The sequence below is a fragment of the Clostridium malenominatum genome (assembly GCF_039521365.1).
In the GTDB taxonomy this organism is placed as follows: domain Bacteria; phylum Bacillota; class Clostridia; order Clostridiales; family Clostridiaceae; genus Clostridium_AW; species Clostridium_AW malenominatum.
Window position 1 is genome coordinate 115,343 of record NZ_BAAACF010000006.1, and the last position, 56,896, is coordinate 172,238.

Consider the following 56,896-nt stretch of genomic DNA (forward strand, 5'->3'; position numbering starts at 1 on the left):
ATTTCTAACTGCGCTAGGTTTAACACTAACCTTATATAGTCCAGCATTTGCAGGAAACTATACTGTAGTTTCTGGTGACTCTCTATACAAGATAGGAACGGTTTTTAATACCACATCAAGCAATTTAATGGCAAGTAATAATATTGCAGGAAGTAATATTTATCCTGGACAAGTACTAAAAGTTCCTTGTGAAACTTACACTGTAAAAAGTGGTGATAGCTTATATTTAATCGCTAAAAAATATGGTATAAGCTTGTATGATTTGAGAAAAGCAAATAATAAATGGAACGATACACTTTATATTGGACAAGTTCTTAATGTACCTAAGACAAACTCTAATGTAGGTACTTCAGCAGTTAATCCAGTTATAAAATATACTGCTGCTGATTTGGATCTTTTAGCAAGACTTGTAACAGCAGAGGCGCAGGATCAACCTTATAATGCCCAAGTAGCTGTAGCAGCTGTTGTAATAAATAGAGTAAAAAGTTCACAGTTCCCAAATACCATTTCTTCTGTAATTTATGAAAAAAGCAATGGATACTACCAATTTTGCCCTGTTTCAAATGGTTGGATAAACAAACCTGCTACCGAAACTTCTAAAAAAGCTGCTAAAGAGGCTTTATCTGGGGTAGACGCAAGCAAGGGTGCTTTATACTACTTTGACGATAGTGCTACAAATAAATGGATATGGTCTAGACCTATGACAGCTCGAATTGGTAATATGATTTACGTGAAATAAAATTGCAGGGCAATTTTATTTAGTTTTTTAGATAATTAGTTTTATAGTTGTGGTGGAAATCCCCTTGGGGGGATTTCTTTTCTATGAAATTCCTTATAAGGAATTTCCACATTAACTAAAACACTAAAAACTATTTAAAAATTGCTCTGCAATTTTTTATAATTCCACATTTGGATTTTTTCTTTGAATTATTTCTAAATCAGCCATTCTATTTAATATAACTTCAAATAGCTTAAATATACTTTTTAAAGTTTCTATATCCTTTATGACTCCACTACCTGTAAATTCTAATATGGCTACATCTTCTGGATATTTAGGACCGAGAAATCCTCCACTTTCTTTTATCTCTAGATTTATTCTATCTTGTGCTTGTATTAAATTTCTAACTTCTGTGATAGACAATATATTCTTTATAGATTCTTCATTATTTCCTTTTATGACAAAGTTATTGTCAAAGTCTTCAATACCTATCTCTATATCCTGCATCCCTAACATTTTTGCTAAATCACTAAAAATGCCTTCTTTATATATTTTAAAATAAATATCCTGATTTTTTAAAAAAGCGGCTCTAAATCTAGTGTAAGTAGCTGAGGTTTTACCTGTGGATACTGTGTAGGTATCTAAAAGTATAGCCCAGTAGTCCTTATTCACTATAACTTTAGGGACGGAAAATATACCTCCCTCGGTAAAATCCCCATTAATTTCCTCACTTAACTGTGCCCAAACTTCTTTTAAGCTAGGTCCAAAAATACCCATGATTACCCTCCCCCAGATCTTATTTAAAATTTAATCAACTTGATTCCTATTTCTTCATTAAGATACTTACTGGCTTCCCCCTCAATTGCATTTAGTACTATTTCACAAGTAACGCTTATAATAGCTGAATTTAAATGACCACCTCTAACCTTAAAATCTTTATCACTTATGTTTACATGTATGTGAGGTATTATTTCATCACCTGATAAAATAACATTTCCTGTAAGAGATGTTATCTCAAAATCCTCATGAAAACTTTGCTTATTGTAATACTTTTTATCTAATTCATATATACCAATGGTAATATCATTAGTTGCTCCTATTCCTGTTATAGATGCTAGCTTAATTTTTTCTTTCATACATATTTCTTTAATAGATTCTATTATTTCCTCGCCCTTATCTAATCTTATAAGGTATTTATCTCCAAATCTTCTGTAATCCATCTAATTTTCTCCTTTATTTAAAACCTTTTTTGAAAATTCATATAAATCATTAAAAAGAGCTTCTCTTTCAGCTCCACAACAAATTATATGATCTGAGTTTTTATAGTATTTTAGTTTTTTCATCTTAGAAGCTGAATTATCATAAATATATTTACCACTTCTATGGTGCACTGTATCATCAATTAATCCTTGAGCTACAAATATAGGGCAATTAATTTCTTTTATAAGAGGCTTAGTTTTTGCAAGAAGTATTCTAAAATTAACCATGGCTTTCAAAGGTATTCTCACTGTTGCATTAAAATATTTTTGAAGATTTTTATATTGTCTTTTCTTAAAATCCTCTATTATATTTAAAGAAACTCTTTTTATATCCCAATAATATATAGGAGCACATAGCGTAGCAATTCCTTCTACCTTATGCTTTAAGACTAAGTTAACACCTATAAGCCCTCCCATAGAAAAGCCTACTACAAATATCTTATGGCATTGTTTTTTAAGTTCTAATAAGCTTTCTTCTGCAGAAGCTATCCACTCTTCGTAGTTAGTTTTCTTTAAATCTTTTCTCATACCTGTATGCCCATCTAATACCGGACAAGCTGTTAAATATCCCTTATCTTTTAAAAAACAATTTAATGGCTCTATTTCTTGTAGTCCACCTGCAAAACCATGTATTATAACAAAACCAATTTTACCCTCCATTTTTATCTATCTCCTATTCTGCGTATTCTCTCCTTATAAATTCTATCCAATTATTATATATATCATCCTCAGATACGCCGAATATTTTTTCATAGTCTTTAGGGTTTTTAACTAAACTTAACACTTTATCCATGCCATACTCTTCCTCTAAAAAGTGAATATAGGTGTAGGATGCTCCATACATTCCACTATTTCCAAACTTTATGGGATTACTTATTTTAGTATCTTCAATAGTTGGAATAGCATTTATTTTATAATTTGGTTTTGTATTTCCTGACAAATAGCCTGCTAACCCTTCATTTAAGAACTTAGGTGCCTTCTTATTAATTTGATATACTACGGTGTGAACATATTCATGAACAGCAGCTTGTACTATACTTTCATAATTATGTTCAGTTCCTGGGTTTAGTGGTGATACTATAATTATTTTATCTTTAATATTATCTCCAATATACCAATCTGGACCTAACATAGTGCCTAAATATCCATACTTCTTTTTATGAAGGGTTTTTAAATCACCATATATGTAAACCTTAGATTTACTCCTATTTGTAAAATCCATGCTTTCATTTATACTTTTATACATGTTCTCCAAGGCCTTTTCAATATCTTCTATAGCCTTTTTATCTTTTTCTTCATAATAAAAATTAAAATGCTGGCTTTCCTTAGTTTTCATAGCATTGGTCTTTAATTTAAGTGTGGGTAGAATTAAAAGGAATGTAATTATTGCTAGAATAGATATTATTATAGCAATAAGCTTACTTAATTTTTTCATTTTCCCCTCCAAAATATTAATTAAACCACGGAATGATTCATTACTATTACTATATTTTCTTTATTTCCAATAGTTAAATTTACCCTTTTAACTTCTAAATATCCTATATTCCTCCAAAAATTTAACGCCTTACTATTGTCCTCTACTACTCCAATTCTTAATTTAGTCCCTTTGTTATCTTTAACCATATTACTTATTAATCCGTTTATTTTTTCCCCTAATCCTTTTCTTCTTTCCATAGGATGTATAAGTAGTAATCCCAAAATCCATTCACCTTTGTCTGGATAATCACGTACTAAATCCACTATAGCAACTAAATTTTTATCTTTAAATATTCCTAAAACATACTTTTCTTCATAGGTTTTATTTGGAGGTAAATCCTCTAAAATTTCTTTCCAAGTATCTTCTTTAGGTTCTTCTCCTGAAACAATATTATAATAGTCAGTACAATCTTCACATAATTTTTGTATTATATTCTTGTCTTTTATATTTAAGTTTCTTATAATATATTTTTCATTATTAATTTCTATACTATTTTGCTTAAACATATTATCCTTCCTATTTTCTAGTTTTCCCTGTAACCTTTTCTATGACTATTTTTATTACCTTTGTTCTATGAGCAGCTTTTTTTATATACTCAGCACCTGCTTCTAAATATTCTGGAGAATATTTTTCTATTATAGATAATAAAGCCTTCTCCTTTTCTTCTTCTATAACTTCATAAGCCTTACCAAAAACTAAAGAAGATTCGTATTTAGTGCTAAATTTTTCTGGAAGAAGTTGAGTTTTACCCACAACACAAAAGGAAACATTATTGTTTTTTTGTATACTATCTAATTTAAAACCTTCAACTGCGCAATGAAAATAAATTGAGTTATCAACTAATGTGTAGCTCATTGGTACTCCATATCCGTATCCATTTTCTCCAACCATAGATAATACTCCATATTCCCCATTTTTTAATATCTCCATGGCATCTTTTTCTTCTAAAATTCTATCTTGTCTTCTTACTTCTTTAAACATTTTTCCATCCTCCTAATAAAAAATTTCACCTTTTAAAACTATAACTCCTTCACCTATCATTTCCATACGTCCATTTTGAAGAAGCTTTATGACAATTTCTCCTCCTCTTTCTGAGGCTTGATATGCTCTAAATTCTTTTCTCCCTAATTTATCTCCCCAGTATCTCCCAAGTATTGTATGCACAGTTCCTGTTACTGGATCTTCATTTATTCCTGCCCAAGGATTAAAATATCTTGTTACAAAATCATATTTCTCTCCCTCAGTAGTAACCCCTATCCCTTTAATATCAAGAGCAAAACTTAAATTTTTCATGCCTTCAAAGTTTGGCTTTAGATTTATGATTTCCTCTTCCTTTTCTACTTCTATAACTAATTTCTTTGTATTTTTTCCGTAAACTGCTTCTTTATAACTGTTGATTCCCATAGCTTTTAATAATTCCTTAGGCGCTTCTACAGTTTCATATTCATCCATAGGGAAATCTAAAATAATTCCATCTTTATCTTTTTTAGCTACTAAAACTCCGCTTTGGGTACTAAAATGAATTTCTTCTCCTTCAAACCCTAGATCTTCAAATAAAACCTTTGCCGTAGCTAAAGTACCGTGACCACACATGGATACTTCAACCTTTGGCGTAAACCATCTTAGGCTTAATTTATTGTTTTTATTTTTTATATCCTCTTCTGTTACTACTAGAAAAGCCGTTTCAGATAAATTTATTTCCCTAGCTATAAGCGCCATGCTTTCATCATCAATCTTTTCCTTCAGTATACATACTCCTGCTGGATTCCCTCCAAATGAAATATTTGTAAATGAATCTACTATGTACATTGGCAATTTATTTTTTCTCATCCTATTACCCCTCTCTCATTTAAAATACCATCTATAATAATCATTTTACCCTATAACCTTAGGTAATGGTCAATAATTTTTATCAATTTTCTGTAAAATATAATAATTTAAAAATACACTACATATTAAAATAAATGTAGTGCATTTTAATTTAAGCTAAAGCATCAATTTCTTTAGGCGATGTGGCTTCATTGTTTTTTTCTACAATAGAATTTTCTTCATCCTTAACATCTTTTTCAGTAGGTTTGGTAATCTTTTCAGTTATTTCTTTAATTTTTTTATTGATAGCATTAGCCATATTATCAAGTTTATCAGCTTTTTCCTCTTTTGCTTTAGCTATTTCAACTTTACCTCTGCCTTTATCTAGTTCTGCTTCCTTTTTTAATATACGAGATTCTCCTTGAATTTTAGTTTTCACTTTATTAATAGACTTAATTTTTTTATAATTTGTGCCAAATTCAGCGAATTGCTTCATTTCCTTACAACAAGCATCATCTTCCTTAGAACTATTACTTGCCTCTTTATTTTTTTTATCGTTAATCTTTTGAATCTTTTCCATTTGCTTTTGTTGAATAAGCTTATTTATATTTTCTATCTCTTCTTTTAAAGATTTAATTATCTCGTCCTTGGATTTATCATTTCCTTTTTCCTCATTTATCTTTTGTATTTGTTCTTGTATTCTCATTTTCTCCTTTTGTAAAAGCTTAACTTCGTTATTTACAAATTTAGTTTCTCTAGCAAAATCTTTAAAGTTTTTTCCTGCTATTGAAGATATGTTCATACCTAAAATCCTCCATAAATTTACTCTTTATCTTATTCTCGTTAAAAGTATTATTATCTTAACATGAAATTTCCAATGTTAATAATCTTTTACAGATTATCTCTCTCTTATATTACACACAATAAAATAAATGTATTAATGAGGTGATTTAAATTGAAGAAGAAAATATTATTCTTTGCATTTTTATTAATTATTGGATTAAGTAGCATAGTGTATGGTATGAACCTTCCTAAAGTTTTTATAATGGAGAAAGAAATTCCTAATAGTGGTGATTTTTTTGTAAAAGATAATACTGTTTATGTTAATGAAGAAGCTTTAAGGTGGAATTTAGGGATAGATGTGTTTTATGATAAAGATGAAAATAGAATTCGATTGTACCCTACAGATAAGATGCAATTGGAAGCTAGATGTGAAATGTTTGAAGAATTTGCAACACTTTTTACCCCAGCTAGCCCTGATGAAGTGGCTAATCTTTGGGCAGAAGGTGTTAAAACTAGAAATGGAGTATTGCAATATGTGGTATTCAATAAATCATTAAAGGATGAATTTTTTAAATCCGTTGGCCAATCTTGGGTTACCGGTGCTTCAAGCCCTTGGGTTGAAAGTTATAAAATTAATAAAGAAAAAATTGCCCCTAACTTATGGAAGTATACTATAACCTTTACTGCTACAACTTCCGCTAAAGATAAATATATATGGAATGCTGTTCTTACAGTTGGTAAAGAAAATGATAAATGGAGAATAGTTAAGCTAGAAAAGGATTTTTAATTAACTTAACTATTCATCTTTTTTACAAGAAAAGTAAAAAAAGTCTTGGTCTAATATTTCTACGTTTTTAAATTCGTATTCTTTACTTAATTTATTCAAAGTTTCATTATTAGGAATAGGCTCTCTAGTTGTAGAGTAGCCTATTTTTTTATGATGTAGCTTCAATCCTTCTCTAGTCCTTCCGTGAACTATTGAAAATTTTCCTCCCTTATTTAATACACTTTTAGCATTCTCAAATACTACATTCATATTTTCAAAGTGAGGAATACTATTAAAAATAACTACATAATCAAACTTTTTATTTAATATGATTTTTTTATCAAAATCCAAGCACATTGTATTAGCTTCAGGAAAAGCTAATCTTAATTCGCTTAACATATTTTCAGAAATATCTACAGCTACGTATTCACTTAATTTTTTATCTCTTAAAGCATAATACAGGATACCTGTCCCCGCTCCAACGTCAAAAAAGGAATGTCCATCAGAAACCTTTAATAAATTTACAGCCTTTTTTGCCATATTCACCTTTTCATCTGAATTATTTATTTTCCAGCTTTCATAAGTTCTATTAAAAAATTCTCTTTGGTCCTTTATTTCCATATTCATATTAAGCCTTTCTGATATGATATAATATTATTTAATTATATATCCCTCATTAGACAGTACCTTAATAGCATTATCCATATCTTTTTCCTTAACTAAAATATAATCAGTATCATAAGTAGAAATAGCAAATATACTAATACTATTTTTAGCAAGTAAGGTACTAATTGTTGAAAGTATCCCTATAAGAGCAAAGTCTAAAGGCCCTTCTACCTTTAATGCTTTCCATGGTTTTTCACACTTTATTCCCTGGGGAATAAACTTTAAGTCACAGAGAATAGATAATTCATCCTTAGTCTTTGTAATAGAATAAATTTCACTTTGGAGACACCAATGTGGAATATTATCTTCACTGCTTAATCTGCACACTCCAAAGATACCCTCTAATAATTTCATTTTCAATTGTATATTATTCATAGTAGGTTCTTCCTTTTATCTATAATTTACTTTTTCTAAATTTGGTACATGTTCAAATTCTATAGTTTTTTCATGATATAAAAATTTTACTCCGTCAATCCATTCTCCCTTATAATCCCTTTGTAAAAAGGTTTCTATAAGCCTGTCTTCTGTCGTAATCCCTCCAGCGGATCCCTGTAGAAAGCCCGTTGCCCAGGTGGGTGATTTCATGAGAGCAACATCTTTTATTCCTTCGTTGTCTTTTGATTCCTTAATATTAACTACGACTATTTTCTTTCCTTCCACCTCTTCTACTTTAGTCACTTCAATAGGCAAATTATTAAAATAGTAACTCGATAACTCCCCCGCAATTAAGTTAAGCTTTTGAATTAATGTCTTATCTTTTGGCATTATCATATAAAAGCCTATTTCCTGCTTATAAGTCTCCACATTAGCAGTGTACGCAGGTATCAATTCATATTTATCATTCTCTTTGTTTTCTTTAAACATTTCAATTATTGCTACTTGATCTTTTACTTTACTTTCTAGTGTTTTATATTTTTTATCTAAACCGCTGTACTTGTCCTTTAATTCATTATTATTTTCTTGGAGAGTTTTTATTTCAGTGTATAACTTTTCCTCCTGTACGTTTGTCCTATTAGAACATCCTATCATGGTTATACCTAAAAAAGTTGCAACAATTAAATTCAGTATTAATTTCTTCTTCATGTTTTCCTCCTTAAAATAACACAATATTCTATAGTTTTATTTTACCACTAAATAAGATAAAAAAATAGTAATACCTATTTTTAAGGGTATTACTTTAGAATATTTCTCCATTCATCCTCTAAAATGCTCATCTCATATAAATTCCAATAACCACTTTCTGCTTTTCTTACATCCCTTAAAAGTCCTTCCTTTTTTAAGCCAACTGCTTCATAACATTTTATAGCCCCTTCATTAAAATCAAAAACTCCCAAACTTATCCTATGTAGTTTAAATTCTTCAAATCCTATTTTCAATACTTCTCTCAGGGCAGCTTTGCCTATACCTTTTCCTCTTATTCCTTCGTTGCAAATAAAAAACTTTCCAACTCTTCCCGAATTACTTTTCATATCAATTTTACCTAGCTCAATCATTCCAACCATTTGATTTGTTTCCTTCAGTATTATTTTATATATAAATGTATCCGAATCTTTCTCATTAACACCAAAAGAAAAGTATTCTTTAATTTGTTCTACAGTTAGAGGATGCTTGTACCAAGGTCCTGCCCATACAAGTAATTCATCTGGAGAAGCATCTTTATTCCATTGAACTATTTTTTCAAAATCCTTTTCTTCTAAAAATTCTAATCTTATCATAGCCATCCCCTTATTTCTCATTTTAAATTATATTAGTATATTCAGTTATTTTTATCATCTTTCAATAATCGAAAAAATGTTATTATAATTATTGTAAATACATCAACATAATTAATTTACTAATTTTAATACTTTCTTTTATTGTCTCTACTCTTAAGCTTTTTATATAAAGAGCTGTTATAATAGGAACCATCAGAGTTAATATAAAAAAACTTATATTTTTTAATGCAACTTTCTTTATCTCACCTTTTAACATCCACCTAATTATTCCTATGAAACTTGCTATAGTTAAAAATATTCCAGTTATAATAAGCAATTTAGGTTCTTTAGTTTTTTCTAAAATAAAAAACCAAAAAATAAACACTATTACCAAAAAAGTTGGCAAAATCTCATTTTTATTAAATTTAAATTTTTTATTCATAACCCTCTCTCCTATTTATTTTTAAAATCCCTCTTCTTCTCCTACGATTATAACTATCATTCTATCCTTATCATGTTGTCCTTCAATAATTACAAGACTATTGCATACTCTATCAGGAGACTTACAATCTACACATCTACCTAATTCAACGCAAGGAGGATTAAAACCAGCTCTCTTTGCATTCTTAGGGGAAGCTATGTTTTTCACTCTATAAATTGCTTCTTCAAGTGAATTTGTTATCTTGTTTTCTCCTACAACTATAATTACTTTATCTGGACCATAAATCATAGCTGCAACTCTATTTCCACTATGATCTACATTTATTATATGCCCATCTATTGATATGGCATTTGTTCCTGTTATATACCAATCTGTTAATAAGGATTTTCTTTTTAATTCTCTAACTTCTTCTTTAGTTTTAGCCATTGTTTTATCTAAAACCTTATTTCCTCTCTTAGTTAAAATATTGGTAATATCCATTCTTTTTAACGTCACTGAGTTTCCAATTCCAACTAAAGAATCTTTGGGGATTAGATTTAGAATTTCATCTACTGCTTCTTCAAAGGTTTCTGCATAATATGAATTAATCTTTCTTTGATTAAGATTGTCCATTAATTTATTTATTTTTTCTTTACTCATTAATTTTCTCACCTATCCTCCATAAGTTTTAATGTTTTCGGGTAAAAGTGGCTCGTACATCATAATTGCATGATTTTCAGTAATGTATTCGTCTTTTAAAAACACTTCATCCTTGGTGAAAACTTTGCGATATATATTATTATGTCTTGTGTACCCTCCCCAAAATTCTTGATTTATATAATGTTCCTTCTACGTAACCTTTTCTTCTAGTTGGATTGCCTATAAGCCTCCAATATGAGAAGGTTTCTCCAGGCTTAATTATAATTTTATTTAAACTTTTTATAGCTATTTTCAAATTAGTTATTTTATTATGTTGCATCCACATATCTATATTCTTTAAATTCCTCAACAATGGAGTCTTGTGGGTGAAGTAAATATTGTAATATAATTCTTTTTCCACACTTTTTGAATACTTTTTACCACTAAAGAACCATTGAGCGTATCTTGTTATTTTATAATAACATTTCCCTAAAAACATTCTTATTTTTGTTCTTTTTATAGGTTTTAGTTTTCTTCCCTCCACAATACTATTTTTAAACATTTTATCTCCTTAAATATTTTTATCATTAATGCTGTCTGAAAACTTAAATCTCTCACTTTTTAAATAATTTCTAAACATGCTTGCTATAAACGACACCAAACAACTTATAAAAGTATATTTAAAATAGTTATTGCCTATTAAATTGTATAACTCCTTCACCACTAGGAATACTATTACAGCAATCCACATCCATGCTACTCCAACAATTAAATCAGTAATGGCAATCCATTTATATGTTTTGTATCTTTTTTTCTTTATAGTTATATAAACATCTAGCATAGTATTTATAAATACCATTATCATCATCGGTATTAGGAAATTAAAATTCTCTGTTACATATAGTAAAAATATACTTAGAACTAAAATTACTATTGTTCCTATTCGAAGTTTCTTTAACATATCACCCTCCTAAATATTTTTATTCTTATACTTTTCTTTCATAAATACAGGTTTTATTGAAGCCAGCAGTGCTATTCCAACACTATTTAATAACCAATAGTTTGCATTCTGTAAACCCTTACTATAAATAATAACAAATGAAGTTAGCCATAATGCATGTAATAAATCTATAAGTATAATTATTTTATATGTTTTATATTCCTTGATTGTAGCAGTCTGATATATATTTAACGCTATGCCTATATCTAGTAGAATAAAAATTGAGACAAGTACTTTCACATTTCCAGTTTTAAAATAAGTAATCAACAGTATTATAGATATAACACAAGCTACAAATATTACTAATTTCATCTTATCTTTTATTAGCCCTTTTAACATCTCTACCTCCAAACATTTATATTAATAGATTGTAATATTTATCTACTTTCTCCTCTAGTTCCATTACACTTATAAATCTAGCTTCTCTAATAATTTCTTTTTCATCAGCAAACATTAAAACACAAGGTAGTGTAAATACAAAAAACTCCCCTGCTGCCATGGTTACATTATCTATTTCTACCTTTCCTAGCTGAATTTTAGGATAGGATTTTAATAGTTCTTCTATCTTGGGAAGTAGTACATGACATACACTACAGCTATTAGATGAAAAATATATAAATGATAATCTATTTTCTTTTATAAAATTTTTTATTTCTTCTAATGAATTTAGCATTTTCATAAGTCTTCTCTCCTTTTCTCTTAACTATAATTATATCATAGTATTCTCCAACATTTGTAAATTAATTAAGGTATCTTAAAACAATCATCCATGACTTTGCATAGTATACACTAAGTTATCATTAACACTTGGAGGTAAGATGTTCAGTATTTTAATTAATATAGCCGCTAAATAATCCTTCTTCTATTGGCAAGGCTGTATCTAATGGGTGTATTAGATTGCATAATAAAGATGTACTAGAACTTGCTAATATAGTTCCTATTGGAACATCTGTAAAAATTATTAATAAGTAGTCTTTTAAATATCATTTTTTTAAAAATATAAGGCTTATATTAATGTAGCTTAGTATACATTAATACAAACCTTATATTTTATTTATTTAATTCTTAATTCTTTATCAATAACATCATTATCAAATGCAGTTTTATATTCTGACTCATTTTTGAAATTTATTACTGCCTTTTTAACTCTATTCATTGACGCTATTGTTCCTGGTCCAGCGATACAACCACCTGGGCATGCCATACCTTCAAGCAAATATCCATTCTTTTTTCCAGCCTTGGCTACCTTCATAAGCTTTACACATTCATGCAAAGTTGATACACCTTCTACATTAATTTCTTTTGAAGGATCAATAATCAAAGCAGTCTTTTTTACTGCCTCAGCCACTCCCCCTGCTATAGCATATCCTCGACCTAACGTTGAAGCATCCTGTATTTCTTTAGATACTTCTATTTCTGATAATTCTATTCCTTTGGCAACAAACATACCCATAAGTTCCTCAAAGGTTATTACAAAATGTACATAGTCCTTAACATCTTCTCTTAATGCTTCTAACTTCTTAGAAATACAAGGTCCTATAAATGTTATGTTTGCATCTGGGTCAATTTTCTTAATATGCTTTGCAGTCTCGACCATCGGAGAAGCAGAGTCAGATATATATTCATATTGATCGGGAAATAGCTTTTTAACCATTAAAGTCCAAGAATTACAACAGCTTGTTCCCATGTAAGGAATATCATTCGGTACTTTTTCAAGAAATTCTTTTGCTTCGTGAAGAGTGGTAATATCAGCTCCCAAGCTTACCTCTACCACATTTCTAAAGCCAAGCTGTTTTATACCCTCAAATATTTGAACCGGAGAAGCTAATGGTCCAAACTGACCCAAAAATGAGGGTGCTATTATGGCATACATATGAGTATTAGTCTTTAGTGATTTGATTAGTTGATATATTTGAGACTTATCTGCAATGGCTCCATAAGGACAATGAGTAATGCATCTTCCACAGGATACGCATCGGTCTCTGTTTATCTGAGCTCTTCCTAAATAATCACTATCTATTGCATTAACACCACATGCATCGGCACAAGGCCTTTCATATTTTACAATTGCACTATATGGGCAAGTTTCCTTACATCTACCACATTTAATACATTTATCCTGATCAATAATTGCTCTGTTTTTTCCTATAGAAACTGCATTTGTTGGACATACATTAGTACATGGATGAGCCAAGCACTTTCGACAATTGTCTGTTACATAAAATGATTTAGTCGGACATGCTTCACATGCATGGGTAATTACATTTACCAAAGGCTCAATAAATTGAGTTTTATCCACATCTACTTCGGAAATCCCATCAGTAACACGGTGATATTCAGTTGGTTTTCTTGCATCTAAACCCATTGTTAGTCTTAGTCGCTCGTCTACTATTGCTCTTTCTCTAAATATACTATCTCTATATATACCTACCTCATTAGGTAAAATTTCAAAAGATGCTTTCTCTAATTCGCTTAAATCAGAACCATCGTATGCCATTTTGGCAATGGTGGAAAATACCTTTCTCCTAATATTAATTAGATTAACATAGCTTTCTTTCATAATAGATTTTTCCTCCGTAGTTTTCTTTTATTTCTTTCTTACCTTGTTAATAATTTTTTCCATTACAATCTGACTGGTAGCATTAAATATTAGCTCGTCATCTATAACTACTACGGGTGATATCTTTTTATTAGTTCCTTTGCAAAATCCTAAACACTTGACTGCTTCAACTTCTAATTCTTCAACATTATAGTTATCTAAATCTTCATTAATAATGTCCTTTAAGTCTTCAATTTGGTCTAAAATACCCATCGCTCCAAGCAGCGTACAGTTTGAACCTACACAAACTTTCACATTCATAATATGCCTCCAAATTCATTCTTATTTTATCATTTATACTTAATATTAAAGCATATTTTCCTACTACTTTCTACCAAGGGAATAAAAAAACAATATTTAATTTAAAAAGTTTGTCTAATAAATGCTAATAATACATTTTTATGAATAAATCATTAATGTTGATTAAAGTTTTATATTATAAAGGTATTAGGGAAATCTTCTTTTAGTATTCCTAATATCTTTTTAAGTAATCCTCAATTTTTTCTTGAAGATATGGTTGAATCATTGAATATGTCATATTAGAAGGAAGTTCATTAAACAGCTCTATCTCTTCTATTTCTAATTCAGGCAACTTGTCCAACTCAAAAACTTCTGCATAGAACATCCTTCCGTAGCTCATAGTATCCCCTATAGTTACTGAATAATCAAAAACTGGCTCTATATTATATTTTATTGCTCCTGTTTCTTCATAGAGTTCTCTTTTAGCAGTATAATCTATATTTTCTCCTTGCTCTCTATGTCCTCCAGGTATCTCCCAAGTTGTTCTTTCTTTATGTTTTGCTAATATCCATTTTTCCTTATACCTACTGCTTATTATAGCAAATTTTAAATTTTTATCTTCAACTTCTCCAATTTTATAAAAATCTATCTTCATATTCTCCTCCTTATAAAATCATGCTCATGAATTATATCTTAAAATATTGGAAACCATACTATTAAACATCTGAATGAAGGGTGGTTTTAAATTGACAGGACTTTTAATAAAATTAATAGTATGTCCTCTTGCTATTATAGTATCTGATTATTTATTTGCTTCAGTAAATTATTTAACTATTTACCAACAAATCGGTGTAGGTTTAGTTTTGGCTCTATCCTCTCACTTTATGGAAATTTTATTCTTACAACGGGGAAGCTTTTGGATAAGCAATACCTTAGATTTTATTGCAGCATTTCTTATTGTATATTTTAGTCAATATGTTTTACGGGGAAGTTACATAGAATATATTGGAGCAATTTATACTTCATTAGTATTAACTGCAATTGAGTTGGTTCACCATTTATATTTAATCAGATCTTATAAATCGGAAAAAGTAGATTAAAGTTATTATATGTAAAGCACTACTGTAAATTAATATAGTAGTGCTTTTAACATTTATTATTTTATTCCACTCTAACTGCAGTACCAGAGGCAGTTACCATTAGCATATTTCCACCTTGTCCAAGCACTTCATAATCTATGTCTACTCCTATAACTGCATTAGCGCCCATGGACATTGCTCTGTTTTCTAATTCTTTTAAAGCATTTTCTCTAGCTTGAATTAATTCTCCCTCATAGGAACCAGAACGTCCACCGAAAAAATTAGTTAATCCAGCTGCAAAATCTTTGATAAAGTTTACTCCTGAAATTACTTCACCAAAAACTATACCTTTGTACTCAAGTATTCTTCTACCTTCTATTGAATTTGTTGTTGTAACTATCATATCTATCCCTCCATGCTTTTTTATAATACTTTCTCTATCTTTATTATAAATCCTTTCGAATATTATAATACATTAATTCTTTCTTAAACTTATTTAATGCTGAGTTATTTTTAGAATAAATTTATCTGACCCTAATATTTCTACCTGTCCCCCAATAGGAAATGTAAATCTTGGATTTGTATGTCCAAAGTTTAAATTTGCTATTACTGGTATGTTGTTCAATTCCTTTTTAGTTTTTATTATTTTAATTAGCATTTCATCTGAAACCTTAGATTCTTTTTGAAATCTACCAATTAATACTCCTTTTACTCTATGAAAATTAGGCTGATGAATTAATGATTGTAAATCTCTATCGAAGTTTTCTCCAGTACTTAAAAAATCATCTTCAATGAATAATATGGAATCACTTAAGTCTGGCATAAATTCAGTTCCTTGAAGAAGGTTAAATGTACACAAGTTGCCACCTAAAATCTTCCCTTTAGCTACTCCCTTATTAATTATTAATACTCCTTCATCCTCTATAAACATTCTGTTTTCCTGATCTAAATACCATTCATCATCACTCCAATAAGGAGAATTTTTTACTTCAAATTCCTCTTCATTCATAAGACATTTTTTAAAATATTCTTCTGTATATTCATTTCCTTTTATCATACCAAAAGTTGAAAAATGAGGCCCTGAATAAGTAACTAATCCTGTTTTTTTATAAATAGCATTTTGTAGAGCAGTAATATCAGAGAATCCACAAAATATTTTAGGGTTATCCTCAATAAGTTTGTAATCTATATATTTTAATAGCTGATTTGAATTATATCCACCAATGGTTGTTAAAATTCCTTTTACATGACTGTCCCCAAAAGCTTCATGCAAGTCCTCAATTCTATCTTCTATGCTTGAAGATGAAAATTCATCCATGTTTTCAGCATTTTTTGAAAAGGTTACTTTTAGACCTAATCTTCCCAGAGCATCTATAGCTATTTCTCTTTGTTTTACATCTATAATTCCTAAACTTCTCGAAGGAGAAATTACCCTTATTTCATCTCCTGATTTTAATTTATTTGCAATCATCTGCTCTAACCCAATCCTCTCTTAAAATTCCCATTAAAATATCATCATGATATTTTCCATCTCTATATAATTCTTGTCTTAAAACGCCCTCTATCTTAAAACCACATTTTTCATAGCTTTTTATAGCACGTTCATTAAATGAAAATACATTCAACTTAACCTTATTTATATTCATCTGTTCAAATATAAATTTAACTAGAGTTTTCATAGCATCTGTTCCATAGCCTTTTCCCCAGTAATCTTTGTCCCCAATAAATATTCCAACTAAGGCTACGCTGTTCTTCCAATCGATAGAGTTAATTCCACATCCACCAATGTACTTGTTGTCCTGTAATGTTTCTATTGCAAAACTATATACATCCTTTGTAGCAGAAAGGCTTTCAACCCACTTTTCCTCATCTTCTAATGTATTTGGAAAAGGTATTCCTGGAGTTAAAAGCCTTTTTACTTCTGGATTATTAACATAGCTTTGTGCTGGCTTTACGTCTTCTTTTTTATATTCTCTTAATTTTACTTTCTCACCTGTGTACATTGTAATTTGCCCCCTTTGTTAGTTAAGTAAAGAACTCTTAATTTAAAAATATCCCCATTCCCACCCTCACTAAAATTATAATCAGTACATGGTAGTTACATTTACATTCTATTTGTACTCATGTTACATTTATGGGCCTAATTTGTTACCTGTGGATTCGAACCACTGGCACTGCCCCAATGCCGCCCACTATCCAACTTTCCCTGTTGGCGGGTTTGTACTCACCTTATAAATTTTAGCTACCTTCTTAAATATTACAGCAAATCTATGTTCCAATTCATTCCTTGAATTTTTGTATCTAATAATCTAAATTCTTTTGATAATTCATCTATTTTCTTTTGAGTTTCGCTAACATTTATTGTGCTCGAGAATTTTACTTCCGATCTACTATATCTATCTTGTCTTACTGTAGCAGCCTCTACTAGATGAGCAAGTATGAGCCTTTTATCCCAAATTCTCTCTCTTTCTGCTAAGGCATCTGCTAAAGTCATATTATCATTGAATTTTGTTTGTGAATTTGTTTTATTTATTCTTTTTATTATATCTGTCACTTCATATAAGCATCTATCTAGATCCTTAAGTAATAACTCGGGAGATTCCATAGGCTCGTCTCCTTCTTGAATTTTAGCATTATTTGTAAGCCTATTTTTAAGCTGTTCTATTCTTTTTTGATAATCTGATCTTAAAATTAAAGCTTCAGCAAGCTTCATAATATCACCCCTATTTTAAACTTTCATTTCTAAGAAATTTTCTCTTATATAAATTTCAACTATATTAGCATTATTTTGAAATAGAGTCAACTAGTTTACCTATTCTATCTTTAACAACCACAGGTAGTTCTTGTTTTAAAGCTCTTTTTAATAAGTTAATATGCTTTGAACCCTGTTCTAATAAATATCTTTCTATAATTTCCACCTTATAATCTCTATTAGGAATTAACTGATACGCTACATACCAATCTTCCAATGAAGTTAGTGGTATATTTATATCCTCTAGAGTCATAAAAGATGTTATGGCATCTTCATCAAAAATATATTCATACTGCCCACTTTCATGATTAATTATAAAGCCACCCATAATATCTACATCTACATTATTTACTTTATATTCCCCAAAATATTTTGTAGCGTAGTTAGAAATTTTCTCTTTTTTCTCTCCTACTCCCAAGCTTTGGAATATATTCTCTACTTTTTCCTTATCCTTTAAATCTATAAGTATATCTATATCATTTGGACTATCTACTAATTTATAATGATTTAGTAATATAGAGGCTCCTACTGCCCACTTCACTCCTTCATTATTGAGCCTTTCTCCTATAAACTTTAATGTTTCATATATCATATCCATCAAACCTTTCCTAGTATTTTAGTTACTTTTAAATATCCTTTGGTCCGCTCCACAAGTGTTTTTTCATATCTATGCATAGATTTTCTTTAAAAGTAATTCCTTCAGAAATTAAAACATCTCTCTGGAATTCCATAGAACCGAAAACATAACTTGGTGCCATCTCTCCAAATTTATTAACTACTCTATGACAAGGTAATTTAAGCTCTTCTGGTGCTGCTTTCATTGCCCATCCTACTATCCTTGCGCTTCTTGGCTCTCCTAGTAGCAAGGCTATTTGACCGTAAGTTGCCACCTTACCTTCTGGTATCTGTGAAACTATTTTATAAACTCTTTGAAAGAAATCCTTAGACATAATTAAATACTTTCCCTTCATTTTTACTAATCATTTGCTTCTACGCCTTTCTCTTATGCTAGTATGGCTATAGGGTCTTTTGAAAGGCAGTCAAATAAATTCCTTCTTTAATTTCTATATCCTCTACTTTTTTAAAACCATTCTTAATATAAAATCTTACCGCTGGTATATTTTCTTTTCCTGTAGTAACTATTATTTTACTAATTCCTGTGCGAAGACTTTCTACAAAATTTAATAATTTTTCAGCTATTCCCTTTCTAAAAAAATTAGGATGTATTGCTATTCTATGAATATCTAAAATTTCCTCTGTAATTTTAAAGGAAATAATCCCTACAAGCACTTCAGCTAAATAATATCCATAGAAACTTTCCCCACTTTCTTTTATGGTCTCTAATGTATCCCTTAGTGTTGGTATATCATAAAACCCTATGATTCCTGCCTCTACTAAATAAGAAGCTTTTTGTATATCTAATATTTTTTCTACTATACACTTATCTTTTACATCCAGCTCTTTAATCATCTCTACTAATTTCCTTTACAATAGTTTTATTAATATTTTACCATAAAAATTAAATAACTGTCCCTGGTCAGAAACCAAAAAAGGGAAGATTTAACTTCCCTTAATAATTATATTTTTATATAGTTAAATTCATTGCCTTGGTGATGAAGGAATTTCTCAAAGTCATCATAAGATATTGTAATAGTTGCTGTATTTACATTAGGATGAAAACTAATTTTATTGCAGTTAATCAAATCTTTGTCTATTAGTACCTTAACACTTTTTTCTTTATCATTTATCAATCCAAAGGGAGTAACGGACCCAGGGGTAAGACTTAAATACTTATATAGTCTTTCCTCCGATGCAAAGCTTAAACTACTGCTCTCAATTTCCTTTGATAAATCCTTTAAATTAACCTGCTTCCATTCTGTTATAATAAGAAGATAGTGAATATCTCCCTTTCTATTGCGAATAAATAAATTTTTACAATGCTGCCCTTCCATATGTATATTTAAATTATTGGCTTCTTCAATAGTAAAAATTGCTGGATGTTCATATCTAATATAATCTATGTTTAATTCTTTTAAAACATCGTATACCCTTTTTTCTTCTTCTCTAATCATTGAATCTTATCTCCTTACTACTTAATTCTTTTAAGAAAGTTTTATCCCTCTCTTTTATAAATCTACCTACATAGTTATAAGGCTCATCCTTTTCTAAAAAATCCATTGCTTCTTCTATACTCATCCATTTTAATTTAAAACCACTATTAATTTCTTCTTCGGTATAACTAGTCTCTCCTATTTCCCCTTTAACCTTTGAATAATAGCAATAGGATATTTGCAATTGCTCAAATTCATCTCTATATTCTATAATAGCCCCTACTTCTCCTAAAACTTCTATAGCTGTCCCTACTTCTTCTGCTACTTCTCTCCCTAACGCTTCTACTATGTTTTCCCCAGGTTCTATTCCTCCACCAGGTAGCTTATGATAGTTATCCTTTGAAACATAAAGTATTGCTATTTTACCTGATTCATCAAATAAAATTGTTCTTGCAGCTTTTCTCACCTTGTAAGAAATCTCTTTAGTGTCATTATTTATTCCTATATGTTTTTCATAAATTTCTCTTAATAAATTCATGTAATCACTTCACTTTTCTTAATTTTAAACCCCTGTTGAACCAAATCCTCCAGCTTCCCTTTCCGTTTCCGTTAACTCTTCTACTTCTATTACATCCACTGGTACTATAGGCTTTACAACCATTTGAGCTATTTTCATTCCTATTTCAACTTTAAATGGAACTTTTCCATGGTTGATAAGTATTACTCCAACTTCTCCACGATATCCTTCATCTATAGTCCCTGGAGTATTTAAAACCGTTATGCCATTTTTAAGAGCTAATCCACTTCTAGGTCTCACTTGCGCCTCAGTGAATGGTGGAAGCTGAATACTAATTCCTGTTCCTACTAGTTTCACTTCTCCTGGTTCAATAGTTAAATTTGCCGTTGAAAATAAATCTAAACCAGCATCCCCTATATGTGCGTATTGTGGTAACTTAGCATCTTTATTTAATAGTTTAACTTTTAATGTGTACTTCATTTTATTCCTCCTTAGTAAAAATTACGAAGTAATTTTTCAGATGACTAGATGATTAGATATTTAGATTTTTAGATATTGTAAAAACTTCCATGGAGTTTTAATATTAAAGAAATTCCTTAGGAATTTGCACATTATCTAATCATCTAAATATCCATCAATCTAAATATCTAAAAAATTGCTTAGCAATTTTATTAAATTATATCAAAAAGAGATAGATATATTCTACCCATCTCTTTGTAAAAGGCACTATTGTTTTTTAGGTGCTAAAATCATTATCATATTATTGCCTTCTAATTTAGCTGGTTTTTCAACCACGCCTACATCTCCAACTTTAGACAAAAACAAATTGAACACTTCATTTCCTACACTTGTATAATTATTTTGTCTTCCTCTAAATCTTATGGAAACCTTAACTTTATTTTCTTTTTCTAAAAATCTTTTGGCATTATTAGCCTTAATATCTATATCATGCTCTTCGATAGTGGCACTTAATTTTACTTCCTTAATAGAAACCACTTTCTGATTTTTCTTAGCTTCCTTCATCTTCTTATTCTTTTCATAAAGATATTTTTCGTAATTCATTATTCTGCATACAGGGGGATTAGCATTTTCTGATATCATAACTAGATCTAGTTCTTGATCTTGAGCTCTCTTTAAAGCTTCTCCTATCCCTAGAATAACATCTCCATCTTCTCCTATAAGTCTTACTTCCTTTGCTCTAATGTTTTCATTTAAGTTATTATTGTTATTAATAATACAACACCTCCAAAATACATATATTAAATATTATTTAATATATTATATATAGTATACCCTATTTTTAAATATAGTCCAAACAAATCTAGAATAAATTAACTAAAAATAGTAAAATAGGGGACAGTTATTAAAATTTAAATAAAAATTTTAATAACTGTCCCTAAATTCATTTAAAACTTCTATTTTTCTATTAAACATTCTGCAATTTGAATTGTATTTAATGCAGCGCCTTTTCTTATGTTGTCTGCAACAACCCAAAGATTTAAACCATTATCTAAACTGAAGTCTCTTCTGATTCTTCCAACATAAACTTCATCTTTACCTGAAGCATCAATTGGCATTGGATAAACTAAATCCTTAGCATTGTCTTGAAGAATAATTCCATCAGCATTTTTATATAATTCAAATATATCTTCTATTTCAAAACCATTTTCTAATTCCACATTTATGCTTTCACTATGGGAATTTAAAACTGGAACTCTAACAGTAGTTGCTGTTATTTTTAAATCTGGGCTATGAAGTATTTTTCTTGTTTCATTAACCATTTTTATCTCTTCTTTTGTGTAACCATTATCTAAGAAAGAATCAATATGTGGAAGTAAATTCCCTACTATTGGATAAGGGAACTTTTTAGGCGCTTCACCATTATATCCGTTAATCAAATCATTATATCCCGCTGCTCCTGCTCCTGAAACTGCTTGATAAGTTGAATATACAATTCTTTTAATTCCGTATTTATCATGCAATGGCTTTAGTGCTACCACAGCTTGTATTGTTGAACAATTCGGATTTGCTATTATTCCTTTATGAAGTTTTGCATCTTCTGGATTTACCTCTGGAACTACTAGTGGAACCTCTGGATCCATTCTCCAAGCACTGCTGTTATCAATTACTACAGCACCATATCTTGCAAAAATAGGAGCATATTCTAAACTTATAGTTCCTCCTGCTGAAAATAAAGCAAAATCTATTTTTTTATCTTTAATATTATCCTCTTTTAGCTCTTCTACAGTGTAATTATTCCCTTTAAAAGTAACTTCTTTCCCTGCTGATCTGGCTGAAGCAAATAAATACAATTCATTTACCGGGAAATTTCTTTCTTCTAGAATTTCTAAAAACTTTCTTCCTACCATGCCTGTACATCCTACTAGGGCAACATTATACTTCATAACAAATTCCTCCCAAAAATTATTTTATTTAATTATTTTTAAGTCTATATAATAAAATACCCTTTTCTAAAAATTTTTCCCCTTTCCCAATGTTGACAATATGCTCTAAATGAGACATAGCTTCTCCAGCCGCAAACCATTTTTGAGCATTGGGAAAGTCTTCCCATCCATTACACTTTAAATCCCATTTCACTTTTGATGCTGTATCTCTTACTGAAATTTTTCCATCCTTAATAATGTTCATAATTTCTTCTAATCTTTTTTGGTGATGATCTAAAAGTTCATCAATCCTTTTTCTATGGTCTTTAACAATGCTTCTATGGGCAGTAAAAAGATATTCTATTTCATAATTATATACCTTTTTTAAGCTTTGAAAATATACAGATAAGATATTTTTATCAAATCCCCAAAATGTAATATTTGGAGTTATCTTATCTAGAATATGGTCTCCGCCAAAAAAAATTTTATGCTCTTTTTCATAAAGTCCTATATGTCCTGGAGTGTGACCTGGGGTATCTATAACCTGAAAAGAATATTTTCCAATGTTTATTTTTTCCCCTTCTTTTAAGTAAGTGAAGTTTATCTTTTCTTTATTTCGATATTTATATCCAGGGTTATCTTCAAAACATACATTATCTTTTTTTAAATCAAATAGCTTAGCAAATTCCTCAAATCTATCCCAATAAGACTTTTGTGACATTTCATTTATTAGTTCTCCATCAATAGCTCCTGAATAAACACTTACTCCCATATCATTTAAGTATGCAGCTAGTCCTGAGTGATCTGAATGAAGATGGGTTACTAATAAGTATGTTTTTGAAAGGTCTAAATTCAATTCCTTAATACCTTTCATCAATTCATTTTTACATTCTTCAGTATTAAAGCCCGTGTCTATTATTAAGTTCTTATCCTCCGAAAGTATTATATAACTATTTATCGCTCTTAAAGGATTATTAGGCAAAGGAATGTCCACTTTAAAAATATCTGGATAAACTTCCGTAACCATTTTGCCAGCCCCCTTATTTATGATATTTACTTAATTTTATCATAAATCCTTAGGGATTGTTTTAAAATTATAAATTTAGCTCTTTTGCTAATGCAGTTACTGCTCTTCCTTTATCTATTGAATCTATAGTATAGGATATGCTTATTTCTGAAGTAGTTACCTGTTTAAACTCTATATTATTCTCTGATAATATGCTAAATACCTTTGCGGCTACTCCTGATTGTTTCATCATTCCTATTCCAACTACAGATATTTTGCTTATATCTAGTTCTTTTGAAACTTTAATGGTTGGAATTTCTTTTTTAATTTCCTTTGTTATATCATCTATTGTATATATATCCTCTTTTGATGTGGTAAATGACACATTTACATACCCATCCAAAGGTGCTGTTTGACTTATCATGTCTATATTTACATTATATTTTGCTATTCTTTCAAATATTAATGCTATACTTTTAGCTTTACATGGTACATTTCTAATAGTTACCATGAGCACGTCGTCACTAGCTGTTAGTCCTGTTATTGCTTTATTTTCCATAGTTTCATCATACTCCTTTATATATGTTCCTAACTTTTCTCCAGTATTTAAAGCTACATAGATAGGAATATTATATTTACAGGCTATCTCTACAGCTCTTGCTTCCATTACTCCTGCTCCTAAACTTGCCATTTCCATCATTTCTTCATAGCTTATATTATCTAATTTTTTAGCATCTGAATACATTCTTGGATCTACATTGTATATACCTTCTACATCCGTATAAATTTCACAAGTACACTTAAGTTTTGAGGCAAGTGCTACAGCACTAGTATCGGAACCCCCTCTTCCTAGAGTTGTTATATCTCCAAACTGATTTATTCCTTGGAAACCTGCTACAATAACTATTTTACCCTCATCTAAATGTTTTTTTACATTTTCAATGCGAACATCCGCAATACGGTTTTTAGTATGCATTCCTTCAGTTAATATTCCCGCTTGAAAACCTGTTAAAGATATTGCATCATATCCAAATTGTTGAAAGGCAATGGATAGTAATGCAATGGATACCTGTTCTCCTGTGGACATGAGCATATCTAACTCTCTTCTATTTGGATTTGGAGAAATTTCCTTTGCCATGTTTATAAGATGATCTGTGGTTTTCCCCATTGCAGAAACTACAACTACCACTTCATCTCCTTTTTTCTTTCTTTCAATTACTCTTTCAGCAACAGCTTTTATCTTTTCTATGGTAGCTACAGATGATCCACCATACTTTTGCACAACTACAGCCATGTGAATAACCCCCTATTTCTTGTATTTTAGATATAAAAAACAACCATGAGCAAAAGGACTCATGGCTGCTGTAGCCTAAAAACACCTTTTGCCCCAACATGGTAAGCACGCCATTAAAGAGTTGGGCAACTCTTTAAAGACAGTACTATACTTATTTAGCATAGTCCCAACACTAAGGATAAATCCTTATATGTTTCGGCAATTACTCCTTTTTGCATATTCATTATACATACTCATAGCAATTGCGGCCTCTGTACCACATTGATAGAATTCATTTAATTTTTATTAATAAAAAACAAAAATAGCCATGAGAAGCAAAAGGACTCATGACTACTATAGCCTAAAAACACCTTTTGCCCCAACATGATAAGCACGCCATTAAAAAGTTGGGCAACTTTTTAAAGACAGTACTATACTTATTTAGCATAGTCCCAACACTAAGGATAAATCCTTATATGTTTCGGCAATTACTCCCTTTTTGCATATTTACTCAATACACAATACTCATAGTAACTGCAACCTCTATATCATATCGTTTATGCGTTTATTCACTTTTCAAAACTATTATATAAATGTTATCAAATATACATGCTTAAGTCAACTCTTAAACTTTTAAATATCTTTATTATTTTTCAAGGCCTAACATATCCTCAATTTTCTCGCTCATGTATCTATATGAATCCTCAACACCTTTATTATAAAATTCTGGTGCTAATTTATTTATTACAAAATCTAACACCATACTCGCTGCTAAATCACCTATTTCTTCTTCTCTTTCATTAGAAAAATATTCTTTAATATCTTCTATCATTTGTTTCTTTTTATCCTTATTTAAAACTATTTTGTCCATCTTTTTATCTCCTTTTATTTTTTTATAACCGTCCCCAACAGTTTAAATGTAGCTATCAAATAATGATAGTTGAACACTGTTTTTTTCATAGAAATTCATCTTCCTAGCTATGGCTTCTTTATAACATAATTCTTTAAATGCACTATATAATTTTTCATGCTCAGGTACAGAACATGAGTATAAGCCTTTGTAATTATGCACATATCTTTCCTTTAGCCCTGAAAAACTCTTATCCAATTCTTTAAAGTAGTACTCTCTTTGTCCTTCTCTTAAAGTCATTCCAAACCAAGCTATTATGTATTTTGCTCCCGCATCCTTTCCCCTCTTAACAATGTCATCAATATTTTTTAAGCTATCTGTTAAAAAGGGAAGTACTGGCATTAAAATTATTCCTGTATAAATTCCTTCCTTAGATAGCTTTTTTATAGCTTCAAATCTTTTAGAAGATACTGGCGCAAAAGGCTCTATAATAGATGATAACTTGTCGTCTCCCGTTGTTATAGTAATTGAAGCTGCTGCATAGGTTTTGCCTATTTCTTTTATAATGTCTATATCTCTTGTAATCAAATCTCCTTTAGTAATAATATGAATGGGGAACTTATAAATACTTATAGTTTCTAAAGCTCTTCTAGTAACTCCTAGTTCTTTTTCAATAGGCATATAGGGATCATTCATGCTACCTGTCCCTATAGTGCCTATAGTTCTTTTTCCCTTTAATTCTTTGTGAAGAAGTTCCACTGCATTTTTCTTTATTAGAATATCTGAAAAGTTTTCTATTCCATAACAGCTACTTCTTGAATCACAATAAATGCACCCATGTTGACACCCTCTGTATAAATTCATATTGTAACTCATTCCAAAATACTTATCAGGACCATTTTTTACTGTAGACAGTATTGTTTTAGCTTCAATTTCTTTTATCATTTATCTTTCACCCACTATATATTATATAACATTTTATAACCGAGCCCAAATATTATAAAAAAGCCTTATCTAATTCATTTAAAAATTCATCAAATCCTATTATTTTTGAGTTTCCTAATAAAACCTTTCCACTATCAAATAGTTTTTTATCCTCAGTAACTAAAATATACTTTTCATTACTTTCACAGATACAAATTAATTCATAGTCATTTCTAGATATTTTATTACCATCTATAGAGTAAAACGACCTATAATCACCTTTAATTTTGCATAAATCTTCATCAATTATATGATCTAATAATTCTATGAATTTGTTAGTAAGCACAGGAACTCCGTCAACATTTTTAAATTCTTTTTTTGATAATTCTCCCGCTACATTGTGAGATATTTTAAAATCAATTCTTCCATGGTTTTTTATATCATTAAATAAATCAGGATATTCCCTCCATATCTTTATAACTATATTTGAATCTAAAAGATAAACTTTATTTGACATATTTTATCTCCTTTTATATTTAAGTAATATTATATCATTTGCATATTGATATGGATAAAATACATTGAAATTAAGGATAGTTTTTTATTAATAGGTATCTGTAATAACTCCAAAAGATGATGCTTTAATCTTTGAATTACCTATAAGTGGCTTTAATTCTTCTTTTGTTCCATACACTATAACCCCTAGAATATCTACATTCTGAGAATCTTCCATTCCTTTATTCTTTAAATTCATATATTTTTTACTAAGTTCTTCATAGTTAACACTTCTTAGTTCATCTATAAATTTACTATAATCGCTTTTAAAATCTGAACTTGAATAGAATTCTCTATGCCTTACACTTACACCTAATATTTCACTTTCTCTAATATATGATGCCATTGGATCATAATCGGCAACTTCATTCTTGTGATTTTTAATTTCATCTTCACTAAAAGTATCAACCCAGTACCAAGATATATTTGAATTTGGTATTATATCAACCACTTGGTGAAACTTATAAGGCTTGTCAAAGGATAATGCAACTTCTATCAATTTTTCATCGGGTAATTTTTCTAATTCCTTTAAATCATTTTTATATTCCTTATATTGTACCTTAGGATGAAAAAACATCATTTTTCTATATCCATTTTCCCAGAAACTCTTGGGCCATTCTCCTGATTTATGTCCACCACTTCCAGTATATGTTGTAATCATTAAGTCAGGTATAATTCCATAACTATTACTTCTTTCTTCTAAAATTACAGAAACCTCTCCTATTCTTCTTGATATTTTATAGTCAACCCTTCCACCTAGGAATCCTATAGTATACATGCCCCTACTTACATACCCATTAGGTACAGTAAGCTTTATCCAAGTATCATTGTTCTTATTTGCCTTATCGCTCATTTTCATACACAAAAAAACATTTCCAATGGCACCTACTACTAAAACGACTAAAGATATTATTACTGTTTTTATTAAAGATTTTCTTTTACCCTTTTTTATTACTTTGTTTAATTTTTCATCATCAAAAATTTCATCTATATTTTTATCTTCCATAACTATCCCTCCAAGCTATTTTGAATTCATTTCTCGCTCTATATAAATACGTCTTTACAACCTCTTGCGACAAACCTAATAATTTCCCAATTTCTTTATAACTCAATTCCATGTCGTACTTAAAAATTAATAAAGTTTTAGATTGTTCCTTTAATTTACTTAAGCATTCTCTAACATGCTCTTCTTTTTCTTTCCACAATAAAATCTCTAAGGAATCATTATCTCCTATAAAATTGGAACAAAATCCTTCATAATCAATACTTACTTCATTTATTAAAGATTTTCTTTTTATTTTATTTTTATAATTATTTAACGCTACCTTAAATAACCATGAAGGGAGCTTTTCTACAGATATGCCATCCATATATTCAATAGCTTTTATGAAGCTATCATGAACTATATCTTCTGCTTCTTCTCTAGAACAACCACATTTTATTAGATAGCCATATATGATTTTTGACTGACTTTTATATAGTTCTAACAAAAGTTCCTTATTCATCTCCTCCTCCTTCATTTTACTGTGTTAACACATTCTATAATATAGACAATTTAAATGTTGAAATGTAAACAAATATTTAAAACGAATTCTAAAAAATAGAGAGTTTTTACCTCTCTATTAAATCTTTATCTTCTTATAAACATTTTCTAAATCCGCTAATTGAAGCATTATGCTCCTGCTACCAAATGATATTTTTATATCTTTAGATAATTATTACAAAGAATTTCTTTTATCTATTTTATCTTTTCTATTTACGTTTATTATATTTTCATCAATCTTAACATTTTCATTATCTATCCATTCAATTTCTAGGCTTTTTCCCCATCGATCAATATAAACTATTCTTTGTTTTTTTATAGAATTAAAATATATTTTTTCTAACTCTACTATAGTGTTACCCCCTAACGCTCCTTGGTCATTATCGATTACCACTATATTATATTTTTTATTGGGCGAACTCTTCTGAAGTAATAACTTATTAGAAGAAAATATTAGCTTTACAAAAGCAGAAAATAAAAATATGAATATAAGAAAGGAGTAAAGTAGTCCTGAAAGTATCTTAGCAAATGTTTTTGATTTTCTGGAATAAAATAATGGATATATTAGGAGGAATGGTAAGGCAATAATATTATTTAAAATTACTATCCCTATAATTAATATTGTAATTAGTGTTAAAACTCCATGATTAAATCTTATATTTCTTGCTTAATATGAATAAACTTAAGCTGGTTATAAAGATGTATATAAAATAATATAAATATTGCGCTAATGTAGATAAAAAATAAACCTTATTCAGTGTTAATAATGCAGATATTATACTGAATAAAATTAATGTAAACATAACTTTTCTTTCTAATACTTCATTTTTCATTTTTATATCCCTTCATTTAAAAATACATTAATTACTTATATCTTACATTAATTTTCCAATTTAAACAAATAAATAAGACTGTCCCTATTATATAGTAGGAACAATCTTATTTATTATCTTAAAGTTTTCCTGAAACAATTTTACCTTTAAACATAACTGCATTTTTCTTAGTTCTTCTAGCTACAGCTTCTGCTGAACAAGATGCCTCTGTAAATACAATATTAGCATCGTCTCCAACTTTTGGCCATGCTTGATTTCCTTCTTCATCTAAAGGAGTTACTCCATTAGTGGCAAATCCTAAAGCTCTAGTTAAAGAGTATTCGTCTATGAAACCAAATCTTTCTGCTAGCCTGCTAGCTTTTTGCAACATATCTCCTGTACCAAATGGGCTCCAATGGTCATTGATATTATCATTTACCACATATACCTTAACCCCTCTTTGATGAAGCAATGGAAGTGGTGGTGCTGGTAAATCAATAGGTACTGTTGTAGCAATACTCATATTCAGGGAAGCTAGTCTATCTGCTAAATCCTTAACCTCTTCTAGAGGACTGTCCCCCATACAGTATGCATGACTTACGTTTACTCTTCCCTGCCATTTAGCCTCTTCCACTATTTGAGCTAATCTATTTATAGTATACATGCCTAGCTTTCCACCATCATGTATGTGAATATCTACATCAGAATTAAATTCTACTGCCATATCCATCATAGTATGTAGTGACTTTTCAATGTCATTATCTATTGTTGCCGGGTCAAGTCCCCCTACTACATTAACTCCATTTCTCATAGCTTCTCTCATTATTGGAGCTGAATTGCTTCTAAGTAAACCATGTTGTGGAAAAGCTACTAGTTCATAGGTTAGTTTATCTTTATAGTTTTCAAGAGCTTCAATAACTCTCTCTAGGTTTCCAAGACCTACTACTGGATCTACATTACATTGCACTCTTGCATGAGTTACTCCGTTAGAAGTTATTAATTCTAATAACTTTTCAGCTCTTTCCCTTGTTATAGGTAAGAATTTAGGTAAAAACTCTTCTTCCTCTTTAATTCTTTGAGCAACACTATGAAATGAAGTACTTGCTTTCCAAGGTCCCCCAAAGTGACCTTTATCAAGATGTATGTGTTTTTCTATAAAGGATGGTAATGCTAAAAGACCTTTGGCATCTAATATTGTATTATCATCCTTTGGTAAATCCCCTTTCTGAATTTTTATTATTTTGCCATCTTCTATGAAAAGATGATATGTACCAGTCTTTGTGCCGCCAACTTCCTTATTATCGTAAATAAACCCCTCTTCAAGCAATACATTGCTTATCCAAAACTTTTTATTCACTTTTCATACCCCTTTCATTTTAAATATATAAAATACTAAAAAGAGCTGATTTAAATATTCAGCTCTTTTTATTTAGTTTTAGAAATTAAATTTAACTATCTTTTCAGTTTCTACTGTTATTTTACCATTTTTAATTACAAATAATCTATCTGGAATGTCGATGATGGCATCTTTAACAACTTTTGTATCAAGAAGTACCATATCTGCTTTTTTACCAACTTCTAATCCATAATCTTTAAGTCCTAAAGCCTTAGCAGGATTAGTTGTAATCATTGGTAATACAGTTGGAAGATCATCTGCTCCTCCAAGATGTGCTGTTGGCACAGCAAGCATAGCAATTTGAATTAAATCTCCATTTCCATAAGGAGTAAATGCATTTCTTATATTGTTTGTTGCTATACACATATTAACTCCGCCATCACGTAGAGTACGCACTGGAGTTAATGCTCTTCTTACATTGTATTCGTCTTTTCTTCCTCCAAGGTGAAGGTCTGTAGCAGGTAAACTCATTACACTTATTTCAGCTTCCTTCATCTTTTTAATGATTGGCTCTAATTTTTCTTTAGGTAATGCTCCAAGGCTTGTTAAGTGACCTACTGATACTCTTCCTTGAAATCCTTCTTTTATAGTTTTGTCACAGATATATTCTATGGTAATTCCCTCAGCATCATCTTTGAAATCTTGATGAAAGTCAATTGGTTTGTTATATTTTTTAGCGATTTCAAATACTAAATCTATATGATCCATAGCTGGAGAATCATTGTATGGTATACCACCAACTACATCTGCACCCATTTCCATTGCTTGATACATCATTTCTTCAGTACCTGGTGCTTTAAATATACCTTCCTGTGGGAAAGCAGTTACTTGTATGTCTATTATATCCTTAAACTCCTGCTTTAATTTCATAACAGTTTCAAAACCTGTAAATCCCTGTGATGGATCAAATTCTGAATGAGTTCTTATATGAGTTGTTCCATTTTTTATAAGCATAGTTAATGCTCTTCTTGCTCTATCTTCCACATCTTCTTTTGTGAAAGTTGGCTTTAACTGTCCTGTAACTTTTATAGCTTCCATTAGAGTACCTGATTTATTTGGTAATCTATCTGCTATCAATGCTTTATCAAGATGTATATGGCTATCTACAAGTCCTGGAATAAGTACTCTTCCATCTGCATCTATTTCCCTGTGTGCTGTTCCTTCGATGTGAGGAGCAATAGCTACTATTTTGCCACCTTCTATAGCTACATCCTGTAGCTCTTCTCCATCCTTAATCCTAACTTTTCTTATAAGTATATCCATCAATATACCTCCTTTTTTTAATTAATTTTATATTAAAAAACTAGATTATATTTTAGAATATGAAGGATATTATTAACAATAATGCTACGCATCCTCCAACCCACTTTGAGTTACCTTTTACTACGTCTATAATTGGAGTTTGGAATCCTGAAGATAAAGCTTGCATTGTGATATTAACAAAGCTCATCTGACTACCTAAACCAACACCCATAGCTACAAAACCTAATTGCATTGGTGTGAATCCAAGAGTTACTGCTACTGGAAGAACTAGTGTTAATACGGAACCAACATATGCTCCTGCTGGTACTCCAACTAGGAATCCTGCAAGTACTGTTGCTGGGACAACTAATGCCGCTGGGGCAAGCTTAGCTACACCAACTATTGCTGTAAATGCTCCAGTTTCTCCTATTATGTTTATAAATGCTAAGAATATACCAACGCTAAATAATTTAACAAGTATATAATTTGACCCATCAACCATAGCGTTTACTGATTGAGATAAATTAAACTTAGTACAAATAAATATTAAAGCTACTGTAACAATTGTGTAAACTAGTGGGGAAAGTATTGGCATTCCAACTGCTTTGTTTACAAATGGTCCAAAAATTACTGCAAATAATAGGAATATTACTGGTATTGTATTTTTAAATAATTCGCTATCTGTCATATTTCTAACTTCTTCGTTTTCTTCACCTGTAAATATTGCATTTCTCTTTTTTGCTCCATAGAATGCAAGTATTATTGCTAAAACTACGAATCCTATCCAGTAAATTCTCATTGAATCAACATATTGAGCTACTGGTACATTACTAAGCTTTGACACTACACCTGACTCTAATGACGCTGGTGAAGTTGTAAATGAAACTGCTGCGGCAATTGCCATTGCAGCTATAAGTTCTGGAATTGCTCCCATTGCTGCAAAAGCAAGTGGTGCAATAACCATGGCACTTCCTCCACCTATACCTGACATATAAGTTGCTGCTGCTTGAAGAATTACTATAAATGCTGCAAAGTATTCAACTTTTCCTTTAATTGCACGTCTAACAAGTGTTAATGCTGACGTATATCCTCCTGATTTAAAAACTGCCATAGCAACTGCTGAGTTAATGATTGGAACAGTTATTGTAAGCATTGATGGTATTGCCTTTAAGAAGAAATCATTTGCCTGAGCAAGAGTAATTCCTCCTATTAACATTGCCATCACTCCACCAACTAAACCTGCCACCAACATATCTACTTTTTTAAATAATAGTGCTAAAATAACAACTAGTGGAATAACCGTTAATACTGCCATAAAACCTTGTGGATTGGCTGGCTGTTTAGTTGCTTCTGCTGCTAATACCGGAACGCTTGATAGAATAAACATAAACATAAAAACAAGGAAGCTTGGTAAGAAATATCTTTTCTTATTCATATTATCACTCCTATATAATATTTTTTATATATTTAAGACATAATTTTAAAATAATACTCGAGTAAATATTGTCAAATTTTATAAAACAAGTCTTGTACCTGTTTTACCTTCTAGAGCCTCTTCTAACTTGTCAATTGAAGTTATTATTACATTCTTTCCTCCCTTTTCTAGGAAGTAAATTGCTGCGTGAATTTTAGGTCCCATGCTACCTTTTGGGAATTGTCCTTCTTCCATATACCTTAAAGCATCTTCAACTTTAAGCTCTAATAAATTTTCTTGATTTGGCTTTCCAAAGTTTATTGCTACTTGCTCTACTCCTGTTAATAAGAAGAAATAATCTGCTTTTACTTCTGCCGCAAGTAGTGCACTTGCAAAGTCTTTATCAATAACCGCTTCTACTCCTTCAAGTTTCCCATTATCTTTTTCTATTACAGGAATTCCTCCACCACCAGTAGTTATAACTAATATGCCTTTATCTACTAATGCTTCTATAGTTTCTTTTTCTATTATTTTCTTTGGCATAGGTGATGGTACAACTCTTCTATATCCTCTACCACTGTCTTCTACAAAAGTTATGCTTTTTTCTGATGCTTGTTTTTCTGCCTGTTCTTTAGTATAGAATGGTCCAACAGGTTTTGTTGGATTATTAAATGCTGAATCTTCTTTATCTACCACAACCTGTGTCACAACAGTACTAATGGCTTTGTTTATTCCCTTGTCTTTCATTGCATTATAAAAAGCTTGTTGAATAAGATATCCTATGTTGCCCTGTGTTTCTGCATTACATACATCTAGCGGAAACTTTGGTACTACATTTGCTGCAAGTTCACCTTTTATCAATGCGTTTCCAACTTGTGGCCCATTTCCATGAGTAATTATAACTGTGTAATCCTTTTCGATTAAGTCTAAAATAGCGTCACAGCTATTGTTTATATTTTCTCTTTGTTCTTCTATAGTTCCCTTTTGATTCTCTTTTAATATTGCGTTTCCACCAATAGCTAATACTATCTTTTCTTTCATCCTTTATTTCCTCCGATATATAAATTTCAAGCCTGTGTGTTTTGGTAAAGCCCTTCTTAACGAAGGGCTGAGATTCTATATAAAATTATTCTTCTATTAACTCACTAAAAGCCATTACTGCTTTTACAAAACAATCAAGTGGTGCAGTTACAATACCCGCTCCTATTTGACCTACTCCTGGTTCTTTATGAGCCATACCTGTGTTGATTACAGGTAATATTCCTGTTTCTACAACTTTTCTTATATCAATTCCAGTAGGTACTCCTTGGAAGTTCATATTTGGCATTTGGTATGTTGAATTTGTTCCCTCTGTGATTTCTTCCATATCCATTGTGTATTGGATTGCCGCTTGAACTGATGCTGCACCTACAAACTGAACTACAGCTGGAGCAGCTCCCATAGCAAATCCACCTAGTCCTATACATTCTACAATTGCACTATCTCCCATATCTGGGTTTGCATCTTTTTCACTATATCCTGGGAAATATAATCCTTGTGGCATATTAACTGGGGCTTCAAACCATTGTTCTCCTAAGCCACTAACTTTAATTCCAAAATTTGTACCATTTCTACTCATTGCAGTTACAATTGTACTTCCTTCGATATTCTTAACTGGATCCATAGTAGCTTTAGAATTTGCCATAGCGATATTTAAGAAGAATTGTTCATTACCAGTAACAAAGTCTGTTACTTCTTCTATTGTTTTCTTATCGTCCATAACTCTTACCAAGTAAGGTAATATTGTTCTAGCAAATACTGAAGACGCTGCTACGTTTCTTTGGTGTAATTCATCTCCCATTGCTAAAGCTTTAGCTATTAAAACTTGAACATTTATTGGACCAGATAACGCTAATGCTTTCTTTAATACTGGTGCAAATACTTGCTCTAACCATTTTAATCTCTTGATAACTGATTCATCATTAGCACCGAATCTCATAACTTTTCCTAAACCTTCATTGAATGTGCTGTAAGCATAGTTTCCAAAGGTTTCATTCTTAACAACTACAAGTGGCATTGAGTAAGTTACCATACCAGACATTGGTCCTACGCAACCCATGCTGTGATTGCTTACGAATTTTACTTTTCCAGTAGCAGCCATTTCCTCTGCTTCTTCATAGCTATCAGTTAATCCTTCATATATTATTGCTCCAACAATAGCACCCTTCATAGGTCCACACATATCTTCCCATTTTATTGGAGGACCTGCGTGGCCTATGGTATACTTATCCATTCCTTCAATTACTTCATGTGCATATTTAACATCTACTAAAAAGTTATTTGCCTTTTGAATTCTTTCAAATGCTATTTTATTTGCTTCATTTATATCGAATTTCATTTAATTTACCTCCTATTTTCTGTTTAGTTTTTCAAGTATTTCAAGAAGTTTGGCATCTCCGCCAGCTGCTGGTTTCCATTCAACGTGAATGCATTCTAGTTTTTGATGTTTATTTGCTTCGTGAAATGTTTCAAGCCCAACGTTTACAACTTTTACTTTGTCTTTAAAAAGTTCTTTTATCTTATTCACTAGCAAGACCTCCTATCATCTTTGACCAAGTTTCACCTTTTGAAGCTATTAATATAGCCAATCTAGTTGCTTGTGCATTTGATGGCATTACTATAACTCCTGAGTTTTGTAATTTTTCTATTTGTTCTTTTCTTGATTGAATATCTTCATCCGTTCCGCAAACTGAAGCAACAAAGCTTATGTGTCTTCCCTCTGCTAACTTTTGTTTAACTTCATCAATTGCTGTAGTTAAAGCTCCTGCCATATCTTCATTTGAACCATAGCCTAAAACTACATCGAATAATATTACTGCTGTTTCTGGATCTGATGATTCTTTCTTAATTCTTTCAACTCTAAGTCTTGGGTCAATCATTGGGTGTGGTCTACCATTTGTAAAGTAGTCATCCCCTAAATCTAATACTGTGTTCTTTTCACTTTTTTCTATATCTTTTAATAAGCCATCTTCTTTTATTGGTGTATTTGAATAAACTTCGCCTACATAGTTACTTATTAACACCATAGCTTCTGAGCTTAATGTTCCACCTGAATAAAGACCTCTTATATATTTTTGATTTTCACCTAATTTAGCTATTTCTTTTTCTACTATTTCTTTTACTTCTTCTTGTGACTTAGTGAATATCACTTTTTCTATTTTTTTAGCTCTAGCTAAATTAACAGCTGCATGAGCTGCATCTTCTAGCGTAAATGTTTGTATAACCGTATCTTTTTCTACTTTCATTGGTTCGCCACTTATAAAGCAAGTAACAACTGGTTTTTCAACTTTTTCTATGAACTTAAATATTTTTTCCATAACGGATTTATGTGGTGGTTTTGAAATTATAACTATAACTTCAGTTTCTTCATCTTGTGCTAAAGCTTCAAGTTCCATTAGCATCATTCTTCCACCAATTTTTTCCTTAACGTCTCTTCCACCAGTTCCTAAGGCTTGAGAAACTCCTTCACCAAGCTGGCTTACTAAGCATGTTACTTCTTGAAGACCTGTACCTGCAGCAGCTACCATTCCTATTTTTCCTTTGTTAACTACATTAGCAAATCCTAAAGCAGCTCCACTAATAACTGTTGTACCACAGTCTGGTCCCATCATTAAAAGACCTTTTTCTATAGCTTTATCTTTTAATTCAATTTCATCTTCTATGGATACGTTGTCACTAAAAAGTAAAACATGTAAGTTATTATCAAGTGCTTTTAAAACTTCTCTTTTTGCATGTTTTCCTGGAACTGAGATTATTGTAAAATTTGCATTTGGAAGTCTTTTTACTGCTGTGTTTATAGTTTTTGCTCTAAGATCTCCTTCAGAAGAAGCATCACTTTTCTTTTGAAGTTCCTCTTCTATTACACTTACTAATTCTGTAATTTTTTCATCACTTTCCGTTTTAGCTGCAATTACTAAGTCATTAGAAGTAATATCTAAGTTTTCAGGTAGCAAAAGACCTGAATCTGTCATCAATTTCTTATTATAGTCAGTTGCCATCATAACAGTTGCATCTAAAATTCCTTCTAAGGAGGTAATCTTACTTGATATCATCATTAAGGTTACTGAATCATAATAGGTATTCTTTTTTATAATGTTTTTAATTACCATAACTTATCCTCCATTTGTATTTATATTTAAATTTGAAACTAAATAAAGTCCCCATAATACTCCACATAGTCCATCTGTTCCAGATGAATGACCTATGGACATCATTGATATTACAGCTTTATATAGTTCCTCTGAATTTACACTCCACATAGCTTCATATAGTTTGTGAAAACTCTCACTAAATCGGGCACAGGTTCCTTCTTCAAGAAAAGTTTTACTTACCATAGTTGTCTTGTATGAATTTTTTAGTATTTCACTGCAAAGCTTTTCATAAAACTCCGAAATACCAATACTTGATAATTTACAATGGTGTAATACACTCATCACTCCTACTAAAAAATCATCTCCTGCTGGGGTAAGCCCTGCTCCATATCCTATTAAGCTTGATAATTTTATTGCTGCATCTATTTGATTTTTATTATAAAAATCAAAGTAAACTTCTTCTAATACATTTACTACATTTGATTTGTTTTTATCATAATAAGTTTTATAACTGTCCCCAGCAATAATCGAAAGAACCTCTTCTTTAATTCCACCAGATTTTCCATTTAGTATTACTAAACTTTTAATTTTATTAGTGTGCTTTTTATTATTACAAAGAAGAAGGGAATAATATTTTAATGAGGGGTCCCAAATTAGAGGTCTTTCTATATTTACTGATATGCTGCCAATATAAATCACGTCTTTTTTTACTGTAATAACATCTTCCATTTTAATAGGAAGGTCTAAAAAATTTATAGTTTCTTTGATAGAAATGCTTAATGGACCTTTGGGCACATTTGAATTTTGTATAGATATTAACTTACCACGGTATTCAAAATTAACTACATTTTTAAAGATAGAGTGAACTTTGCTACCATTTAACCTATACATATTATCTAATACGGGCATACTTATAAAATCAACCTTAAACATTTTCTATCCCCCTATGCAGTTATAATTATAGTTTATTAATTCCTCAATTCCATCAACAGTATGCCAAAAATTCCGAATAGTCTATTGTGCAATTTGCACAAACATTAAAATTTAGTTTTTAAACACAAAAAGAGCCCTTTTTATACGGGCTCCTTGTTATCAAAGGATAATAATCTCATAATATGAATTCCTAATTGAAGTTCTAAATTTTCCTCTCCATTTTCCAAGTTAGTATTTAATATTTCCTTAATTTTATCAAGCCTATACAAAAGGGTATTTCTATGAATATACAAGGCTTTAGCAGCCTCACTCATGTTTCCTTTACATATAAAATACTTTTCTAGAGTTTCTACCAAATTTGTATTGTTTTCAATGTCATATTCAACTAATTTTTTTATTGAGTTATTATAAAAATCCTTTAATGCTTCAGTATTTCCAGAAGAATTTAAAAGATGATATATAACAAAATCATCAAAGTGCACAACCACTTCTCTATTTTTCATTTTTTTTATTATTTTATTAGCTTCCATAGCTTCCTTAAAGCTTTTAGATATATTGATTATTTTATAAGCTTTTCCAATTCCTATTCTTATATTATAGCCATTGTATCTTTTTAAAAATTCCTCTTTTATAACTTTACCAAATTCTACTGTAAATTCTCTGCTCTCCTTTGAATCCTCTGAAATCTTCGTAGGTATAAAAGTAATAATATATGCTCCCCTTATAATAGATATTGTTTTTATATTTTTTTTAGAAGATTTATCTTCAATCATTTTAATAGTTTCTTCTCTCATTTGTCGCATTATACTTATTTCTAAATAGACGTTTGGTATATTATTTGCATCACTTATTTCAATAATCATACAAGAATAATTATATAGAGAATTTAATCCGTACATATTACCTAGGCTTTCAATCTCATTCTCTGAACGTATTTTACCTTCGATTAGCTCATCAAAAAAGTCTCTTCTCATAAAATGTTTCGCTTCATCTATAGCCTTTTGCTTCATTCTTTCAAGCATTATTATAATTAATGCTCTTTCAACAGCTATATAATCTAATTCAATCATTTTTCTATTAGTTTCTGCAACTATGATATATCCGTATACCTCTTTATCAGAAACTATAGGCTTAATTCTAAAAGATACCTCCTCTCCATTTATTTCATCAGTATATTTTATTGCTTCCTTTGGAAACTCATCATTATTACAGTACTCATTTATAAAATCATTTTTCAACATATATTCATTATTTACATTAATAAACAAATCTTTAATATAGTATTCATGATTTAGAAAGTTTTTATTAGAAATTATTTTCCCATGTTCATCGGTAATTAATACGGGATTATTTATTATATCCCCTAGTTCCTCCGTTAATTCCTTAATACCTCCCCCGTTTATAACTATATTCATAAACTGCTCATGTATATCAAAAGATCTTCTTAGCTTTTTACTTTGACGTTCATAAAGCTCCTTGTAAAACATACTACTTACATCAGATAAACTAAACTCATAGGGTATTTCAATAATAGGTAAAGATAAGGCCTTAGCCTCCTCAAGCACTCTGTCCGATAGTTCTAAAATATATCTATTTTTTTTTATGCCAATCCCTGCAGCACCAATTTTACTTAACTCTCTAATGAAATTTAATTGTAACTCCTCATCGTCTTTCATAAAGTACCCAGTAGTTAATAAAAACTCACCAGATTTTATCCATTTCAACGTATCTGGATTTTCCATCATGTTTATGCTGGTTAAGGGTTTTTCTAGTCCATTAATACCTGAAAGCAATTCGAACCCCTTTTCTTTTAGTGAAACTACAAAATCTTTAACATCCATTATAAGTTCACCTTCATTTCATCTTAGTATCTATGGAATTATTATATACTATCACATCTATAAAACAATAGGGAATAGAGCTAAGCTCTATTCCCTAAATTAATTTAATGTTTTGGATTTTTACTTACAATTTCTATAGCTTTTGTTAATGCACCTAATACGTCTGCCTTAAATTGAATACTTAATTCATTAGTTTTAACAAATATATTTCCCTCTTCAGAAACTACATATGTAGGCTTTAAACTATTAAGAGCTATAGCTTTTATATCTTCAATACATTTTTCACAGGTACAAATATTACTATATTTATCTAAAACCGTTGGTAATAAGTTATCTACCATTATCTCCATATAATTTTTAACCATAGAATCACTCTCTTTCAATTAATGAATTTATAAACATTATATTCTACATATATCAATTTATTCCTCTAATTGCTTACAAACTTCTACTGATACTCATACATACTAATATACCCGTACCTAGCACCTACTATATTTAACTTTTAATTTAAGAAGTAAGAAAGACCCTTGTAGAAAATGCAACATAATTAAAAGAGGTCATAATTCCGAAAATGATTGTTATTATTTAGACAATCTTAAACATTTATAATGGATTTTCATAAACAATCATATAGTTACTATTATTTAGAGCTAGTTAATATTTCAAAATTAATTTTTTCTAATTCACTTATCAATGTTTCTTGTACTTTACTTAAGTAATAGTGAGTTTTACAATTTTGTGTATTATTATTATTACAAAAATCAACATTCTTTAAACACCTATTAATCGCTATAGGGCCATCTACTGCTTCAATTACTTCTTTTAAATTTATATCAGCTCTTTTTTTATTAAGAGCATATCCACCATTGACCCCTCTGTATGATTTTATTATATCAGAGTGAATCAATTTTCTTAATAATTTTAAGAGAAATCTTAATGGAATGGTACCCCTTTCAGCAATGGTTCTTGCATCTAGTTTTGCACCTTCACCTTCCATTGACAATATAAGGATAGCTCTAATTGCATAATCAGCTTCTTGAGTTATATTCATATTCATCACCTTTTAAAAAGTATTTTTAAAATTTAAATTTATCTATCCTTCTTCATATTATTCTTTAACCTTGTAATTGTCAATACTTTAAAGCGATGATTGTTAAAAAAGTAATTATTATATTTTTTGATTATTTATTATTTTTCGGACATAATTATATATTATAATAAACTTAATAAATTGATAAAAACACAATATATAGTGTGAAATTATATGTTATAATACAATATATGCTGGTATATGAAACTTTTACATTTATATTTTATATTGTATACTAGATTAGGATTATATTTAGGGAGGTATTCACATTGGAATTTTTTAATAAAATAGATTCAGTACATAATATGATAAAAAGATATTATACTAAAGAACTTGAAAACAAAAGCAATTTAACAGTATATGATTTATTCACTTGGAAGAAAGTAGACGTATTTTTAAAGGACTATAAGAGCGGTAAAGTTTTAGTAGACATGAAGGATTTAGAATTTCCAGAGCATTATTCTCAGAACTCTTGTGACATTATTGCATCTAAATATTTTAGAAAAGCAGGAGTGCCAAATGATTGTGGATATGAAAATAGCATGAAGATGGTAGCTCACAGAATGGTTAATTTTTGGTGTGAGTCTTTAATGGATGAAGGTATAATTGCCTCTTATAAAGAAAAAGAAATTTTTTATGACGAAATGGTTTATGCTCTTCTTGCTCAAATGTATGCTCCTAATTCTCCCCAATGGTTTAATACTGGGCTTGCGCAAAGTTACGATATAAAAGGAAGTAAACAAGGAAATTTTTATTTTAATCCAATTTTAAATAAAGTAGTTGAAACAGAGGATAATTATTCTAGGACTCAAGCCTCAGCTTGTTTCATTTTATCTATACAAGACAAGCTTTTAGGTTCTCATTCCATATCCGAACAATACGTAACAGAAACCAAGCTATTTAAAGGTGGTTCGGGGACAGGTACCAATTTCTCTTCAATAAGAGCAAAAGGTGAAAAGCTATCTGGCGGTGGTGTATCTTCAGGCTTAATGAGCTTTTTAAAGGGTTTAGATAGAAATGCTGGAGCTATAAAATCTGGTGGAACAACAAGACGTGCAGCTAAAATGGTTTGTTTAGATGTAGATCATCCTGAAATATTAGATTTTATAACTTGGAAAGCCCACGAAGAGGATAAAGTTAGAGCTTTAGGCAAAATGGGATACGATACAGATATAGATGGGGACGCTTATGAAACAGTATCAGGTCAAAATAGTAATAATTCCATTAGATTTTCTGATAAATTCATGAAAAAAGTTGAAGAACTATCAACAAATCCTGAAGAAACTGTAGAACTACTAGGTAGAGTAGATGGCTCTTTAAACAAAACAGTTAAAGTTAAATCTCTATGGGATGCCTTTAATAATAGCGCTTGGCAATGTGCAGATCCTGCGCCACAATTTTCTGATACTTTTAATGCATGGCATACTTGTCCCTCTGGTGAAGATGGTGAGTATAATGCAAAGCATAATAGAATTAACTCAACTAATCCTTGTGGAGAATATGCATTTTTAGACGATAGTTCCTGCAACTTAGCCTCAATAAATATTTATAAATTCTATGACCATGCTACAAAATCTATAGATTTAGAAGGTTATGTTCATGTTGTTGGAATGGTCCAGCTAATTTTAGAAGGGTCCATACACTGGGGTCAGTTCCCAACAGAAGATATCGCTAGAAAAACCTATATGTTTAGGGCTACAGGACTTGGAATAAGCAATTTAGCTTCTTTATTAATGGTTTTAGGATACCCTTATGATTCAGAAGAAGCTAGAAATATTTCTGCTGCATTAATAGGAATCTTAACAGGATACTCCTATTTTACATCCGCACTAATGGCTAAAGAAATAGGGACATTTAATAAATATGAAATCAATAAACCGCACATGTTAAAGGTTATAAGAAATCATGCTAGAGTAGCTGGTGCAATGGAAGTATCAGATTTTGAAGGACTTAATTACAAACCCTTGGCTATAAATCATAATATATTAGAACAAGAATCCTTCTCAAATATAAGCACACTAGTAAAAAAATGTTGGATTGAAGCGTTACATTACGGAGAAGAATTTGGATATAGAAATGCTCAAGTTTCTGTAATTGCTCCTACTGGAACTATATCTTTTGCTATGGACTGCGGAGCAACTTCTATAGAACCATTTTTCAGCCATGTAGTCTATAAGAAGTTATCTGGCGGTGGAATGATGACCGTAATAAATCCTGTAATAAAAATTTCCTTAAGTAACCTTGGTTATTCAGATGATCAAATACAGGATATTATGGATTATGTACTTGAAAAGGAAACCGTAGAGAGAGACGGTTATAAATATGAAAAATTATTAGATGGAAAAATAGAGGGAGCCCCTCATTTATTAGAAGAACATCTACCTATCTTCGATACAGCTAATAAATGTGGAAGTGGAGAAAGATTTATAGAGCCAATGGGCCATGTACTTATGGTAGCTTCTATAACCCCATTAATTTCAGGTGCTATCTCAAAGACAGTAAACTTACCTAGGGAAGCAACCCTAGAAGAATTCCAAGATGTTGTTTTAACCTCATGGAGGCTTGGAATAAAAGGAATATCTTTATACAGAGATGGGTCAAAGGCAAGTCAACCTTTAAATACAAGTTTAAGCTCTGATAAAGATTTAAAATTAGAAGATTTGACTTATAATCAGCTTTTAGCCAAAGCTAAAGAGCTAAAAAAAGGTGTTAAATATTCTAAACGTGATAAACCTCTAGGAATAAGACGAGGAACTACTCATCCTGCTCAAATAAATGATGTTAAAATATACACTACTGTAAATAGAAGAGAAAATGGAGAAATATCTGAAATATATATAACTACTGATAGGGAAGGAACTACTATAATGGGTCTATTAAACTCATTATCAAAAACATTATCTGTAATGTTACAACATCACGTAGCACCTCAGGACATTGCTAGAATGCTTAGGGGACAGAAATATGAACCTTATGGTTTTGTGCAAAAACATCCTTATATAAAATATGTTAGTTCAATTTCTGATTTAATTAGTAAGGTTATTGATATTGAATTAGGTGACTATTCTAGATGTCAAGTAAAGCCCGAAAATTATGATTTGAAAACTAATAGTGAAACTGAGGAACAAGCAATCTCTTCTAACACACATGAAACTTTTGATGGAAAAAAAGTTGAAGGTGAAAGAGTTTATGGTAGTACTTGTCCCCACTGTTCCAGTAGCAGAATGGTAAGAAACGGAACTTGCATGGTTTGCTTAGACTGTGGATCAACTACTGGATGTAGTTAATAATAAAAAAAAGTCTCAAGAGTCTACATTTGACTCTTGAGGCTTTTTTTATTTAATATCCTCTTCTTATATTGTCTAAGACTTTATAAACGCCAATTGAAAGTTCTGTCCATGTTGCATTTGCTTTTGGTCTTATATTATTGTTTTGTTCTTGCAGAATTCCTAGACCTTTTGCAATTGCTATATATCCTATATCTTCATTTTTTATATCTTTTAAATCTTTTACTTTTAATGAAAAAATGTCCTTTGAATTAGCTAGCTTATCATATCCTAAAAACTTAACTAATATCTTAGCCATATCGTTTCTTGTAACCTTTTCCTTAGGATCAAATTTACCTTCTTTGTTTTCTAATATTCCATAGTGAACTGCTAATTGGAGATATTTATAATTTGCATCACTTTTATTCATTCCGCTATCAAAGCTCAGTTTGCTTGATTCCTTTAACAAATAAGGTCTATAACCTTTAGCATTAACCAGCATTTTTATAAAATCCATTTTAGTAATTTCTTTCGTAGCTTCAAAACTAGCTGTGTCCATTACGCCATTATGAGCTAAAATTGTTAATTCCTTTTCATAAGGACTTCCCTTTATTTTTTTCATATATACTTCTATATTTTCATCAATTTCTTCTCCGGAATCATTTAAAATCTTGCCTGTAAATCCATCTACTCTTAATGCTGTGAAGTTATAATTATAACTATCCCTAATTGTATAAATTAATTTTGTTTCCCAATCTGGTTTTGAATAATCTGTAGACTTATTAATTTTTCTATAGGATAATTCAGTTTTGCTTTTGTTAAATAGTATTTTACTAGCTTCTTCCTTTTGTATTAACTTTTCTGGGGCATCAAACTTCATATTTTCATTCCAATTCAGTCTATATTCAACTAAATGTCCCTTTGCAGCATCTACTGATACTGTAATATTATTTTCCATATAAGGTATTCCATTTACCATTCTTGGAAAACTGAAATAATATCTCTTATCTCCATAACTTTTTAGATTCTCAATATCATTTTTTTGAGTAGTAGCCTTAGTATTAATTTCTTTAAACTTTTCTGGTGAATGTTTAGCAATTGCATTTATAGCAATCTTATAAGCTTCTTCCCAAGTAAGATTAGCTTTTGATTCTTCATTTTCCATATAATAGTTTTTGTAAAGAGAAACTATATTTTCATTAAGTGCATTAATGGTTATACTTCCACCATCATATCCTTTTTTATTATCCATCTTTTTGCTGAAATCTATTGTCCACGTATTTGATGCTCCATTTACTCCATCTTTGTTTTCGAAGTATCTTATAGATCCAGTTTCATACCCGTCCCCATATAGCTGTTTAATATTATTTTTAGCTATTTCTAAAGCTCTACCTTCACTTATTTCTTTATCCAAAGGCTGTTTGATCTGAAGTTTATTAATTATTTCCTTTCGTTCTTCTGTGGACAAATCTTTTTGTATTTTTTCATACAAATTACTATTAATAAATTTTCCGCTATAAGCGTCTAATTCCCCTCCATAAGGTAATTCCATCATATACACTAGTTTAGATCTTGTTAACTTTTCACCTGTGTCATATTTATCCCTATAAGTGATATAACGTAAATCTAACTGTCCCTCTTTTTTTAATATACCTTCCGCTTCTTTAGTTGATAAATAATTTGTTGGTGGGGATAACTTTACTCCCTCTTCCCAATTTACATAATAACTAATTATTTCTCCCTTAACCCCATCTATTTCAACTGTTAGTCCATCGTCATTATAAAAAATCCCATTAACTTTTCTTGCAAACCTATAAGTGTAAGTTGTGCTGTTATTTACATAAGTGTAAAATCTTTGTTCCTTTATATAAGCTGTTTCCTTGAATTGTTCCGGGTTATTTTTCTTTAAAAATTCCTCTGCTTTCTTTTGTCCTTCTTCTTCAGTTATTTTTGATATATTATTATTTTCTCCATCAACATAGCTTCTATTGTAAGCTCTTAAAATTTTCCCTGTATCAGCATTAATGGAAACTTCTATACTAGTATTATTGCTTATATTATTATTTCTCCAGGATATCTCCCAAAAATATTCCTGTCTCTCTCCATTTGTTGATAGGGATGCATAAACTTCATACTCTTTTTCATTCACAGTCTTATTAAAATAATCTTTAATAACTTTTTGCGATAATTCTTTTGCTTTTTCCTTAGATAGTCTTACGTCCTTTTCTACAGTAGTTAAGACTTCCTTAGTAGGGACAGTCATTTCTTTATTTTCTAATTTCATTGCTAAAACTGACGAGTAATTGGTCATAGCAATTGACGTACCAATAATAAAAGAAATTAATTTTTTATTTTTCATATATAACTTCCTCCCGTATTTCAATTTACTAGGTTATACCAATTAATACGATAAACTTTTATAATTGTTATATACCTTGGAAAATTTTATGGAAAAATTTATGACTGTCCCCATAGTCTTAAATTAAAATCAAAAAATAAAAAACCCTGCTCCTTAATTAAAGCTAATTATTGAAATTAAAATAAAATAAATAAGGAGCAGAGATATATGTCTTTTTATTAAATTTTAAATTTTAATTATATGTATACTACTGAATATGAATATTGTCCGGTAATAGGATGAAGTTCAAATTTTTAAGACTATTTTTATAAGAAATATCATTAGCTATATCCTTTGCTTCTTTTAAGCTTCTAGCTTTATATGTAAAGTGTCCCCCTTCTTTATTGTAAAAGCCTCCCCCAATTAAATATCTTGAGCCGCCTTCTAATTCTTCTACCTCTTGTCCACTTACATTATAGTATATTTTTATAAATAATTTTTTATCCATAAAGTATACCTCCTTAAATTTCTACCTTCGTAATCTATAATAAGTATATTATCTCTTTCTCATAAATATTACACTTTTATTATATTCGAACATATGTTCTAATGTCAAGTAAAAAATAATTTATGCTAAAGTTTAGCATAAATTATTTCTATTATTCATTAATCAAATAAATTTTTCAGGTTACCTATTCTTTTATAAGCCTTTGTCATATAATCTTCTGGAGATAGTGTTTTATCTTTTGTTCTTGCACATATCTCTAAGCTAAAGCATCCCTTATAGTCCTTTGGGAAATCCTTAGTAAATTCTTCCCAATTTATAGTTCCATCAAAGGGCACCCAATGTCTATCCTTTAAACCATCATTATCAGATATGTGAGTTGCAAATAATCTGTCCCCATAGTTTTTTAATAGATTTATTTCATTGTTATGGGATATTTCATTATGAGAAGTATCAAAACACAATCCTAAACTCTTTGAATTTAAGTTCTCTAATATATAGCTAATTAAAGCATTGTTATCCGTATTTTCAATAGCTACTTTTACTCCGCATTCCTCCGCTGCATTAACTATTTCTCTCATACTTTCAAGCCCTATATTATTGGGTTCCTTTACTTTAAAATCTTCAGATATATGCATAACCATAACAGGTATATTAAACTCTTTGCAATCTTTTAACCACTGAATATGTTTCTCTACTATTTCTCTTCTTAAATTTTCATTCTCACTCCAAAGACTGTTTATATCACAAAAGGGAGCATGTATATTTTCGATAAAAAGCCCTGCTTTTTTCACCAACCTTGGTATTTCTTCCTTTTTAATAATAACGTCTCCCTCTTCGTCCTCCCACCAGATAGCCACAGCATTAAAACCACTATTCTTAATAATGCTCAATCTTTCTTCCAAAGGCATTATATATCCAAACCAAGAAAATACTCCTATGTTATCCTTTGTCACTTTCATCCATCCTTTACTTTAGTGTATCTTTTATTACCCTTTCTGCATTCTTATAACATATTTTTTCTATTTCCCCATATGAAAATCTCTCTTTCTCTAAAGCAAAGATTAATTTATCCATTTGTGAAAAATCTTCAATTTCTACCGGTGTTCCTATACCATCAAAATCTGTACCTAAGGCAATGCAATCTATACCTCCAATATTTCGTATATGTTTAATATGCCTTACCATATCTTCCACTTTCGCCATATAACTGTCCCCTGAAGTCTCTAGGAATTTATTGTAGAAGTTTATACCCATTACTCCTCCTTTTTCAGATAGGATTTTAATCATTTCATTAGTCAAGTTTCTTTTATGAGGAGTTAATTCTCTGGAGTTTGAATGAGATGCTACAAAAGGTGCTTTAGAAATTTCTGCTACATCATAGAAGCCCTTATCTGATAAGTGCGATACGTCAACTATCATTCCAAGTCTATTCATTTCACCTATTAAATCTCGTCCAAAAGAGGTTAATCCTTTAACCATATACTCATCTTTAACACTTGGAAAACCTATTTCATTAGGATGGTTCCATGTAAGAGTGATTAATCTTACTCCATTTTCAAAAAAATAATATAAGTTATCCATTTTACCTTCAAGAACTGCCCCCTCTTCTATGGTTAAAAAGGCTGAAATCTTACCCTCATCCTTGTTTCTATACATCTCCTCAAGATTTCTACTTAAAGCTATATAATCTTTATAGCTATCTATCTCAAAGTAAAATCTTTTCATAAGGGAAATACACTTTTCTTTCACATCTTTATGTTCATTCTTATTTATAAACAATGCAAAAAATTGGGCCAAGGATCCTCCCTGACTTAGCTTTTGTATATCTACAGAAAAACTATTTTTAAATAAATCTCCACCACTTTTTTCCCTCTCCAATAAGTCTATGGTATCACAATGCAAATCAATAATCTTCAATATCATCACCTCAAATTCTACTATATTATAATATATTAAAAAGTTCTATAAAATAAAACAAAGAAATCCCCAAATAGGGATTTCTTAAATCATTAAAAATTATCTTTAATAAAGCTATCAAGTTCTTCTAGCTTACATAAATGAGCATTTAAATTATGTTTTTCAAAAGCAGCTGTATACTTTAGACCGCTTCCTGTAACTATACAAGCTATACTATCCTCTTCTGTTAAGTAGCCTTGCTGTCTTAACTTTTTAACTGCAGCTAAAGGCACACAAGATTCTGGTTGCCCAAAGACACCCTTTTCAGCCATTTCCTTTTGAGCAATAATTATTTCCTCATCAGAAACAGCCACGCATGTTCCACCATTTTCCTTTAACATTTTCAATACCGCATTTCCACTTGGAGGGAATGGATTTTCTATACCATGAGCAATAGTTTCTGGATTTTGTACCCTTTCAATTTTCATTGAGCCCTTTTCAAAGGCATTGAAAATCGGAGAACATCCCGCTGCTTGTGCTACAATAATCTTTGGAATTCTATCTATGATACCAACTTCCTTAAACTCCTTAAATCCCTTATATATACCTCTAACATTTCCCCCTGCACTAGTAGGTACAACTACATAATCGGGAATATTAAAATTTAACTGTTCACACATCTCAAAAGCCGCTGTCTTATATCCCTCTACTCTATATGTAACGTCAGAGTTTATAAAATAAATCCCTTGTTTTCTTCCTATTTCTAAACTTTCGTAATAAAGTTTGCCATAATCTCCGTCAACCTTAATTAAGTTTGCCCCATAAATTGCTATAGGATTTAGCTTTTCCTGTGGAATATTTTTTCCAACAAATATAAAAGTTTCAAAGCCCGCTCTTTTTCCATAGGCTGCAACGGACACTGCCATATTTCCCGTGGAAACTGCGCCTACCTTTTTAAAACCTAAGCTATGAGCATGTTGTATTGCCACAACAGTACCCCTATCCTTAAAAGACCAAGTTGGATTTTGGCTTTCATTTTTAAAATATAAATTCTTTAATCCAATTCTTTTAGCAATTCTAGGAATTGATACTGTTGGAGTAAAACCTTCATTTAATGATAAGTCCCTTCTAATTTCCTTAAATGGAAAAAAATCCGCATATCTTTCTAGAATAGTGTGCTGTAATGGGTTACCTTCTTTAATCTTTCCCTTTTTTATAAGTTCCATTTCCAATGGCTCATTACAATCATCGCATCTTGGATCTACTCTTTCCACAGAATACTCTTTTCCACAACCAGTGCAAATTAGTTTTAAATCTTTCATATCAAACCCTTCCTTTCTATTCAATAATGGCTATTGCTTCTATTTCCACTGCAGCATTCCTTGGCAATTTACCCACTTGTACGCATGATCTAGCTGGTGGATCTACCTTAAAATATTCGCCATATATTTCATTTACTTGAATAAAATCATTGATATCTCTTAAAAACACTGTTGTTTTGATCACATTGTCTAAACTTGAACCGGATTCTTCTAATATAACTTTAACATTTTCTAAAGCTACTCTTGTTGCATTTTTGACATCATCATCAATTAACTCCCCCGTTATTAAGTCACTTGGAGTTCTTCCTGATATGAATAATAAGTTTCCTACCTTTATTGCAGTGGAGTATGGGCCTCTCGCTGGTGCAGCTTTAGTGCATTCAATAACTTCTTTTTTCATTTAATCTCTCCTTCGTACTCTAGAATAAATTATTTAGAATTTATTATTAACTATTCTATAAAAAATTCTAAAACCCTTTAAATTTTATGATTTTTTTTAAAAATATATAAAAAATTATATAAAAAAGATGTTGGCTTATACCAACACCCACTTTTATATATTATTTACTTTATTTTTCATTATTATTCTTTACCCTATTTGGCTTTGCTTTAGGTCTCATTTTTATATCTTTTTTTCCTTTTACATTTTTCATTTCTAGTCTATCATCTTTAAACAAATCTACAAACCACAATACAAAAATTGCAAATACGGCAGATACAGCTAAACCCGGTATAGTATCGTAACCTAATTTTGCAGTATTACTTCCTGTTAATATTGCTAATGCTATGGCAAATATAATCCATTTATTGGGCTTATATTTTGATAAAACAAAAATCTTCAAAAGATTATAACCTATAATTATAACTAAAGTAAAGGCTAATAGCATTAAGTAATCAGACATCTTCAATTGTTATTCCCCCTTTATAAAGATCTATACTATAATATTATTCTATATTTTTTAAAATATATCAACAATATTTTTAATTCTTTTGTATAATATATATAATAATATAGCTTTGAGGTGATTATTTTGGAATTCAGCAAAAATCTACAATTAGATTCTTTAGATTTAGAAATATTATCAGTTTTAGCCAAGGATTCTAGAACTCCATTTTTAGAAATCGCCAGAAAATGTCATGTTAGTGGAGGAACTATACATGTAAGAATTAAAAAAATGGAGGATATGGGAATAATTAAAGGCTCTAAACTCTTAATAGATAGCGCTAAGCTTGGATACGACATTTGTTGTTTTATAGGAATAAATTTAGAGAAAGCTTCTTATTTAAATTCCGTTTCACAAAATATAGAACAAATACCAGAAGTAGTTGAATTATACTATACTACAGGAGAATATTGTATATTTTTCAAGGTATTATGCAAAAATATTTCCCACCTACAAAGCTTACTAGCTGAGAAAATTCAGCTAATTGACGGTGTACAAAAAACTTCCACAATGGTATGTTTACTTCAGAAGATAGACAGAAATATTATTTTATAATAGAAATTCAAATGAATTTTTGAATTTCTATTTTTTTGTTATATTTTCTTTATTATTTGGCAAGAATATAATTGCATTATTAAATAAATAAAGGAGATGTATTTATGAGAGGATTGGATGTAATTTCGCTAATCTTAGTTATAATAGGAGCAATAAATTGGGGACTTATAGGTTTCTTTAACTTCGATTTAGTTGCTACTCTTTTCGGAAACATGACTGCTTTTTCAAGAGTTATCTATTCTCTAGTTGGTATAGCTGGATTGTATGCTATTTCATTCTTAGGTAGAGATAGAGAAGTACACGAAGAAAGATAAACAGATTTCTAAGAATCAGGTGGAGTTTTTACTCCGTCTGATTCTTAGAAATCGTTATCCAGGGACGTAGCCGCTCTTAGCTCCCACTCTGAAGAAGATTGGAGTATTAGAGCGGGTAGTCATCGGATAGTAAAAAAAAGGAAATAGAAAACTATTTCCTTTTTTAATTTATACAACTTTTTTTTCTAAAGATTTTGAGGCTATTCCATCTCCTACCGGTTTACCGAATATAAATAACGTAGCGATTGTTGCAAATATAGCTACTGGTAAAACTATTATAATTGGCAGGTTTAACCCTACTGGTAAATAACCAAAGAGTATAGTAATAGCTCCTATAGTTAATGAATACATTATTTGAGTATTAACGTGGTCTATGTGATCACAAGCAGTACCCATAGATGAAAGTATGGTTGTATCAGATATTGGAGAACAATGGTCTCCGAAAATCGCTCCTGTCAAAACTGCACTACAATTAATTATCATAAAGTGAGCATCTCCTCCTCCAAGAGTAAATGCTATTGGAACTGCAAGAGGCATAAGTATTCCCATAGTTCCATAGGAAGTTCCTGTTGCAAAGGAAATAATTGATCCCATAACAAATATTAAAGTTGGTAACATAAATGGTGGTAATGAACTTTCAAAAACCTTAACTAAGAATTTAGCAGTACCTAATTCCTTAATAACACTGCTTAGTGACCAAGCAAGTACTAATATTACCCCTGTTATAATTAATGATTTCATTCCTTCTACCCAAGTATCTAATGCTTCTTCTAAAGTAAATATTTTTTGTATCATTCCCATAATAATACTAACAATACTTGCAAGCAATGCTGCCTGGAATAAAACCACACTGGCATCTGAAGCACTGAAGGCTTCTCTAATAGCAGTAAATGATGCTGGAGCTGAAGTTAGGATAGCTTTTAAAGCTTCATCCTCTCCACCCATTATGCTTTTATATCCATTAAAATAAAATCCTGCAAAAGAACCTATTAACAAAACACCTATAGGTATTATAGCATTCCAAACGGTTAATTTTATTCCTTCCTTTGGCTCAAGTGCTGTTGCTTCTGAGGAAACCATAGGTTTTGCACCATCTCTTAAAACCTTCCCTGTAGTCCTAGCTCTTCTTTCTGCCTTAAGCATCGGTCCAAAGTCTCTTAAAGTCAATGCTGAAGCAACTATGAATAATAATATTAATATATTATAAAATCTATAAGGTATAGTTTGTACGAATAACCCATAAGCATTTACTTCTTGTCCAATTGAAGCATAAGCATCTTTTATTAAGCTTATTTCATAACCAACCCATGTTGATATTAAAGCAATACCTGAAATTGGTGCTGCTGTAGCATCAACTATAAAAGATAACTTTTCTCTTGAAACTTTCATTTTATCTGTAACTGGCCTCATTATTGGTCCAACTATTAAAGAGTTAGCATAGTCATCAAAGAAAACCAATAATCCTAATAACCAAGTTATAATCTGAGCACTTATTGGCGTTTTAGCTTTTTTAGCTAAGCTTTCTGCAACGGCCTTTGCTCCACCCATTTTTGATACTAAAGCTATAAGTCCACCAATGGTCATACATTGAAGTATAATTCCTGCATTCCATGGATCTGCCAAAGAACCTACTAGTCTATTTATAACATCTAAAAATCCATTAAATATTGCTGAAAGGGCTCCTCCATTATTTAATTGAATTAAAAATGCTCCTGAGAAAACTCCTAAGAATAATGAGATAACAACATTTTTAGTTATAAATGCTAAAATAATAGCTACTAAAGGTGGTATTATTGTTAATATCCCAAATCTTTGAGAATTAAGTAAAGCAGGATCTGTTTCTGCTCCGAATACTGTTGTAGATAACAGTAACACTAACATAAAGGTTAATGTAATTACAAGATTTTTTCTTTTCATCTCTTCTCCTCCTAAAATTTTATTATTTGAAGTGAATAGTTTGAGGGGAGAGGATGCCCATTAAAACAAAAATACCCTTAAGTCTTATCACTCAAGGGCATGTATACACTAAGTCTATGTGTTCACATATTGTTTGAATGATAGCTCTCCACAAATTAGTTTTGTGACAATCTTGCTCATATTTTAAGCAAAACCAGTCATACAGCATCAAAGCATTAACTGTACGCTTCGGCGATATTTCCTTTCCTCACACTTCATACTGCTTAAGTCCGTGTAATTACTATTAAACACCGCGCCTCTATCGGTTATATTCACTCGCATAAAAGTATAACATTTATTCTTCATATAATCAAGCGCTTTTAGAATATACTTAAATCTAGTTTTTGGGATAAATCCTTTAAAACCTCTACTCCACCTATACTGTTCCCTCTTTTATCCAAAGAAGGTCCCACAATACCTATACCCATTTTATTAGGAGATACACCAAGGATACCTCCCCCTACTCCTGATTTTGCAGGAAGTCCTATTTTTACTGCAAATTCTCCTGATCCATCATACATGCCACAAGTAACCATAATAGTTTTAACTATTTGTGCTACTTCTTTTTCTATTATTCTCTCTCCTGTCCAAGGTATAACTCCGTTGTTTGCAAACACTGCAGCAATTTTTGATAAATCCTTGCAGGTCACTTCAATAGAGCACTGTTTAAAATAAACATCTAATACTGCTTCCACATCATTTTCTATTACTCCTGTACTTTTCATAAAATAAGCTAGGGATCTATTTCTATTCCCTGTTTTTTTCTCTGAAACATACACATTATAATTTAAATCCAATTCTTCATTTCCAGAAAGTTTTCTTACAAAATCCAAAACTCTAGAAAATGCTTCTTCTGAGGTATCCCCTTTAATCATTGAGGATATTGCTATAGCACCTGCATTTATCATTGGATTCAGTGGTTTATTTAGATTCTTCATCTCCAGGTCCACAATAGAGTTAAAAGCTTCTGTGGTGGGCTCCATACCTACCTTTGAAAATACATATTCTATTCCATTATCCATGATTGCAAGGGCTAAAGTAATTATTTTAGATATACTTTGGATTGTAAACTTTGTATAATAATCCCCACCAAAGTATTCCTTTCCTTCTAAAGTAGTGATATATATGCCTAGAGCATCCTTATTTCCATTTTTCAATTCTGGTATATAGCTTGCTACCTGTCCCTCACATAAATATTTTCTATTTTCATAAATTATTTCATCTAGTATTTCATTCATACATCTTCACTCCATGTTTTGCAATTGTTAATACCTATATTTAATCTAAATAAAGCTTCCTCTAATATTTTTCTTGGGCAGGCAAAATTTATTCTTTGAAACCCTTCACCATTTCCACCAAATAGCTGCCCCTCATTAAAAGCTACTTTTACTTCTTCACTTAAAAATCTCTTCAATTCTTTACTATTCATACGGAGTGCTCTAAAATCCACCCATGCTAAATATGTACCTTCTAATTTTGTTACCTTTATCATAGGCATATTTTTTTCAATGTATTCTCTCATATAATTATAATTCTCTTCAATGTAATAAAGCATCTCTCTATACCACTGTTCACCTTTTTCATAGGCTGCAATTAAACCTATAATTCCAAATATATTTATGTCTCCCATAGCATTAAGTTTCATAGTATTATCAAACTTTTTTCTTAAATTTTCATTAGGTATTATAATATTAGAAACCTGAATTCCTGCTAAATTAAAGGTTTTAGTTGGGGATATACAAGTAATAGAGTTTTCCGCAAATTCATTGCCAAGTGAGGCAAATGGAGTATGCTTGTACCCTTTAAAAGTTATATCGCTATGAATTTCATCAGAAACCACTAAAATATTATTTTTTAAACATATTTCTCCTAGCCTTATTAACTCCTCTTTGCTCCAAACCCTTCCTACTGGATTATGAGGATTACATAAA

68 protein-coding genes, 1 pseudogene and 3 riboswitches (2 of these 72 cut by a window edge) are annotated in these 56,896 nt (G+C 30.5%); of the genes and pseudogenes, 7 read left to right on the forward strand and 62 right to left on the reverse strand.

Annotated elements, in window-relative coordinates; genetic code table 11:
• Nucleotides 1–739: the 3' portion of a LysM peptidoglycan-binding domain-containing protein gene (locus ABDZ69_RS14935; RefSeq protein ID WP_343770890.1), read on the forward strand. 26 nt of this gene lie to the left of the window's left edge; 739 of the gene's 765 nt are visible here — the last part of the coding sequence; its start codon lies beyond the left edge, outside the window; the stop codon is at nt 737–739.
• Nucleotides 740–895: 156 nt separating this feature from the next.
• On the opposite strand, the gene ABDZ69_RS14940 is transcribed toward ABDZ69_RS14935, so the two are convergent.
• From ABDZ69_RS14940 to ABDZ69_RS14975, 8 genes are all read right to left on the reverse strand, one after another.
• The gene (locus tag ABDZ69_RS14940) at nt 896–1,495 is read right to left on the reverse strand and encodes a DUF3137 domain-containing protein (RefSeq protein ID WP_343770891.1); all 600 of its coding nucleotides are present in this window, start codon (nt 1,493–1,495) and stop codon (nt 896–898) included.
• A gap of 23 nt (nt 1,496–1,518) precedes the next feature.
• On the reverse strand, nt 1,519–1,938 hold the full coding sequence (locus ABDZ69_RS14945) for a PPC domain-containing DNA-binding protein (protein ID WP_343770893.1): 420 nt from the start codon (nt 1,936–1,938) through the stop codon (nt 1,519–1,521).
• Entirely contained in the window at nt 1,939–2,637 is a 699-nt protein-coding gene (locus ABDZ69_RS14950) for an alpha/beta hydrolase (RefSeq protein WP_343770894.1), read from the reverse strand. It abuts the gene before it with no gap.
• A gap of 13 nt (nt 2,638–2,650) precedes the next feature.
• A complete protein-coding gene (locus ABDZ69_RS14955; protein WP_343770896.1) occupies nt 2,651–3,412 on the reverse strand; it encodes a hypothetical protein in 762 nt (253 codons plus the stop codon).
• A gap of 20 nt (nt 3,413–3,432) precedes the next feature.
• Complete coding sequence (locus ABDZ69_RS14960) at nt 3,433–3,960, reverse strand: GNAT family N-acetyltransferase (RefSeq protein WP_343770897.1); 528 nt, start codon at nt 3,958–3,960, stop codon at nt 3,433–3,435.
• A 10-nt stretch (nt 3,961–3,970) separates the two neighbouring features.
• Entirely contained in the window at nt 3,971–4,435 is a 465-nt protein-coding gene (locus ABDZ69_RS14965; protein ID WP_343770898.1) for a pyridoxamine 5'-phosphate oxidase family protein, read from the reverse strand.
• Nucleotides 4,436–4,447: 12 nt separating this feature from the next.
• Entirely contained in the window at nt 4,448–5,284 is an 837-nt protein-coding gene (locus ABDZ69_RS14970) for a PhzF family phenazine biosynthesis protein (protein WP_343770900.1), read from the reverse strand.
• 151 nt (nt 5,285–5,435) lie between these two features.
• Entirely contained in the window at nt 5,436–6,065 is a 630-nt protein-coding gene (locus ABDZ69_RS14975; RefSeq protein WP_343770901.1) for a hypothetical protein, read from the reverse strand.
• A gap of 153 nt (nt 6,066–6,218) precedes the next feature.
• On the opposite strand from ABDZ69_RS14975, the gene ABDZ69_RS14980 reads away from it, so the two are divergent.
• Nucleotides 6,219–6,833: a hypothetical protein gene (locus ABDZ69_RS14980; protein WP_343770903.1), complete on the forward strand. Its 615-nt coding sequence runs from the start codon at nt 6,219–6,221 to the stop codon at nt 6,831–6,833.
• 9 nt (nt 6,834–6,842) lie between these two features.
• Here the strand turns inward: ABDZ69_RS14980 and ABDZ69_RS14985 are convergent, their stop codons facing one another.
• The 10 genes from ABDZ69_RS14985 to ABDZ69_RS15030 form a co-directional block, all read right to left on the reverse strand.
• Entirely contained in the window at nt 6,843–7,439 is a 597-nt protein-coding gene (locus ABDZ69_RS14985) for a class I SAM-dependent methyltransferase (protein WP_343770904.1), read from the reverse strand.
• Nucleotides 7,440–7,466: 27 nt separating this feature from the next.
• Nucleotides 7,467–7,853: an ACT domain-containing protein gene (locus ABDZ69_RS14990; protein ID WP_343770906.1), complete on the reverse strand. Its 387-nt coding sequence runs from the start codon at nt 7,851–7,853 to the stop codon at nt 7,467–7,469.
• Nucleotides 7,854–7,868: 15 nt separating this feature from the next.
• Nucleotides 7,869–8,561, reverse strand: coding sequence for a hypothetical protein (locus ABDZ69_RS14995; protein WP_343770908.1), 693 nt, complete (start codon nt 8,559–8,561; stop codon nt 7,869–7,871).
• A gap of 89 nt (nt 8,562–8,650) precedes the next feature.
• On the reverse strand, nt 8,651–9,193 hold the full coding sequence (locus ABDZ69_RS15000; protein ID WP_343770910.1) for a GNAT family N-acetyltransferase: 543 nt from the start codon (nt 9,191–9,193) through the stop codon (nt 8,651–8,653).
• Nucleotides 9,194–9,281: 88 nt separating this feature from the next.
• The gene (locus ABDZ69_RS15005) at nt 9,282–9,614 is read right to left on the reverse strand and encodes a hypothetical protein (RefSeq protein WP_343770911.1); all 333 of its coding nucleotides are present in this window, start codon (nt 9,612–9,614) and stop codon (nt 9,282–9,284) included.
• A gap of 21 nt (nt 9,615–9,635) precedes the next feature.
• Nucleotides 9,636–10,253: a lactate utilization protein gene (locus ABDZ69_RS15010; RefSeq protein ID WP_343770913.1), complete on the reverse strand. Its 618-nt coding sequence runs from the start codon at nt 10,251–10,253 to the stop codon at nt 9,636–9,638.
• Between the two features lie 139 nt (nt 10,254–10,392).
• A complete protein-coding gene (locus tag ABDZ69_RS15015) occupies nt 10,393–10,794 on the reverse strand; it encodes a VanW family protein (protein ID WP_343770915.1) in 402 nt (133 codons plus the stop codon).
• Between the two features lie 9 nt (nt 10,795–10,803).
• Complete coding sequence (locus ABDZ69_RS15020; RefSeq protein WP_343770917.1) at nt 10,804–11,193, reverse strand: hypothetical protein; 390 nt, start codon at nt 11,191–11,193, stop codon at nt 10,804–10,806.
• A gap of 9 nt (nt 11,194–11,202) precedes the next feature.
• A complete protein-coding gene (locus tag ABDZ69_RS15025) occupies nt 11,203–11,571 on the reverse strand; it encodes a hypothetical protein (RefSeq protein WP_343770919.1) in 369 nt (122 codons plus the stop codon).
• Between the two features lie 16 nt (nt 11,572–11,587).
• Nucleotides 11,588–11,911, reverse strand: coding sequence for a thioredoxin family protein (locus tag ABDZ69_RS15030; protein WP_343770921.1), 324 nt, complete (start codon nt 11,909–11,911; stop codon nt 11,588–11,590).
• A gap of 170 nt (nt 11,912–12,081) precedes the next feature.
• On the opposite strand from ABDZ69_RS15030, the pseudogene ABDZ69_RS15035 reads away from it, so the two are divergent.
• Nucleotides 12,082–12,204, forward strand: a pseudogene (locus ABDZ69_RS15035) (L,D-transpeptidase); the annotation flags it as partial.
• A gap of 82 nt (nt 12,205–12,286) precedes the next feature.
• On the opposite strand, the gene ABDZ69_RS15040 reads toward ABDZ69_RS15035, so the two are convergent.
• From ABDZ69_RS15040 to ABDZ69_RS15050, 3 genes are all read right to left on the reverse strand, one after another.
• Nucleotides 12,287–13,792, reverse strand: coding sequence for a 4Fe-4S dicluster domain-containing protein (locus tag ABDZ69_RS15040; RefSeq protein WP_343770923.1), 1,506 nt, complete (start codon nt 13,790–13,792; stop codon nt 12,287–12,289).
• 27 nt (nt 13,793–13,819) lie between these two features.
• Entirely contained in the window at nt 13,820–14,092 is a 273-nt protein-coding gene (locus ABDZ69_RS15045) for an NAD(P)H-dependent oxidoreductase subunit E (protein WP_343770925.1), read from the reverse strand.
• Between the two features lie 211 nt (nt 14,093–14,303).
• A complete protein-coding gene (locus tag ABDZ69_RS15050; RefSeq protein ID WP_343770926.1) occupies nt 14,304–14,726 on the reverse strand; it encodes an NUDIX hydrolase in 423 nt (140 codons plus the stop codon).
• Nucleotides 14,727–14,817: 91 nt separating this feature from the next.
• On the opposite strand from ABDZ69_RS15050, the gene ABDZ69_RS15055 reads away from it, so the two are divergent.
• On the forward strand, nt 14,818–15,171 hold the full coding sequence (locus ABDZ69_RS15055; protein ID WP_343770928.1) for a DUF2512 family protein: 354 nt from the start codon (nt 14,818–14,820) through the stop codon (nt 15,169–15,171).
• A 61-nt stretch (nt 15,172–15,232) separates the two neighbouring features.
• On the opposite strand, the gene ABDZ69_RS15060 is transcribed toward ABDZ69_RS15055, so the two are convergent.
• From ABDZ69_RS15060 to ABDZ69_RS15210, 31 genes are all read right to left on the reverse strand, one after another.
• The gene (locus ABDZ69_RS15060; protein ID WP_343770929.1) at nt 15,233–15,553 is read right to left on the reverse strand and encodes a putative heavy metal-binding protein; all 321 of its coding nucleotides are present in this window, start codon (nt 15,551–15,553) and stop codon (nt 15,233–15,235) included.
• Between the two features lie 93 nt (nt 15,554–15,646).
• Nucleotides 15,647–16,621, reverse strand: coding sequence for a S66 family peptidase (locus tag ABDZ69_RS15065; protein WP_343770931.1), 975 nt, complete (start codon nt 16,619–16,621; stop codon nt 15,647–15,649).
• Nucleotides 16,608–17,153 (reverse strand): GNAT family N-acetyltransferase, encoded by a 546-nt coding sequence (locus ABDZ69_RS15070; RefSeq protein WP_343770932.1) that lies wholly within the window; start codon nt 17,151–17,153, stop codon nt 16,608–16,610. The genes ABDZ69_RS15065 and ABDZ69_RS15070 overlap by 14 nt, the downstream gene beginning before the upstream one ends.
• A 254-nt stretch (nt 17,154–17,407) precedes the next feature.
• The gene (locus tag ABDZ69_RS15075; RefSeq protein ID WP_343770933.1) at nt 17,408–17,863 is read right to left on the reverse strand and encodes a DIP1984 family protein; all 456 of its coding nucleotides are present in this window, start codon (nt 17,861–17,863) and stop codon (nt 17,408–17,410) included.
• A 70-nt stretch (nt 17,864–17,933) separates the two neighbouring features.
• A complete protein-coding gene (locus tag ABDZ69_RS15080; RefSeq protein ID WP_343770935.1) occupies nt 17,934–18,500 on the reverse strand; it encodes a nucleotidyltransferase family protein in 567 nt (188 codons plus the stop codon).
• Nucleotides 18,501–18,528: 28 nt separating this feature from the next.
• Entirely contained in the window at nt 18,529–18,873 is a 345-nt protein-coding gene (locus ABDZ69_RS15085; RefSeq protein ID WP_486187725.1) for an MGMT family protein, read from the reverse strand.
• 46 nt (nt 18,874–18,919) lie between these two features.
• Nucleotides 18,920–19,372, reverse strand: coding sequence for a GNAT family N-acetyltransferase (locus tag ABDZ69_RS15090; protein WP_343770936.1), 453 nt, complete (start codon nt 19,370–19,372; stop codon nt 18,920–18,922).
• A gap of 107 nt (nt 19,373–19,479) precedes the next feature.
• Nucleotides 19,480–19,974 carry a prolyl-tRNA synthetase associated domain-containing protein gene (locus tag ABDZ69_RS15095; protein WP_425544662.1) on the reverse strand — a complete coding sequence of 165 codons (495 nt, stop codon included), beginning with the start codon at nt 19,972–19,974 and terminating at the stop codon, nt 19,480–19,482.
• The gene (locus ABDZ69_RS15100; RefSeq protein ID WP_343770937.1) at nt 19,967–20,491 is read right to left on the reverse strand and encodes an NUDIX domain-containing protein; all 525 of its coding nucleotides are present in this window, start codon (nt 20,489–20,491) and stop codon (nt 19,967–19,969) included. The genes ABDZ69_RS15095 and ABDZ69_RS15100 overlap by 8 nt, the downstream gene beginning before the upstream one ends.
• A gap of 24 nt (nt 20,492–20,515) precedes the next feature.
• Nucleotides 20,516–20,950 carry a dUTP diphosphatase gene (dut, locus tag ABDZ69_RS15105; protein WP_343770938.1) on the reverse strand — a complete coding sequence of 145 codons (435 nt, stop codon included), beginning with the start codon at nt 20,948–20,950 and terminating at the stop codon, nt 20,516–20,518.
• A gap of 246 nt (nt 20,951–21,196) precedes the next feature.
• Nucleotides 21,197–21,706 carry a translation initiation factor IF-3 gene (infC, locus tag ABDZ69_RS15110; protein WP_343771018.1) on the reverse strand — a complete coding sequence of 170 codons (510 nt, stop codon included), beginning with the start codon at nt 21,704–21,706 and terminating at the stop codon, nt 21,197–21,199.
• 179 nt (nt 21,707–21,885) lie between these two features.
• On the reverse strand, nt 21,886–22,875 hold the full coding sequence (locus ABDZ69_RS15115; RefSeq protein WP_343770940.1) for an aspartate-semialdehyde dehydrogenase: 990 nt from the start codon (nt 22,873–22,875) through the stop codon (nt 21,886–21,888).
• A gap of 28 nt (nt 22,876–22,903) precedes the next feature.
• Entirely contained in the window at nt 22,904–23,881 is a 978-nt protein-coding gene (locus tag ABDZ69_RS15120) for an MBL fold metallo-hydrolase (RefSeq protein WP_343770942.1), read from the reverse strand.
• Between the two features lie 67 nt (nt 23,882–23,948).
• A complete protein-coding gene (locus tag ABDZ69_RS15125) occupies nt 23,949–25,154 on the reverse strand; it encodes an aspartate kinase (RefSeq protein WP_343770944.1) in 1,206 nt (401 codons plus the stop codon).
• Between the two features lie 95 nt (nt 25,155–25,249).
• Nucleotides 25,250–25,417, reverse strand: a riboswitch (Lysine riboswitch).
• Between the two features lie 98 nt (nt 25,418–25,515).
• Nucleotides 25,516–25,687, reverse strand: a riboswitch (Lysine riboswitch).
• A gap of 92 nt (nt 25,688–25,779) precedes the next feature.
• Nucleotides 25,780–26,004, reverse strand: a complete 225-nt coding sequence (locus tag ABDZ69_RS15130; protein ID WP_343770946.1) for a DUF2164 domain-containing protein — start codon at nt 26,002–26,004, stop codon at nt 25,780–25,782.
• Nucleotides 26,005–26,046: 42 nt separating this feature from the next.
• The gene (locus ABDZ69_RS15135) at nt 26,047–26,928 is read right to left on the reverse strand and encodes an SPL family radical SAM protein (protein ID WP_343770948.1); all 882 of its coding nucleotides are present in this window, start codon (nt 26,926–26,928) and stop codon (nt 26,047–26,049) included.
• A 52-nt stretch (nt 26,929–26,980) separates the two neighbouring features.
• A complete protein-coding gene (locus ABDZ69_RS15140) occupies nt 26,981–27,424 on the reverse strand; it encodes a PIN domain-containing protein (RefSeq protein ID WP_343770950.1) in 444 nt (147 codons plus the stop codon).
• A gap of 87 nt (nt 27,425–27,511) precedes the next feature.
• Nucleotides 27,512–28,468: an anti sigma factor C-terminal domain-containing protein gene (locus ABDZ69_RS15145; RefSeq protein WP_343770951.1), complete on the reverse strand. Its 957-nt coding sequence runs from the start codon at nt 28,466–28,468 to the stop codon at nt 27,512–27,514.
• The gene (locus ABDZ69_RS15150; protein WP_343770953.1) at nt 28,458–28,967 is read right to left on the reverse strand and encodes an RNA polymerase sigma factor; all 510 of its coding nucleotides are present in this window, start codon (nt 28,965–28,967) and stop codon (nt 28,458–28,460) included. The genes ABDZ69_RS15145 and ABDZ69_RS15150 overlap by 11 nt, the downstream gene beginning before the upstream one ends.
• Nucleotides 28,968–29,180: 213 nt before the next feature.
• Nucleotides 29,181–29,663 carry a DUF5412 family protein gene (locus ABDZ69_RS15155; protein ID WP_343771020.1) on the reverse strand — a complete coding sequence of 161 codons (483 nt, stop codon included), beginning with the start codon at nt 29,661–29,663 and terminating at the stop codon, nt 29,181–29,183.
• A 293-nt stretch (nt 29,664–29,956) separates the two neighbouring features.
• Nucleotides 29,957–31,174 (reverse strand): amidohydrolase, encoded by a 1,218-nt coding sequence (locus ABDZ69_RS15160; RefSeq protein WP_343770955.1) that lies wholly within the window; start codon nt 31,172–31,174, stop codon nt 29,957–29,959.
• 78 nt (nt 31,175–31,252) lie between these two features.
• On the reverse strand, nt 31,253–32,476 hold the full coding sequence (locus ABDZ69_RS15165; protein WP_343770956.1) for an amidohydrolase family protein: 1,224 nt from the start codon (nt 32,474–32,476) through the stop codon (nt 31,253–31,255).
• Nucleotides 32,477–32,528: 52 nt separating this feature from the next.
• Nucleotides 32,529–33,890: a hypothetical protein gene (locus ABDZ69_RS15170; protein ID WP_343770957.1), complete on the reverse strand. Its 1,362-nt coding sequence runs from the start codon at nt 33,888–33,890 to the stop codon at nt 32,529–32,531.
• 78 nt (nt 33,891–33,968) lie between these two features.
• Nucleotides 33,969–34,910 carry a carbamate kinase gene (gene arcC, locus ABDZ69_RS15175; protein WP_343770958.1) on the reverse strand — a complete coding sequence of 314 codons (942 nt, stop codon included), beginning with the start codon at nt 34,908–34,910 and terminating at the stop codon, nt 33,969–33,971.
• Between the two features lie 85 nt (nt 34,911–34,995).
• A complete protein-coding gene (locus ABDZ69_RS15180) occupies nt 34,996–36,246 on the reverse strand; it encodes a YlbE family protein (protein WP_343770959.1) in 1,251 nt (416 codons plus the stop codon).
• Nucleotides 36,247–36,258: 12 nt separating this feature from the next.
• Complete coding sequence (locus tag ABDZ69_RS15185; RefSeq protein ID WP_343770960.1) at nt 36,259–36,435, reverse strand: fdrA domain protein; 177 nt, start codon at nt 36,433–36,435, stop codon at nt 36,259–36,261.
• Nucleotides 36,428–38,017, reverse strand: coding sequence for an acyl-CoA synthetase FdrA (fdrA, locus tag ABDZ69_RS15190; protein WP_343770961.1), 1,590 nt, complete (start codon nt 38,015–38,017; stop codon nt 36,428–36,430). The genes ABDZ69_RS15185 and fdrA overlap by 8 nt, the downstream gene beginning before the upstream one ends.
• A gap of 3 nt (nt 38,018–38,020) precedes the next feature.
• Entirely contained in the window at nt 38,021–38,932 is a 912-nt protein-coding gene (locus ABDZ69_RS15195) for an oxamate carbamoyltransferase subunit AllH family protein (protein ID WP_343770962.1), read from the reverse strand.
• A gap of 140 nt (nt 38,933–39,072) precedes the next feature.
• Complete coding sequence (locus tag ABDZ69_RS15200) at nt 39,073–40,773, reverse strand: PucR family transcriptional regulator (protein WP_343770964.1); 1,701 nt, start codon at nt 40,771–40,773, stop codon at nt 39,073–39,075.
• A gap of 104 nt (nt 40,774–40,877) precedes the next feature.
• Nucleotides 40,878–41,138 (reverse strand): late competence development ComFB family protein, encoded by a 261-nt coding sequence (locus tag ABDZ69_RS15205; protein ID WP_343770965.1) that lies wholly within the window; start codon nt 41,136–41,138, stop codon nt 40,878–40,880.
• Between the two features lie 278 nt (nt 41,139–41,416).
• Nucleotides 41,417–41,827, reverse strand: a complete 411-nt coding sequence (locus tag ABDZ69_RS15210) for an RrF2 family transcriptional regulator (RefSeq protein WP_343770966.1) — start codon at nt 41,825–41,827, stop codon at nt 41,417–41,419.
• A 344-nt stretch (nt 41,828–42,171) separates the two neighbouring features.
• On the opposite strand from ABDZ69_RS15210, the gene ABDZ69_RS15215 reads away from it, so the two are divergent.
• Nucleotides 42,172–45,153, forward strand: coding sequence for a vitamin B12-dependent ribonucleotide reductase (locus tag ABDZ69_RS15215; RefSeq protein WP_425544665.1), 2,982 nt, complete (start codon nt 42,172–42,174; stop codon nt 45,151–45,153).
• A 52-nt stretch (nt 45,154–45,205) separates the two neighbouring features.
• On the opposite strand, the gene ABDZ69_RS15220 is transcribed toward ABDZ69_RS15215, so the two are convergent.
• The 7 genes from ABDZ69_RS15220 to ABDZ69_RS15250 all read right to left on the reverse strand — a co-directional run bounded on the left by ABDZ69_RS15220 (nt 45,206) and on the right by ABDZ69_RS15250 (nt 52,104).
• Nucleotides 45,206–47,491: a YcdB/YcdC domain-containing protein gene (locus ABDZ69_RS15220; RefSeq protein ID WP_343770967.1), complete on the reverse strand. Its 2,286-nt coding sequence runs from the start codon at nt 47,489–47,491 to the stop codon at nt 45,206–45,208.
• 247 nt (nt 47,492–47,738) lie between these two features.
• Nucleotides 47,739–47,978, reverse strand: coding sequence for a hypothetical protein (locus tag ABDZ69_RS15225; protein WP_343770969.1), 240 nt, complete (start codon nt 47,976–47,978; stop codon nt 47,739–47,741).
• 158 nt (nt 47,979–48,136) lie between these two features.
• Complete coding sequence (locus tag ABDZ69_RS15230; RefSeq protein WP_425544663.1) at nt 48,137–48,937, reverse strand: sugar phosphate isomerase/epimerase family protein; 801 nt, start codon at nt 48,935–48,937, stop codon at nt 48,137–48,139.
• A gap of 7 nt (nt 48,938–48,944) precedes the next feature.
• Nucleotides 48,945–49,895 (reverse strand): dipeptidase, encoded by a 951-nt coding sequence (locus tag ABDZ69_RS15235; RefSeq protein ID WP_343770973.1) that lies wholly within the window; start codon nt 49,893–49,895, stop codon nt 48,945–48,947.
• Nucleotides 49,896–49,987: 92 nt separating this feature from the next.
• Nucleotides 49,988–51,196, reverse strand: a complete 1,209-nt coding sequence (gene thrC / locus ABDZ69_RS15240) for a threonine synthase (RefSeq protein ID WP_343770975.1) — start codon at nt 51,194–51,196, stop codon at nt 49,988–49,990.
• A gap of 16 nt (nt 51,197–51,212) precedes the next feature.
• Nucleotides 51,213–51,596 (reverse strand): Rid family detoxifying hydrolase, encoded by a 384-nt coding sequence (locus ABDZ69_RS15245; protein ID WP_343770976.1) that lies wholly within the window; start codon nt 51,594–51,596, stop codon nt 51,213–51,215.
• A 169-nt stretch (nt 51,597–51,765) separates the two neighbouring features.
• Nucleotides 51,766–52,104, reverse strand: coding sequence for a hypothetical protein (locus ABDZ69_RS15250; RefSeq protein ID WP_343770977.1), 339 nt, complete (start codon nt 52,102–52,104; stop codon nt 51,766–51,768).
• 123 nt (nt 52,105–52,227) lie between these two features.
• Between ABDZ69_RS15250 and ABDZ69_RS15255 the strand changes: the two genes are divergently transcribed.
• Nucleotides 52,228–52,695, forward strand: a complete 468-nt coding sequence (locus ABDZ69_RS15255; protein WP_425544664.1) for an Lrp/AsnC ligand binding domain-containing protein — start codon at nt 52,228–52,230, stop codon at nt 52,693–52,695.
• 104 nt (nt 52,696–52,799) lie between these two features.
• Nucleotides 52,800–53,009 (forward strand): DUF378 domain-containing protein, encoded by a 210-nt coding sequence (locus ABDZ69_RS15260; protein WP_343770981.1) that lies wholly within the window; start codon nt 52,800–52,802, stop codon nt 53,007–53,009.
• Between the two features lie 168 nt (nt 53,010–53,177).
• Here ABDZ69_RS15260 and ABDZ69_RS15265 read toward each other — a convergent pair whose 3' ends face one another.
• From ABDZ69_RS15265 to ABDZ69_RS15275, 3 genes are all read right to left on the reverse strand, one after another.
• Nucleotides 53,178–54,926, reverse strand: a complete 1,749-nt coding sequence (locus ABDZ69_RS15265) for a Na+/H+ antiporter NhaC family protein (RefSeq protein WP_343770983.1) — start codon at nt 54,924–54,926, stop codon at nt 53,178–53,180.
• A gap of 133 nt (nt 54,927–55,059) precedes the next feature.
• Nucleotides 55,060–55,235: riboswitch (Lysine riboswitch) on the reverse strand.
• 50 nt (nt 55,236–55,285) lie between these two features.
• On the reverse strand, nt 55,286–56,203 hold the full coding sequence (gene glsA / locus ABDZ69_RS15270) for a glutaminase A (RefSeq protein ID WP_343770985.1): 918 nt from the start codon (nt 56,201–56,203) through the stop codon (nt 55,286–55,288).
• On the reverse strand, nt 56,200–56,896 hold the 3' portion of the coding sequence (locus ABDZ69_RS15275; protein ID WP_343770987.1) for a MalY/PatB family protein. Its footprint extends 479 nt past the window's final position; 697 of the gene's 1,176 nt are visible here — the last part of the coding sequence; the start codon falls outside the window, past its right edge; the stop codon is at nt 56,200–56,202. The genes glsA and ABDZ69_RS15275 overlap by 4 nt, the downstream gene beginning before the upstream one ends.

What these genes read in the sequence shown, in the direction of transcription:
- ABDZ69_RS15010 (WP_343770913.1), bottom strand. Translation starts at nt 10,253, where the DNA reads ATGAGTAAAGAAAAAATAAATAAATTAATGGACAATCTTAATCAAAGA.
- ABDZ69_RS15135 (WP_343770948.1), bottom strand. Translation starts at nt 26,928, where the DNA reads ATGATAAAAGAAATTGAAGCTAAAACAATACTGTCTACAGTAAAAAAT.
- glsA (WP_343770985.1), bottom strand. Translation starts at nt 56,203, where the DNA reads ATGAATGAAATACTAGATGAAATAATTTATGAAAATAGAAAATATTTA.
- ABDZ69_RS14950 (WP_343770894.1), bottom strand. Translation starts at nt 2,637, where the DNA reads ATGGAGGGTAAAATTGGTTTTGTTATAATACATGGTTTTGCAGGTGGA.
- ABDZ69_RS15195 (WP_343770962.1), bottom strand. Translation starts at nt 38,932, where the DNA reads ATGTTTAAGGTTGATTTTATAAGTATGCCCGTATTAGATAATATGTAT.
- ABDZ69_RS15095 (WP_425544662.1), bottom strand. Translation starts at nt 19,974, where the DNA reads ATGATTAGAGAAGAAGAAAAAAGGGTATACGATGTTTTAAAAGAATTA.
- ABDZ69_RS15000 (WP_343770910.1), bottom strand. Translation starts at nt 9,193, where the DNA reads ATGATAAGATTAGAATTTTTAGAAGAAAAGGATTTTGAAAAAATAGTT.
- ABDZ69_RS14970 (WP_343770900.1), bottom strand. Translation starts at nt 5,284, where the DNA reads ATGAGAAAAAATAAATTGCCAATGTACATAGTAGATTCATTTACAAAT.
- ABDZ69_RS15230 (WP_425544663.1), bottom strand. Translation starts at nt 48,937, where the DNA reads ATGAAAGTGACAAAGGATAACATAGGAGTATTTTCTTGGTTTGGATAT.
- ABDZ69_RS14965 (WP_343770898.1), bottom strand. Translation starts at nt 4,435, where the DNA reads ATGTTTAAAGAAGTAAGAAGACAAGATAGAATTTTAGAAGAAAAAGAT.
- ABDZ69_RS15025 (WP_343770919.1), bottom strand. Translation starts at nt 11,571, where the DNA reads ATGTTAAAAGGGCTAATAAAAGATAAGATGAAATTAGTAATATTTGTA.
- ABDZ69_RS15050 (WP_343770926.1), bottom strand. Translation starts at nt 14,726, where the DNA reads ATGAAGATAGATTTTTATAAAATTGGAGAAGTTGAAGATAAAAATTTA.
- ABDZ69_RS15180 (WP_343770959.1), bottom strand. Translation starts at nt 36,246, where the DNA reads ATGAAATTCGATATAAATGAAGCAAATAAAATAGCATTTGAAAGAATT.
- ABDZ69_RS15165 (WP_343770956.1), bottom strand. Translation starts at nt 32,476, where the DNA reads ATGGATATACTTATAAGAAAAGTTAGGATTAAGGATGGAGAAGAGCTA.
- ABDZ69_RS15005 (WP_343770911.1), bottom strand. Translation starts at nt 9,614, where the DNA reads ATGAATAAAAAATTTAAATTTAATAAAAATGAGATTTTGCCAACTTTT.
- ABDZ69_RS15220 (WP_343770967.1), bottom strand. Translation starts at nt 47,491, where the DNA reads ATGAAAAATAAAAAATTAATTTCTTTTATTATTGGTACGTCAATTGCT.
- ABDZ69_RS15075 (WP_343770933.1), bottom strand. Translation starts at nt 17,863, where the DNA reads ATGAAGCTTGCTGAAGCTTTAATTTTAAGATCAGATTATCAAAAAAGA.
- ABDZ69_RS14955 (WP_343770896.1), bottom strand. Translation starts at nt 3,412, where the DNA reads ATGAAAAAATTAAGTAAGCTTATTGCTATAATAATATCTATTCTAGCA.
- ABDZ69_RS15030 (WP_343770921.1), bottom strand. Translation starts at nt 11,911, where the DNA reads ATGAAAATGCTAAATTCATTAGAAGAAATAAAAAATTTTATAAAAGAA.
- ABDZ69_RS15115 (WP_343770940.1), bottom strand. Translation starts at nt 22,875, where the DNA reads ATGAAGTATAATGTTGCCCTAGTAGGATGTACAGGCATGGTAGGAAGA.
- ABDZ69_RS15085 (WP_486187725.1), bottom strand. Translation starts at nt 18,873, where the DNA reads ATGAAGGGAAAGTATTTAATTATGTCTAAGGATTTCTTTCAAAGAGTT.
- ABDZ69_RS15150 (WP_343770953.1), bottom strand. Translation starts at nt 28,967, where the DNA reads ATGAATAAGGAACTTTTGTTAGAACTATATAAAAGTCAGTCAAAAATC.
- ABDZ69_RS15060 (WP_343770929.1), bottom strand. Translation starts at nt 15,553, where the DNA reads ATGATAGTTACAACAACAAATTCAATAGAAGGTAGAAGAATACTTGAG.
- ABDZ69_RS15210 (WP_343770966.1), bottom strand. Translation starts at nt 41,827, where the DNA reads ATGAATATAACTCAAGAAGCTGATTATGCAATTAGAGCTATCCTTATA.
- ABDZ69_RS14960 (WP_343770897.1), bottom strand. Translation starts at nt 3,960, where the DNA reads ATGTTTAAGCAAAATAGTATAGAAATTAATAATGAAAAATATATTATA.
- thrC (WP_343770975.1), bottom strand. Translation starts at nt 51,196, where the DNA reads ATGAAAGATTTAAAACTAATTTGCACTGGTTGTGGAAAAGAGTATTCT.
- fdrA (WP_343770961.1), bottom strand. Translation starts at nt 38,017, where the DNA reads ATGGTAATTAAAAACATTATAAAAAAGAATACCTATTATGATTCAGTA.
- ABDZ69_RS14995 (WP_343770908.1), bottom strand. Translation starts at nt 8,561, where the DNA reads ATGAAGAAGAAATTAATACTGAATTTAATTGTTGCAACTTTTTTAGGT.
- ABDZ69_RS15225 (WP_343770969.1), bottom strand. Translation starts at nt 47,978, where the DNA reads ATGGATAAAAAATTATTTATAAAAATATACTATAATGTAAGTGGACAA.
- ABDZ69_RS15120 (WP_343770942.1), bottom strand. Translation starts at nt 23,881, where the DNA reads ATGGTTACGGAAGTTTATCCAGATATTTTTAAAGTGGACATTCCTTTG.
- ABDZ69_RS15205 (WP_343770965.1), bottom strand. Translation starts at nt 41,138, where the DNA reads ATGGTTAAAAATTATATGGAGATAATGGTAGATAACTTATTACCAACG.
- ABDZ69_RS15130 (WP_343770946.1), bottom strand. Translation starts at nt 26,004, where the DNA reads ATGGACAAAATAGTTTTAAATAAGGATAAAAAGAAACAAATGATAGAA.
- dut (WP_343770938.1), bottom strand. Translation starts at nt 20,950, where the DNA reads ATGAAGTACACATTAAAAGTTAAACTATTAAATAAAGATGCTAAGTTA.
- ABDZ69_RS15070 (WP_343770932.1), bottom strand. Translation starts at nt 17,153, where the DNA reads ATGTACACAGGTGAGAAAGTAAAATTAAGAGAATATAAAAAAGAAGAC.
- ABDZ69_RS15045 (WP_343770925.1), bottom strand. Translation starts at nt 14,092, where the DNA reads ATGAATGTGAAAGTTTGTGTAGGTTCAAACTGTACGCTGCTTGGAGCG.
- ABDZ69_RS15200 (WP_343770964.1), bottom strand. Translation starts at nt 40,773, where the DNA reads ATGGATGTTAAAGATTTTGTAGTTTCACTAAAAGAAAAGGGGTTCGAA.
- ABDZ69_RS14985 (WP_343770904.1), bottom strand. Translation starts at nt 7,439, where the DNA reads ATGAATATGGAAATAAAGGACCAAAGAGAATTTTTTAATAGAACTTAT.
- ABDZ69_RS15170 (WP_343770957.1), bottom strand. Translation starts at nt 33,890, where the DNA reads ATGAATAAGAAAAGATATTTCTTACCAAGCTTCCTTGTTTTTATGTTT.
- ABDZ69_RS15215 (WP_425544665.1), top strand. Translation starts at nt 42,172, where the DNA reads ATGATAAAAAGATATTATACTAAAGAACTTGAAAACAAAAGCAATTTA.
- ABDZ69_RS15090 (WP_343770936.1), bottom strand. Translation starts at nt 19,372, where the DNA reads ATGATTAAAGAGCTGGATGTAAAAGATAAGTGTATAGTAGAAAAAATA.
- ABDZ69_RS15245 (WP_343770976.1), bottom strand. Translation starts at nt 51,596, where the DNA reads ATGAAAAAAGAAGTTATTGAATGCACTAAAGCTGCACCAGCGAGAGGC.
- ABDZ69_RS14940 (WP_343770891.1), bottom strand. Translation starts at nt 1,495, where the DNA reads ATGGGTATTTTTGGACCTAGCTTAAAAGAAGTTTGGGCACAGTTAAGT.
- ABDZ69_RS15080 (WP_343770935.1), bottom strand. Translation starts at nt 18,500, where the DNA reads ATGGATATGATATATGAAACATTAAAGTTTATAGGAGAAAGGCTCAAT.
- ABDZ69_RS15265 (WP_343770983.1), bottom strand. Translation starts at nt 54,926, where the DNA reads ATGAAAAGAAAAAATCTTGTAATTACATTAACCTTTATGTTAGTGTTA.
- arcC (WP_343770958.1), bottom strand. Translation starts at nt 34,910, where the DNA reads ATGAAAGAAAAGATAGTATTAGCTATTGGTGGAAACGCAATATTAAAA.
- ABDZ69_RS15140 (WP_343770950.1), bottom strand. Translation starts at nt 27,424, where the DNA reads ATGTCAAATAAAGTTTATCTTTTAGATTCAAATATAGTTATAAAGATA.
- ABDZ69_RS15040 (WP_343770923.1), bottom strand. Translation starts at nt 13,792, where the DNA reads ATGAAAGAAAGCTATGTTAATCTAATTAATATTAGGAGAAAGGTATTT.
- ABDZ69_RS14975 (WP_343770901.1), bottom strand. Translation starts at nt 6,065, where the DNA reads ATGAACATATCTTCAATAGCAGGAAAAAACTTTAAAGATTTTGCTAGA.
- ABDZ69_RS15125 (WP_343770944.1), bottom strand. Translation starts at nt 25,154, where the DNA reads ATGGCTGTAGTTGTGCAAAAGTATGGTGGATCATCTGTAGCTACCATA.
- ABDZ69_RS15145 (WP_343770951.1), bottom strand. Translation starts at nt 28,468, where the DNA reads ATGGAAGATAAAAATATAGATGAAATTTTTGATGATGAAAAATTAAAC.
- ABDZ69_RS15065 (WP_343770931.1), bottom strand. Translation starts at nt 16,621, where the DNA reads ATGATTGCAAATAAATTAAAATCAGGAGATGAAATAAGGGTAATTTCT.
- ABDZ69_RS14990 (WP_343770906.1), bottom strand. Translation starts at nt 7,853, where the DNA reads ATGAATAATATACAATTGAAAATGAAATTATTAGAGGGTATCTTTGGA.
- ABDZ69_RS15100 (WP_343770937.1), bottom strand. Translation starts at nt 20,491, where the DNA reads ATGAATTTATTAAGAGAAATTTATGAAAAACATATAGGAATAAATAAT.
- ABDZ69_RS15020 (WP_343770917.1), bottom strand. Translation starts at nt 11,193, where the DNA reads ATGTTAAAGAAACTTCGAATAGGAACAATAGTAATTTTAGTTCTAAGT.
- ABDZ69_RS15260 (WP_343770981.1), top strand. Translation starts at nt 52,800, where the DNA reads ATGAGAGGATTGGATGTAATTTCGCTAATCTTAGTTATAATAGGAGCA.
- ABDZ69_RS14945 (WP_343770893.1), bottom strand. Translation starts at nt 1,938, where the DNA reads ATGGATTACAGAAGATTTGGAGATAAATACCTTATAAGATTAGATAAG.
- ABDZ69_RS15015 (WP_343770915.1), bottom strand. Translation starts at nt 10,794, where the DNA reads ATGTTTAAAAATAGTATTGTGGAGGGAAGAAAACTAAAACCTATAAAA.